Here is a 54,989-nt window from a genome sequence, read left to right on the forward strand (position 1 = left end):
CAGATCACGAGCTACTGACACCGGCGGACACGGCAACTTGACATGTCGGGCAACTCAGCGGTAGACTTCTATTATTCCGAAATCATACGGGCGGCTCGGTGTCGTCGCCCGGCTTGACCGGGCGATGACGGCGTGGACGAGGATGTAGCTTCACTTCCTCTGTATTGCTACGGCCGCAGCCGGCCGCCGCGTTCCGTGATCGCCTGCGCCAGTTCTGCGGCCGGGCCGCGTTTGGTCCGGCGGGCGGTGCGGACCACGAATTCGACGTTGCCCAGCGGAGGCAGGCCTGCCGCCGGCATTGCCTCCAGTCCGTCCGGGATCAGGCCCTGTGCCTGCGGGGTGATGCCGAGGCCAGCCAGCGCCGCAGCGCGCAGGCCGCTGAGGCTGCCGCTGGAGCAGACGATGCGCCAGGGCCGCCCGAACCGTTCCATTGCCTCGAGCACCACGCTGCGGCTGACGCTCGGCGGCGCGTAGAGGATCAGGGGCAAAGGCTGGTCGGGATCGAGCCGCATGCCGGGCGCACCGGTCCACACCAGGCGGTCCTGCCACACCAGCTGGCCCAGTGCGTCGCCGGGCCGCCGCTTGCCGAGCACGAGATCGAGCTCACCGGCGTCGAGCTGCTGGTACAGCACGGCGCTGAGACCGATCGTCAGCTCGAGATCGACCTGCGGGTGGCGGCGGACGAAGTCGCGCAGCAGATCGGGCAGGCGGGAGCTTGCAAAATCCTCCGCGGCGCCGAACCGGACCTTGCCGCGCACCTGCGACCCCGCGAAGTAATCGCGGGCGCGGGCATTGGCCTCCAGGATCGGTCGCGCAAACCCCGTCATCGCCTCGCCGTCGGCGGTGAGCACGACCGAATGGGTGTCGCGCACGAACAGGCGGCGCCCGGCGGCCGCCTCGAGCTTGCGGATGTGCTGGCTGACCGTCGACTGCTTCAGGCCGAGGCGGCGGCCGGCCTCGGTGAAGTTCTGGGTCTGCACCACGGTGAGGAAGGTTTCGAGCTGGGCCGGGTCGAGCATCGCGAGGGATCCGTCATTATACAACGTAATGACAATAACATCGGTAAGCGCGGTTCACAATCGGCGTGGGGAGGGCCATTTTCGGGACAAGGAAAGGAAGCCACCATGACCATCAGCCGCCTGCGCTCATTCGTGCCTGTCGACCCCTACATCGCCGCCATCGTCGGCATGGTTGGTCTCGCCACGCTGCTGCCGTTGCACGGACAGGGCACGGTGATCGGCGGCCATGCCACTGATGCCGCGATCGCGCTGCTGTTCTTCCTGCACGGCGCCCGGCTGTCGACCAGGGAGGCGCTGGTCGGCGCCCGGCACTGGCGCCTGCATCTCGTGATCTTCCTGTCGACCTTCGCCCTGTTCCCGCTGCTTGGGCTCGCGGCCCATGCGCTGGCGCCGCATCTGCTGACGCCGGCGCTGTGGGCGGGCGTGATCCTGATCTGCATCCTGCCGTCGACGGTGCAGTCGTCGGTCGCCTTCACTTCGATCGCGCACGGCAACGTGTCGGCGGCGCTCTGTTCGGCGACCGCCTCCAATCTGCTCGGTATCGTCGCGACGCCGCTGCTGGCAGGTGTGCTGCTCTCCAGCCATGGCGGGTTCTCCGGCAATGCCGCGCTCGACATCGTCGTGCAGCTGTTGCTGCCGTTCGTGGCGGGACAGTTGTCGCGGCCGCTGATCGGCCGCTGGGTCGAAAGGCATCATGCGATGCTCGGCCTGGTCGACCGCGGCTCGATCCTCCTGATCGTCTATACCGCGTTCAGCGACGGCGTCAGCCACGGCATCTGGCACCAGGTCAACGCAGGCCAGCTGGCCATCGTGCTCGGCCTCGATGCGCTGCTGCTCGTGATCGTGCTGCTGATCACCAATTTCGGCGGCCAGCTGCTCGGCTTCTCGCGCGCCGACCGCATCGCCATCATGTTCTGCGGCTCGAAGAAGAGCCTGGCGAGCGGATTGCCGATGGCGAGCGTGCTGCTCGCCGGGCAGTCGGTCGGCCTGATCGTGCTGCCGCTGATGCTGTTTCACCAGATCCAGCTGATGACCTGCGCCGCGCTGGCGCGGCGCTATGCCGGCGGCGACGGGATCGCCCGGTCGAGCCGGGCGATGACAGCGTGAGTGGGGTAGGCCTCACGCCACGCGAAGGCCCTTCGCGATTTCCTTCTGCGCGTCGAACTCGCGGCGCAGGCGCGCCAGCTCCTCGGCGCTGAGCGCGTCGGCGTTGCTGTAGTCGCGCTTCCAGGACGAGTCCTCGCTCCAGCGCAGCGGCGACTGCACGGTGGTCTGCGGACCAGGCGCAGTCTCGAGCACGCGCAGCGCGAGCTCCAGCGTGAGGGCCTGCGAGGGCGCGTCATGCGGCTTGCCGGCGGAGTTGCCGAGCGGGAAATCCGAGAACAGGAAGCGCGGCACCGCGGCGTGCTCGACGATATCCTTGGCGCAACCCATCACGACGGTCGGGATGCCATTGGCTTCGAGATGCCGCGCGACCAGGCTGACGGTCTGGTGGCAGACCGGGCAGTTCGGCACCAGCACCGCGGCGTCGACCTTGTCGTCTCGGCAACGCCTGAGGATTTCCGGCGCATCGGTCTCGATGGTGACGCGGTGGCTGCGGTTGGTCGGGGCGCCGAAGAAGCGCGGCGCGACTTCGCCGATCTTGCCTTCCGCGGCGAGGCGCTTCAGTTGCGCCAGCGGGAACCAGGTGCCGCTGTCGGTCGCCGTGGTGTGGATGCGGTCATAGGCGATGTGGGAAATCCGCAGATCGTGTTGCTGCGACGTGTCGCCGTCATAGACCGCATAGAATTTTGCCCCGCCATTGTATTTGGCGCCGGGGCCCTGGTCGCCTTTGGCGGGATCGAACGGTGCCGCGGTCGTGATGATCGCGACGCGGGACTGGCTCAGCGGCTTCTGCAGGGGCTGGAACGGGGCGGAGGTGTAGTGCGCCCAGCGGTACGGGGTGGTGTAGCCGATCGCCGCGTAATAATCGCGGGTACGCTTCATGTAGCCGATCGGGGCGTCGTCGTCGGGGGCAAAGCCGAGTTGATCGTCTGAAGCTGCGGCCATTTTGCGCTCCCTTTTGCGCGCCATCATTTCAGTCCATAGCTAGACCACGAGCTTGCGGTGTCAAGCCGCGCCGCGCGGGAACAGATTTGCGATGCGAACAGGTCTTTGCGCCGCATGGGTCACGCTTGTGTTGCTGGTGCCGCCGGCCGGCGCCGGCGCGGAGGACGCGCCTGCCGCAGCCCCGGCGCCACCGCCAACCGCCGAGCAGCCCGCAACGCCGCCCGCGGACAAGCCAGCCGCGCCCGCCGAGAAGCCCGCGGCCACGCCGGCGGAGCAGGCTACGCCGCCGCCGGGCGAGCAGGCCGCACCATCGGCCGAGAGACCTGCTGCTGCCACGCCCGCGACACCTGCCGAGAAGCCCGCTGCGGCAACCGACAAGCCGGCGGACGACGCGCGCGAAAGCGACACCCGCGAGGCGATGTGCCTGATGATCGAGTCGGCGGCGCGAGCCAACGATCTGCCGCTCGAATTCTTCGCGCGCGTGATCTGGCAGGAGAGCCGTTTCCAGGCCGATGCGGTTGGTCCCATGACGCGGAACGGCCAGCGGGCACAGGGCATCGCGCAGTTCATGCCGGGCACCGCCAACGAGCGCGGGTTGCTCGATCCGCTCGATCCGGTGCAGGCGCTGCCGAAGTCGGCCGAATTCCTCAGCGAGCTGCGTAACCAGTTCGGCAATCTCGGTCTCGCGGCCGCCGCCTATAATGCCGGCCCGCGCCGGATCCAGGACTGGCTCGCCGGCTCCGGCTACATGCCGCAGGAGACGCGCAACTACGTTTCCGCGATCACCGGCTCCAGCGTCGACGACTGGGCTGCCGCCGGTCGCAACGGCAAGATGCCCCAGCGTGCGCCGACCACGAGCTGCCGTGAGCTGATGGCGCTGTTGAAGCGCGCGCCGAATCCGTTCGTGGCCGGGCTCGAGCAGCACATCACGCTGTCGGCGGCCAAGGTCTGGGGCGTGCAGCTCGCCGCCGGCTTCAGCCGCGACAAGGCGCTGGCGATGTATGCCCGCGCCATCAAGCGGCTATCGAACGTGATCGGCGATCAGGATCCGAGCCTGCTCGGCTCGCGGCTGCGCAGCCGCGGCAGCGCGATGTTCTACCAGGTGCGTATCGGCGCCGACACGCGCCCCGAGGCCGACGGCCTGTGCAACCGCATCCGCAAGGCGGGCGGGGCATGCTTCGTGCTGAAGAACCGGGCGTGATCGCGTAGCTGCGGAGCCCGGATGAAGCGAAGCGAAATCCGGGATATCTCGAATGGCGCTTCGTACTATCGTCATTCCGGGGCACGCGAAGCGTGAACCCGGAATCTCGAGATTCCGGGTTCGATGCTGGCGCATCGCCCCGGAATGACGGACAGAGGTTATCCGGGCTACCAAGGCGCATACCCGCCCTGTGCAGCCGCTTGCTTGACCCATTGAGCACCGCGCCCTAAGCCGCCGACATTGCAAAACCATCCGGCTTCCCGTGGCGCTTCCTCCGCTCGATTCTCCGCAATGGCAGACCTCGTTCCGCGCCTTCCTGTGGGGCGCGCGGTCGATCGGTGCCACCGTGCTGACCCTGGTGCTGTTTGCGACCTATCTCGGCATCGGCGCGCTGGCGCATGATAGCGGCTTCTCGCTGGGCTGGACCCTGGCGAGCACGGCGTTCGTCTGGGCGGGGCCCGCGCAGATCATCGTGATCACGACGCTCGGCTCCGGCGCCACCGTGCTGCAATCGGCAATCGCGGTCACCGTCAGCGCGATCCGGCTGTTTCCGATGGTGGTGTCGGTGTTGCCGTTGATGCGCACGGAAGACACCAAGCGCCGGCATCTGATCCTGGTGGCGCATCTGACCGCAGTGACGCTGTGGGTCGAATGCTACCGCTTCCTGCCGCAGGTGCCGCGCAATCGGCGGATCGCCTTCATCCACGGGCTCGGCCTGGGGCTCGTCTCGGTCTGCCTGATCGCCAACACGATCGGCTATACGCTCGCGGCCAACCTCACGCCGCTGCTCGCCGCCGGCATGCTGATGCTGACGCCGCTCGCCTTCCTGTTCTCCACCGCGCGCAACTGCCGCGAGCTCGCCGACGTCATTGCGCTGGTGCTCGGGCTGCTGCTGTTCCCGCTGGCGGCGCTGCTGAACAGCGGCGTCGATATCCTGGTCAGCGGCGTCGTGGCGGGAACCATCGCCTACGGCGTGCACCGGGCGAGGGCGGGCATCGTGAGGGCGCGCGCATGAGCGGCTTCATCGGCGACTGGCACGCGCTTGCGATCCTGTTCGTGGCCGGCGTCATCCCCAACCAGATCTGGCGCATGCTCGGCCTGTGGTTCGGCGGCGGCATCGACGAGAACTCCGAGCTTCTGGTCTGGGTGAGGGCGGTCGCCACCGCGATCCTCGCCGGGATCATCGCGCAGATCGTGGTGCAGCCGCCGGGCGCGCTCGCGAGCGTGCCGGACTGGCTGCGTTACGGCGCCGTCGCCGCAGGATTTGTAGCGTTCATGCTGGCGAGGAAATCGATCTTCGCCGGCGTGATCGTGGGCGAAATCGTCATGCTGTCCGGCAAATACTGGCTCGGCTGATTGCGGCCACCGCATTATCCGCTACTCTCGTTCTCCAAGAAGACAATAACGGGGGAACGCCATGCGGCGACGCGCATCATCGGCCTTCATCGTGGCTCTGACTGCCTTGCTGACTGTGGCGCTGCCGGCGCGTGCCGCGGATTATCCGACGCGCCCGATCAAGCTCGTGGTGCCGTATGCCGCTGGCGGACCGACCGACGTGCTCGGCCGCATCGTCGGCGAATATCTCGGGCGCGATCTCAAGCAGGTGGTCGTGGTCGAGAACAAGGCCGGCGCGCAGGGCGCGATCGGCGCCGAGGCGGTGGCGCGTTCCGATCCCGACGGCTACACGTTGTTCGTGACGGCAGCCTCGATCTTCGTGCTCAATCCGCTGCTTTACAAGAAGCTGCCCTACGATCCGGCGAAGGATTTCCGCCTGCTGTCCGTCATCACGGATGCGCCGATGATCATGGAAGTGAATCCGTCAGTGCCCGCAAAGACGATCGCGGAGTTCGTCGCCTACGCCAAGAAGAATCCTGGAAAACTCAATTTCGGATCGGCCGGCACTGGCGGCACCGTTCACCTCGCCGGCGAGATGTTCAAGCAGATGGCCGGCGTCGAGATGACCCATGTGCCCTACAAGGGCGCCGGGCCCGCGTTGCAGGATTTGCTGTCGGGCAACATCCAGCTGATGTTCGACACGCTCGGCACCGCGCTGCCGCCGGTCAAGTCAGGCATGCTGCGCGCGCTCGGCGTCAGCTCGACCGAGCGCATTCCCGATCTGCCCGACCTGCCGACGATTGCCGAGAGCGGTTATCCCGGTTATGCGGTGAGCGTCTGGTATGGTATTGCAGCGCCGTCGAAAGTGCCTGACGAGATCGCGGGCAAGATCAAGGCGAGTCTCGACCGGGCCTTGAACGACGAGGCGTTTCGCGCTTCGCTGGTCAGGATCGGCTTTCCGCCGCTGCGCGTGAAGAGCCAGGCCGAGATCGACAGATTCGTAGGTGCCGATCGCGCGCGGTGGGCGGGCGTGGTCAAGGCGCTGAACATATCGTTGGACTGACACATGGTACGTGAAATGGAATTGCGCCAGGGCGAGGTCGCGGTCGACATGCCGGCGGCGCGCGATGCCGGGCTCGTCTTCATCGGCCGCATCCGCACGCCCTGGACCTCGCGGCTGGCGACGCCGCGGCAGGGGCGGCATGACGGTCCGGTGTGCCGGCTCGAGATCTTCGAGCCCTGGGTCGCCGCGATCAAGGGCGTCGATTTCTACTCGAACCTCGAAGTGCTGTACTGGCTGCACCAGTCGCGCCGCGACATCGTGCTGCAAAGCCCGAAGAACAACGGCAACACCCGCGGCACCTTCTCGCTGCGCTCGCCGGTGCGCCCCAATCCGATCGGGACCTCGATCGTCAAGCTGGTCGGCGTCGAAGGCAACGTCATCCTGGTGCGCGGCCTCGACTGCCTCGACGAAACGCCGCTGATCGACGTCAAGCCCGACCGCTGCGAGTTCACGCCGCTAGCTCCGCCGCAGGCCGGGGATTTCGAGACGGAGTGAGCCGTTATTCGGGGGCGATGCCACGCATCGAGCCCGGAGTCTCGAGATCCCGGTTCGTCGCTACGCGCCGCCCTCAGGTGCGCAATTGCGCACCGGGGGATGACGCCGATGGCGTCACTTCAACGCCGCGATCAGCTTCGCCGCATGCGCCTCCAGCACCTTGCCGTCTTCCTTGTGACTCGCGGGCGGCAGCAGCGCGACACCGTCCTTGCGCGGCATCACGTGCATGTGCAGATGGAACACGACCTGGCCACCGGCGGGCTCGTTGAATTGTTGCACGGTGATGCCGTCGGCCTCGAACGCCTTCATTCCGGCGGCGGCGATCTTGTGGGCGGCGCGTGCGACGTGGGCGTAGTCGTCCGGCGTGATGTCGAGGATGTTGCGGGCAGGGGCCTTCGGAATGACGAGCGTATGCCCGGGCGAGCGCGGCATGATGTCGAGGAAGGCGAGCACGTGCTCGTTCTCGTAGACCTTGTAGGACGGAAATTCGCCGCGCAGGATTTTTGCGAAGGGGTTGCTGTTGTCATAGGCGGCGGGCATGGCGGCGGCTCCCTGGATTTTGCAAGTCTGTATCTGAAAATCTAATTTCTCGGTCGCGAGGCAAACGTCAAGCGTCGTCGTCGACGGTCTTGCGGAACGGGCCGGCCTCGGTGAGCTCGCGGCCGACCTCGGCGACATAATCACGTTCACGCTTGAGGTAATCGGCGATCGCGCGGCGCAGGCCGGGATCGGCGATGAAATGCGCCGAATAGGTGGTCTGCGGCAGGTAGCCGCGCGCCAGCTTGTGCTCGCCCTGCGCGCCGGCCTCGACCACCTTGAGCCCGCGCTGAACCGCGAAATCGATCGCCTGGTAATAGCAGACCTCGAAATGCAGGAACGGGTGATGCTCGATCGCGCCCCAGTTGCGGCCGAACAGCGTATCCGAGCCGATGAAGTTGATGGCGCCGGCGATCCAGCGCCCGTTGCGCTTGGCCATGACCAGCAGCACGTCCCGGCTCATGCTCTCGCCGATCAGCGAGAAGAACTCCCGGGTCAAATACGGCCGGCCCCATTTGCGCGAGCCGGTCTCCATGTAGAACTCGAAGAACGCATCCCACGCGTCCTCGGTGATATCGGAGCCGGTCAGCCAGTGGATGGTGATCCCGGCGGTCACGGCCTCGCGGCGTTCACGCTTGATGCCCTTGCGGTGACGCGAGTTCAGCGATCCCAGGAAATCGTCGAAGGTCTTGTAGCCCTGATTGTGCCAGTGGAACTGCTGGTCGGTCCGTTGCAGGAAGCCGTGCGCGCCCAGGAACTTTGCCTCGTCCTCACGGGCAAAGGTGACGTGCACGGAGGAAGCGTCGGTGGCACTGCAGAGCGCCCGCAGGCCCCGCGCCAGCGCCGAGCCGATCACTTCGCGGTCGACGCCGTCGCGGATCAACAGCCGGGGCCCGGTGGCGGGCGTGAAGGGGACGGAGACCTGCAGCTTCGGATAATAGCTGCCGCCGGCGCGGTGATAGGCCTCGGCCCAGCCGCGGTCGAACACGTATTCGCCCTGCGAATGCGATTTCAGATAGCAGGGAACGACGCCGACGATCCGGCCGTCGAGCTTTGCGATCAGATGCCGCGGTCCCCAGCCGGTTCGCGGGCAGGCCGAGTTGGAGGCTTCGGCGGCGGCGAAAAAGGCGTGGGAAACGAAAGGGTTATAGCTCGAACTTGCGGTCGTCTGGCAATCGCCTGCGACAGCGGGCGAGGCCAGCGTGTCGAGGTTGTGGATGCTGTCAGCATCCGTCTTCGGATTGGCGCAGGCATCCCATTCGGCGGCCGGAATGCCGCCGATGTCAGCTACAGCCTCTAGGGTGATTTCAGACGACGCCATCGAGAGTGAAGACCGGTGCCTCTTTTGAGCATGATCTTTCCGGAACAGCTGGCTCCACTTCCGGATCATGCTCCGCATTCCGCCATCGCCGATGACGACCAACTCCCGACAACATCGTGCGTCGCAGCGACGAGTTCAAGACTGCCGGCGACAACTCAGGTTCCCGGCACAAACCCCTCGAAAATCATCTGGTCGGCGTAGCGGGCCGCGCGCTCGCGCTGCTCCGCCGTGCGCACCGTCCAGGCCAGCAGCGGGCAGCCGAACACGTTGCGGGCAATCCAGGGGGCCGGCGCCGGCAGCTGGTTGACCCAGAAGGCAACGAAATGCGGCTCGGTCTTGAAGCCGTGGCGCAGGTACAGCATGCCGTCGCGCTGCGCCGGCGTCAGCTTGGTCCAGGAACTGTCGTCATAGGTCCGCTGCGCGGTGATGCCGCGCGGCAGGTTCGGCATGGTCTCGCGCAATGCCAGCACCTGGTCGGGGTCGAACGACATGCCGACGACAGGGCCGGCATAGGACGACAGCACCTCGGCCATCCGTCGAACCAGCTTGCGGTCGCCGTCGAAATGGCTCTTGACCTCGACCACCAGCGGCACACGGCCGGCGACCAGCGCGCAGAGGTCGCCGAGCGTCATCATCTGCTCGGAGCTGTTCTTGAATTTCACCGCCTTCAGCTCGGCTGCGGTCTTGGTCGACAGCAGGCCCGAGCCTTCGGTGAGGCGGCCGAGCGCATCGTCGTGATGCACCATCGCCTCGCCGTCGGCGGTGAGCTGGATATCGCACTCGATCGCGAAATTGCCTGACACCGCGGCGGTGGCCGCGGCCGGCATGTTCTCGATGACGCCGCGTGCGGCATCGTGCAGGCCGCGATGGGCGACCGGCCGTTTGGTCAGCCACTCAGGGGCGCGCATCGCTCAGGCGACTTCGAACACGCCTTCGACCTCGACCGCGGCGTCCGCAGGCAGCGAGGCGACGCCGACGGTGGTGCGGGCATGGCGGCCCTTGTCGCCGAACGCTGCGACCATCAGGTCGGAGGCGCCGTTCAGCACCTTCGGTCCGTCGAAGAAGTCCGGCGCCGAGTTGATGAAGCCGCCGAGCCGCACCACGCGCACGACCTTGTCGAGATCGCCGAGCGCCGCCTTGACCTGGGCCAGGAGGTTGATCGCGCAGCCCTGCGCCGCGGCGACGCCTTGCTCGAGCGTGACGCCGGCGCCTAACTTGCCGTTGGCGATCAGCTTGCCTTCGGCGTTGAAGCAGACCTGGCCCGAGACGAACAACAGGTTGCCGCTGCGGACGAAGGGGACGTAATTCGCGACCGGGGAGGTCGGCTGGGGAAGTGTGATGCCCTGTGACGCCAGTTTCTGTTCGACGGTACCCGCCATTTTTGTTCCCCAATTGGATTTGCACGAAGCCTGAAACGCGGTCAGGACCAAGTTTGTTTCGATTGTTTCGCGCATCGTGCCCCCGGTTGCAAGCGACGGTAAGGTGAGGGCGGCGCGGCCGTGCCGTGCGGAATCGCACGGAAAGCCGCCGGAAATGACGGCAAATTCGCTGGGCACATTGCTATTTTGTCAGATTTGCCCCAGTTGCGGCGCAATACCACCGTCACTATTGTGACGAATCCCTGCCTCCTTGAGGAAAAACCATGACCTTGCCGTTTCGGAATCCGTCGCGTGCCCTGGTGCTCACGATCGCCGTTGCTGCAGGATCCGGTCTGGTCCAAGGGTCTAGCGCCACTGCGGCCGGCGGGCCGTTTCTGGCGCATCAGGCGCTTTACGATCTGAGCCTCGTGAAATCGCGCGGCTCCAATTCGGTCAGCGATGCGCGCGGGCGCATCCTCTACAATTTCTCCGGTAGCTCCTGTGAAGGCTACACTTCCGAATTCCGCCAGGTGTCCGAACTCGACAGTGGCGAGGGCAAGGTGACGCTGTCCGATCTGCGTTCCTCGTCCTGGGAGGACGCGTCGGGCAAGAGCTACCGCTTCAAGATCGACACGCGGATGAACGACAGCGACTCGTCGCCGGTCGACGGGATCGCCGAGCGCATCGGCGATCATATCACCGTGAAGCTGACCCAGCCGGTGAAGAAGACGTTCAATCTCGACGGCAAGATCGTGTTCCCGACCGAGCAGATCCAGCACATCATCGCCGCCGCCCGCGACGGCAAATCGGTGCTCGAACAGACCGTCTATGACGGCTCGGACAATGGCGAGAAGGTCTACAACACGCTGACCGTGATCGGCCGGCCGATCGGAGGCGATCGCGCGCCTTCCTCGCCCGATCCGTCGACGGCGAGCGATGCGATGAAGGCCATGACGCGCTGGCCGGTGACGGTGAGCTACTACGACAGCGACGCGCGGGCCAAGGACGGCGAGCAGACGCCGGTCTACGCGATGTCGTTCGAACTCTACGAGAACGGCGTCTCCCGCGCGCTGGTCCTGGACTACAACGATTTCGTGATCTCGGGCGCGCTGGACAAGTTCGACGTCAAGGATTCCAAGCCCTGCAAGTGAGGGGTGGCGATCGCCACTCACTCCTCCGTGTCGTCCCGGCGAAGGCCGGGACGACGGCTGAGCAAGCCTTGCACGACCGCACTGGCCGGAACCATCAGACACGAGTACGCTTCCCAAAACACGCGTGTGTCAGGGAGGCACCTCATGAGTAAATCAGACCATCTGCGCCCCAGCGGCCTGCATCACAATCCGGCTTACTCCCACGTCGTCGTCGCGACGGGTGCGCGCACGATCTACATTTCCGGACAGGTTTCCACCGACGAGGAGGGCCGGGTGGTCGGCGCCGGCGATCTCGCCGCACAGACCACGCAGGTGATGCAGAACCTCGGCATGGCGTTGAAAGCCGCCGGGGCGAACTATTCCAACATCGTCAAGATCACGACCTTCGTCGTCGGCTACAGGCCGGAGCTACGCCCGATCATCGGCAAGGCGCGCTCCGCATTCTTCGAGGGCATGGAGCCGCCGGCCTCCACGCTCGTCGGCGTCACCGCGCTCGCGGCGCCGGAATGGCTGATCGAGATCGAGGCGGTGGCCGTCGCGGATTGATCCAGGTCGTCATGCGCGGGCTTGACCCGCGCATCTATCGCTCGTTGAAGAGTCTGTCTGGATGGATGGCCGGATCAAGTCCGGCCATGACGATCGATTACTCCTCCGCGCTCTTCCCCGGCCCCTCATAGGCAATGCCGCGGATTACGGCGGCGTTGCCGAACTTCTTCCGCAGATTGTCGATCGCGCGTTCGGCGTGCGCCGAGCGGCGGTCGAGCATGTCGGAATCGTTGGCCTGCGAGCCCGGGCGCAGCGCGCTGACGCCGGCGCCCATCAGGCGGAAAGCGGTGCCGTCGATCTCCCTGGCCAGCATCTCCCGCGTCACCGCAAAGATCTTTGCGGCCAGTTGGGTCGGGGTCTGGATCGATTGTGAGCGGGTGCGCTGGCGGAAATCGGCGGTCTTCAGCTTCAGCGTGATGGTGCAGCCGGAGAGGTCGCTGCTCTTCAGCCGCGCCGAAGTTTTCTCCGACAGCTTCCAGAGCAGTTTTTCCAGTGTCGCGAAGTCGCGGATGTCGGTTTCGAAGGTGGTCTCGCTCGAAATCGTCTTGGCGCCGCGATCGGGCACCACGCTGCGGTCGTCGATGCCGCGCGCCAGCCGCCACAGCCTGCGGCCTTCGCTGGCGAACTGCTTCATCAACTCGTTCTCGTCGGCGCGCTGCAGGTCGGCGATCACGCGGAAGCCGCGCTGCACCAGCTTCTCTTGCGTCGCGGGGCCGACGCCGTAGATGAAGCCGACCGGCTTGCTTGCGAGCATCTCGCGCGCCTCGTCCTGGTCGAGCGCGGCGAAGCCCCTGGGCTTGTCGAGGTCGGAAGCGATCTTGGCGAGGAACTTGTTGCAGGACAGCCCGACCGACACCGTGATGCCGATGTCGCGCTCGACGTCGCGGGCAAATTTGGCGAGCACCTTGGCCGGGATCATGCCGTGGACGCGCTGCGTGCCGGCAAGATCGAGGAAGGCCTCGTCGATCGACAGCGGCTCGACCAGCGGCGTCAGCGCCTGCATCGCCTGGCGCACCTCGCGCCCGACCCGGACATATTTCGCCATGTCGGGCGGAATCACGGTGGCGTCGGGGCAGAGTTCCAGCGCCTTGAACATCGGCATCGCCGAGCGGACGCCGTAGGTGCGGGCGATGTAGCACGCCGCCGACACCACGCCGCGCTTGCCGCCGCCGATGATGACGGGGCGGTCGGCGATCTCAGGATTGTCGCGCTTCTCGACGGTGGCATAGAACGCGTCGCAGTCGATATGCGCCAGCGCCAGCGCGGGCAGGGTGCGATGACGCACCAGCCGGGGGGAGCCGCAATGGCTGCATCGCTTCACCTTGATATCGAGATCGCCGAGGCAGTCTCGGCAGAAACTGAGGGGGCCGTCGGAAGCTGGCGCTGCCGTCGTCACGGCACGTCGCGCTCCCATTTCGGGTCGCCCAGCACCTGATGGGCGGCAGCGATGTTGGTCGGGTGAAGTTCGGAGGCCTGCGCGAACGCCTTCACGGTGGCATCGTCGCGCATCACGAAATCGAGCACGCTCGCAAGAAATTGAGGATTGGACGCAGCGTTCCGCAGCGTCTCCGGACCGATTCCGGTTTCGGCCAGGAACAGGCCCAGCCGCTCGGGATCGCCGGCAATGAAGCCGAGCGCCTGAATCGCAACGATTTCAGCGACTTCCCGGGGGTTGTGAACAGGCTTTTTCAACGCGCCGGTTTGCCTTTCCGTTAACTTATGGTCTCTAATGAGAGGCCCATCATGCCCGAGTCTTCCGCATGTGTTCAAGCAACGGAAACCACGCTGCGGAAGTTGGACTACGGGTTAACGGGTTAGAGCGATTCTGGCGCTAGTTTGAATTCACATTTTCGACGCGCTCCGCGCGCGGTGCGTGAGGTGCCGCAGCCGGGCCTGTTTCCTAAGTCTGGGAGGGACGGGATGGCCAAAACCGTCCTGATCGTGGAGGACAACGAGCTCAATATGAAGCTCTTTCGCGATCTGTTGGAAGCGCATGGCTATCAGACTTCGGGCACCAGCAATGGCTTCGAAGCGCTCGATCTCGTCCGCAAGCTGCGACCCGACCTCATCCTGATGGATATTCAACTGCCCCAGGTGTCCGGCCTGGAGGTTACGCGCTGGATCAAGGACGATCCCGATCTGCGCACGATTCCGGTGGTCGCGGTGACCGCCTTCGCCATGAAGGGCGATGAAGAGCGCATCCGCGAGGGCGGCTGCGAAGCCTATTTGTCCAAGCCGATCTCGGTCGGCAAATTTATTGAGACTGTCCGACGCTTTATCGGATAGGGGAGTTGTGGTGCCATGTCCGCGCGTATCCTCGTCGTCGATGACGTTCCGGCGAACGTCAAGCTGTTGGAAGCCCGGCTGTCCGCCGAATACTTCGACGTGCTGACCGCTTCCAACGGGACCGAGGCGCTGGAAATCTGCGCGCGCGCCGAATGCGACATCATCCTGCTCGACGTCATGATGCCGGACATGGACGGCTTCGAGGTCTGCCGACGCCTGAAGTCGAATCCGGCGACCCACTTCATCCCCGTCGTCATCGTCACTGCGCTCGACAGTCCCGCCGATCGCGTGCGCGGCCTCGAGGCCGGCGCCGATGACTTCCTGACCAAGCCGGTGTCCGACGTCGTGCTGATCGCGCGCGTGCGCTCGCTGACGCGCCTGAAGATGATGACCGATGAGCTGCGCATGCGCGCCATCACCTCGCTCGAGATCGGCATGCAGGCGCCCGAGCGCAGCGCGATCGCCGATCGCGGAACGGGCGGCCGCATCCTGCTGGTCGACGACCGGCCGTCGTCCTACGAGAAGCTGGCGCCGATCCTCTCCGCCGAGCACACCGTCGACGTCGAAACCAATCCGGCGGAAGCGCTGTTTCACGCCGCCGAGGGCAATTACGACCTCCTGATCGTCTCGCTCAGCCTCGACAATTTCGATGGCCTGCGGCTGTGCAGCCAGGCCCGCTCGCTGGAGCGCACGCGCCAGGTGCCGATTCTCGCGGTTTCGGATGCCGACAACAATGCGCGGCTGATGCGCGGGCTCGAGATCGGCGTCAACGACTATCTGCTGCGCCCGGTCGACAAGAACGAGCTGTTGGCGCGTGCGCGCACCCAGATCCGCCGCCGCCGCTACACCGACCATCTGCGCGACAACGTGCAGAACTCGATCGAGATGGCGATTACCGATGCGCTGACCGGCCTCAATAACCGGCGCTACATGGAGAGCCACCTCGCGACCCTGGCGGAGCAAGCCTCGATCCGCGGCAAGCCGCTGGCGCTGATGATCCTCGACATCGACTACTTCAAGGCGATCAACGACACCTACGGCCATGACGCCGGCGACGATGTGCTGCGCGAATTCGCGGTTCGCATCCGCAAGTCGATCCGCGGCATCGATCTCGCCTGCCGCTATGGCGGCGAGGAGTTCGTGATCGTGATGCCGGAGACCGATCTGCATGTCGCCGGCATGGTCGCAGAGCGGCTGCGCCGCTCGATCGCGGGCGAGCCGTTTGCCGTCGACAAGGGCGGCAAGAGGATCACGGTCACGATCTCGATCGGGCTCACCACCCTGGAACGCAAGGGCGAGCAGGTCGCCGACGTGCTCAAGCGCGCCGACACCGCGCTCTATCGCGCCAAGCACGATGGCCGCAACCGCGTGGTATCTGCGGCGGCGTAGCGCGCGTCACGCTCTTCGTATCCTCCGTCGTCGTACCCTGCGAAAGCGGGGTATCCAGTACGCCGTGGCTTCTCGTTTCAAGCGTCACTGCATCCGGAATACCGGGTCACCCGCTTTCGCGGGTGACGACAGGTAGATGAAGCTATCGCCCGCGCTTCACCGCGTCATAGGCCAGCCGCTTGAACTCGAACGAGAACGGATGGACGAACGCCATCTGGCGCTGCGCCATCATGACGCCGGCAATACCCTTCTTGGGCGAAATCCACCACTGGGTGCCCGCGACGCCACCCCAGTAGAATTCGCCGGCCGCGTCGGGATGATCGATCGGCGAGGGGGTGAGGATCAGGCCACCGGCAAGCCCGTGCGCCTTGCCAGGTTGCTCGCCCATCATCGCGAAGCGGATCCACTGTCCTTCGGGCAACTGGTTGGACATCATCGCGGCGATCGTGTCCGGCTTCAGCAGGGTCGGTCCTCCCGGCAGCAGGCTGCGGATCAGCGCGACCATGTCGGGCAGCGTCGACACCAGGCCGCCGCCGCCATTGAGCCTTGCGACCGGGCGCAGATAGGCGCCGGGGAACGGCGCATTGTCGGTGCGGGTGAGACCCGGCTTCATCGGCTCCATCAGATCCGCACCGGCGTAGTACGCGACGAGGCGCCCCTGATCCTGCTCCGGAACGACGAAGCCGGTATCGACCATGCCGAGCGGATCGAGGATGCGCGCCTTGATGAAATTGTCGAAGGTCTGGCCGCTGACGACTTCCACCAGCCGTGCCACGACGTCGATCGCAAGCGAATATTCCCACGAGGTGCCCGGCTGATAGATCAGCGGCAGATCGGCCAGCACGTCGACCATTTCAGCCAGGGTCGTGTTGGGATTGTGCACGCCGCGCTCGTTGAGCGCCTTGAAAATGACGGTGCCGGGATCAAAGAAACCGTAACTCAAGCCGGCGCTGTGGCTGAGCAATTGGCGGATGGTGATCGAACTCTTCGCGGGCTCGGTTTGATCGATCGACGTCGCGCCTTTCAGCAGGACCTTGCGGTTGCGGAGCTGCGGGATGAATTTCTCGATCGGATCGTCGAGCTGGAAGCGGCCATCCTCGAACAGCAATAGCGCCGCGCAGGAAGTGATCAGCTTGGTGTTGGAGAATACCCGGAAGATGTGGTCGGTGCGCAGCGGGGTCTGCGCTTCCTTGTCGGCCCATCCGACACAGCCCGTGTCGGCGATGTCGCGCCCGACCAGAACCGACCAGGAGATTCCGGACAGCAGATTGTTGTCGATATAGCGCTGCATGGCGGCGCGCGCCGGCGCGAAATCGTAGCCGGTGGCCGTCACCTTCAGATCTTCCATGGTCGCTCCCCAGTTGTGCCGCAGGTTGTCGCGCGGTCGCCGTCAATCTCGCCTGACGGAATATCCAATCGGGTATGCCGTCGCGTGCCGTCACGCTACCAACCAAACCGGACTTGTGTACGCAACCGGATTTATCTAGTGCGCTTGTTGTCCGCAGGCGCGGCGCCGCCCACCTTGACGCCCGCATTCGCCAGCAGCACGCGGGCGGCTTCCTTGGCCGCGCGCGCCATGGCCGGATCGTCGCGCACCAGGTCCTGCGCGATCGAGCCGTCGACCAGCAGCGTCAGCTGGGTCGCAAGTGCCTCGGCATCGGCGACGCCGAGCTGCCGCAGCAGATCGCGAAACCAGACTCGGCGGCTTTCCTTGAAGGCGACGGCGATATTGCGGACGGTGCGGTCCTCGTCGTCCGGCCCGAGCTCGGCGACCGCGTTCACGAAAGGACAGCCGCGAAAATCCTTCGCCGAGAAACGCCGCTCCAGCGAATCGAAGGTTGCGAGAATCTGCTCGGCCGGCGGCTTGTCGGACGCGCGGGGCTGCACGAAGCGGCGCTGCAGATAGGCCTCGATCAGCGCATCCTTGGACGGGAAGTGATTGTAGAGCGTGCGTTTGCTGATGCCGATCTCGGCCGCGATGGTGTCGACGCCGATGGCACGAATGCCCTGCAGGTAGAACAGTTTGTCGGCGGTCTCGAGGATCCGCTCTTTCATGGTCTGTTTGGGAGGCGGGGAAGCCATGCGCCGGCCGTGATCCTCTTCGCTTGACAGTTGGCCCCCTGTATAGCCTAAGTACACAGGTCTGTGTAACCAAAACACGCGTGAATCGCAGGCCGTGGCATTCGTGCCGCGCCGTCATGGGAGAATAAGAACAATGCCCCTGTTGCAGGTCCTGCGTCCCACGCTTCCCATTCTGATCGGCGCCTCCATCATGCTCACGCTGAGCATGGGGCTGCGGCAGAGCCTCGGCATCTTCATGCAGCCGCTGACGCACGACATCGGCATCTCGGTGTCGCATTTCACGCTGGCGCTGGCGGTGCAGAACCTCGCCTGGGGCTTCCTGCAGCCGTTCGCGGGCGCGATGACGGTGCGTTACGGCTTCCGCCCGATCATGGTGGTCGGTGCGCTGGCTTACATCGCGGGCCTCGTTCTGATGACGACGGCGCATGGCCTCGTCGCCATCATGATCGGCGCCGGTGTGCTGATCGGCCTGTCGCTGGCCTGCACCGCGAATGCGATCGCGATGTCGGTTGCGGCACGCGCGGTGTCGGAGACGGTGCGCTCGACCGTGCTCGGCATGGTCTCCGCCGCGGGCTCGCTCGGTGCGTTACTGTCGGCGCCGATCGGCCAGATGCTCAATGAAGGGTTCGGTTGGCGGGTCGGGCTTGCCGGATTCGTCATCCTGTCGATCGGGATGATTCCAGCCGCGCTATATGCCGGCCGCGTCGACAAGATCCCGCTGCCGAAGCCGGCGGCCGATGATATCGGCAACGCCACCGCGGCGACCGCGGCCAAGACCGCGTTCGGCAACGCGTCCTTCGTGGTGATGACCTGCGCCTACATGGTCTGCGGCATGCAGCTCGTCTTCCTCACCACGCACCTGCCGTCGTATCTGGCGATCTGCGGACTCGATCCGATGCTGAGCGCGCAGACGCTCGGCATGATCGGCGGCTTCAACGTGCTAGGCTCGCTGTTCTTCGGCTGGGCCGGCCAGCGCTGGAACAAGCTCGCGCTGCTCGGCGGCATCTACATCCTGCGCTCGCTGGCGCTGGCCTGGTACTTCATGCTGCCGGCAACGCCGGGCTCGACCTTGCTGTTCGGGGCCATCATGGGCTTCCTTTGGATGGGCGTCGGTCCGCTGGTCGCGGGCGCGGTGGCCGAGATGTTCGGTCTGCGCTGGCAGGCGATGATCCAGGGCCTTGCCTTCATGAGCCACCAGGTCGGCAGCTTCCTCGGTGCTTATGGAGGAGGGGTGATCTACGACTCGCTCGGCTCCTACACCATGGCCTGGCGGATCGGCGTCGCGCTCGGTCTTGCCGGTGGCATCATCCAGGTCGCGTTCGCGCTGATCCGCCCGGCGCAACCGCCGCTGCTCAAGGCCGCCTAGCTTCCGATCCCAGCCACCGGCGACTCCCCCATGCGAGGGCAGTCGCCGGTGGCTGCCTATTTTTCCATCGAACGTTTGCTCCGAGAACGGGCAATGGAGCGCGAAGCCGTTCCGGTCGCGCATCGAAGTAGCAGTGCTTTCAAAACGTTACGCAGCACGCTGTCGTGGCACGAATCTTGTTTCAATTTGGCTAGAAATCGTGCCGGAACCCGCCGCTGAGGTTCCGGCCTGGGGACCCATGGGAAGGGCTGGCCGCGATGAGGCTAGTCGCCGTCATTCTCCAGCCATCCGCGCACCACGGCCTTCGCCGCGCCGCCGAGCAGGAGGCCTTTGTGCCTCACGTCCGGTCTGATGCCGCGGCCTTGCGGCTTCGCGCCGTCGGCACCCCCGATGCCCGGGGCGCGCTGCGCCCATTCCGAACACCAGCATTTCTTGTGATGGGAGGACGATGATGGAGTCTGCGACATACACGCGCCCGAAGCTCGTGAGAATCCTGGTTGCGCTGCTGGGAGTGGCAGTTCTTTGCCTGCTGTTCAGCGACCTCGCGCTGGCCGAGGATGCGGCGGTACCGCCGGCCTGCGGCGGCAAGATCCTCGAGAAGTGCACGCCGAATTCCGGCGACACCGCCTGGATGCTCACGTCAGTCGCGCTCGTCCTGATGATGACGGTCCCGGGGCTCGGCCTGTTCTATGGCGGCATGGTGCGCAAGAAGAATGTCGGTGACACCGTGATGACCAGCTTCGCCGTCACCTGCCTGGTCACGATCCTGTTTGCCGTCATCACCTACAGCCTGGCGTTTCGTGCCGGCACGCCGTTCATCGGCGGTCTGGATCGGATGTTCCTCAAGGACATCCTGAGCGACATAGGCAAGGGCGGCATCGGCAATCCCAATCCGCTCGCCGCGACCATCCCCGAGTCGGTCTACATCTGCTTCCAGATGACCTTCGCCATCATCACGCCGGCGCTGATCGCCGGCGCGTTTGCCGAGCGGATGAAGTTCTCCGCGATGCTCTGGTTCATCGGGCTGTGGGCGATCTTGGTTTATGCGCCGATCGCGCACTGGGTCTGGGGTCCTGACGGGATCTTCTCGGCGGGCAACGACGCTGCCTATGTCAAGGTTCTCGATTTCGCCGGCGGCACCGTGGTGCACATCAATGCCGGCGTCGCGGGCCTGATGTGCGCCATCATGCTCGGCAAGCGCGTCGAGACCGGGCCGGCGCACAACATGGTGCTGACCTTCATCGGCGCCTCGCTGCTGTGGGTCGGCTGGTTCGGCTTCAACGCCGGCTCCGCGGTCACGGCCGGAATGCAGGCGGGCATGGCCATGCTGGTGACCCAGATCGCGACCGCCGTGGCGGGCTTCACCTGGATGCTGGTGGAGTGGGCATTGAAGGGCAAGCCGACCGTCGTCGGCATCTGCTCGGGTGCCGTCGCGGGCCTCGTCGCGATCACGCCGGCCTCCGGCTTCGTCGGGCCGGTCGGCGCTTTCGCCATCGGCATCGCCGCCGGCGTCTGCTGCTATTGGGGATGCACCGGCTTGAAGCGCATGTTCAGCTACGATGATGCGCTGGACTGCTTCGGTGTCCATGCCCTCGGCGGCATCGTCGGTGCGCTGCTGACCGGGGTATTCGCGGTCGAGCAGTATGGTGGTACGGCCGGCGTTCTGGAGGGAAATCCCGGGCAGTTCATCAATCAATGCATCGGCGTCGCGACGGTTTTCGTGTATGATGCCGTGGTGAGCCTGATCATCCTGTTCGTGATCAATCTCTTCGTCGGGCTTCGCGTGACGCGGGATATCGAGCGCGAAGGGTTGGATCTGGCACTGCACGGCGAGGTCGTGCAGTAGACTTTGGCGGCGTTCCGCACAGCCGGTGATCTTCGCCGGCTGGCGCGGATCAAAGCTGTTCGAGGTGATCCGATGAACTGGTTCTATTGGAACACAGCGTGGTCGCTGTTCTTCAGCCTCATTTGGTTCATGACCATCACACACAATCCGGATGCGCGTATCGCGGACGCGCATCTGAGCGATGAGGCGTTCAAGGGCTAGCTCCGGTAGTAGCGCCACATCCTGAGGAACGTCCGGTGGATTTCGTCGGGCGTCCGGTCGAATGGCTCGAGACTGACGCGGACCACGCCACGATGGTCCATGCGCCACGGCAAGCGCATCAGCAGCCGATAGGCCGGCCGCTTGCGCCAATCGGCCACCAGGGCGCTGCCGAGCGGCCCATTGAGTGCGATCTGCAATTCGTGAACGGTCATCGCGCGCTCGGCGATCTCGACGAGATCGATGCGCGTGATGGCGCGCCAGCGGATCAGCCCGAAGGCCTGGATGAAGATGCCGTACTGGTTGGCCCCGATGGTCGGGCGACCGGCCTCCAGCAGAGGGATGTTGTAATAGGTGAAGCCGGCCGCTGCCGCCGCCGGCGCCAGCCAATACAGCGCGCCGGTGATCCAGCTTGCGGTCAGGAAGATCGCGGCGAGAGCAGCCGTGACATAGACCGGAAAGTAGGTGTCCTCGCGGCCGTAGGCGACCGAGTAACCGCCGACGTTTCCCTCGTCCAAGCTTGCGATCATCTGAGCCCTGCGCCCGGACTGGTCCGGGAATCATGCGTGATGACGCTAGGCCACAAAGCAAAAACGGGGCCGCGAGGGCCCCGTTTGAAACGCCGGAAGCAGGCGATCTTACTTGATCTTGGCTTCCTTGAACTCGACGTGCTTGCGCGCGACCGGGTCGTACTTCTTCTTGACCAGCTTGTCGGTCATGGTGCGCGAATTCTTCTTGGCGACGTAATAGAAGCCGGTATCGGCCGTCGACACGAGCTTGACCTTGATGGTGACCGCTTTGGCCATGTGCAAAACCTCGAAAATGCAGGGATATCGGGAGCCGGCCAAATCGGCCCGCGTTTGGCCGGGAAACTAGCCAGAAACCGCCCAAAGTCAAGGATTTCCGAGCCAAAACCAGCCCGATTCCGGGCCGATTACCCCTCGAAGAACTGATTTTTGGGCCGCGGCAGGCCCAAATTCTCGCGCAGGGTCCGCCCTTCGTACTGGTTACGGAAAATCCCGCGCTTTTGCAGTTCCGGGACCACCTTGTCGACGAACTCGAACAGGCCCTGCGGCAGATAGGGGAACATGATGTTGAAGCCGTCGCTGCCGCGGCCGGTCAGCCATTCCTCCATCTGGTCGGCGATGCTCTGCGGTGTACCGACGAAGGCAAGCCCGCCATAGCCGCCGACGCGCTGGGCGAGCTGGCGCACGGTGAGCTTGTCGCGCGCGGCGATATCGACGAGGCGCTGCCGGCCGCTCTTGCTGGCATTGGTCTCCGGGATCGGCGGCAACTGACCGTCGGGATCGAAGCCGGATGCATCGGTGCCGAGAATCACCGAGAGCGAGGCGATCGCGCTGTCGTAATGCACGCGGCTGTCGAGCAGTGCGCGCTTCTCCCTGGCTTCCTCGACACTGTCGCCGACCACGACGAAGGCGCCGGGCAGGATCTTCAGATGCTCGGGATCGCGGCCGATCTTCTCCATGCGGCCCTTGATGTCGGCATAGAGCTTCTGTCCGTCGGCAAGACTGCCACCGCCGGTGAACACGGCCTCCGCCGTCTCGGCCGCAAGCTGCCTGCCGTCGTCGGAAGCACCGGCCTGCACGATGACAGGCCAGCCCTGCACGGGGCGGGCGATGTTCAGCGGGCCGCGCACCGAGAGATATTTGCCCTTGTGATTGAGCACATGCATCTTGTCGGGATCGACGAACAGCCCGGACTCGACGTCGCGCACGAACGCATCGTCGGCGAACGAATCCCATAAGCCCGTGACGACGTCGTAGAACTCGCGGGCGCGCCTGTAGCGCTCGGCGTGTTCCATGTGATCGTCGAGGCCGAAATTCAGCGCCGCGTCCGGATTGGACGTGGTGACGATATTCCAGCCGGCGCGGCCGCCGGAGATGTGGTCGAGCGAGGCGAAGCGCCGGGCGACGTGATAGGGCTCGTCGAAGGTGGTCGAGCCGGTCGCGATCAGGCCGATATTCTCGGTGACGGCCGCGAGTGCCGACAGCAGCGTGAACGGCTCGAACGACGTCACGGTGTGGCTGCGCTTCAGCGCGTTGATCGGCATGTTGAGCACGGCCAGATGGTCGGCCATGAAGAAGGCGTCGAACTTGCCGGCCTCGAGCTTTCGGATCAGCGTCTTGATGTGGTCGAAGTTGAAATTGGCGTCGGGCCAGGCCCCGGGATAGCGCCAGGCGCCGGTGTGGATGCTGATCGGCCGCATGAATGCGCCGAGCTTGAGTTGACGCTTCGCCATTGCCCCGTTCCGTTCTTGATGTCGTTAGCGGAACAGATAGGGAGGCCCTTCGCGGCGCGCCATCGGGAAGATTATTTTGTTTTTGCGTGTCCTCTCGACACTGTCATTCCGGGGCATCGCGCAGCGATGAACCCGGAATCTCGCGCCACAACTTCTGGATTCCGGGTTCGTCGCTTTGCGCCGCCCCGGAATGACCGGGTGATATCACGCCCCCAGCACGTCCTTCTGCATCTTGCCGCTATAGAAATGGAAGAACGGCACCGGCGCGTCGTGACGCAGCGGGCCGGTCGCGAGGCGGCGGTCGAGCTCGGCGAGCACATTCTTGGTCATGGCGTGCGCGTCCGCGAGCGGCTCGGAGCCGATCTCGACCCACACGAGCTCGACCAGCTCGGCGTCGGCATGCACCACGCCTTCGACACGATGCGCGATGGTTGAGGCATCGGCGGTGAAGAAGCGGGTGTCGAAGCGGCGGACGCGGCCAGGCGGCGTGATCGCACGCGCGATCAGGAACAGGCCGGACGGATCGGGCAAGAGGCCTGCGTCGGCGAACGGCGCCCAGGGGCCGTCGAGCTTCTGCGACTTCTCGACCTTGCGGCCAAGGCAGAGCCCGGTCTCTTCGCAGGCTTCGCGGATCGCCGCATTGGCGAGCGCGCGTGCGCGGCCGGGCGTGATCTTCGGGCTGCCCTTCAACAGATTGGCTTCGAGCTCGGGCGTGATTGGAGCCGCGACCGGCACGCGGTTGTCGGCCTTGTCGACGCGGCCGCCGGGGAACACGAACTTGCCGGGCATGAACACGACCTTGTCGTGGCGCTTGCCGACCAGGACCTTCGGCTTGGCGCCGGAGCGATCGATCAGGATCAGCGTCGCCGCATCCTTCGGCCGGAAATACGCGTGATGATCGGCTTCCTTCTCGCCCTGGTGGACGACGGCGGCGGGGGCGGCAGCTTCAGTCATTTCATCCCTTTCATTTCTTCTTGTGGGCCGGTTTAGCTAGACCGGCGGGATGTCGCTAGGGGGATTCTCGTCAAAGCCATGCATGCGCAGGGCCCATTGCAAGCCGATCACGGCTCCCTTGACCGGCTGCAACAGCGCCAGTGATGCGAACAGTGTGAGCGGCAGATAGATCGCAAGCTGCAGCCACACCGGCGGCGAATAGTCGGTCTCGATCCACAGCGCGGTCGGTACCACGATATGGCCGACGATGACGATGACGAGATAGGCGGGCAGATCGTCGGCGCGATGCGGCGAGAAATCGAGATCGCAGACCGGACAATGGCCGTCGCATTTGAGGAACTTGCGGAACAGCCGGCCTTTTCCGCAGCGCGGACAACGGCTGAGGAACCCGCGCTTCATTGCGGTCCATACGTCGCGCTTCTCGGGCTCGGCTGCATCGCGAGTCCAGACCACCGTCGGCGGTGTCACCTCCATGACGTGCCTCGCTTCGATTTGCCGGGCTTCTGTTTCGCCGGCTTGCGGTCTTTCTTGCGTGCCTTCCGTTCCTTGTGCGCCTTCTTGCCGGACCCCTTTTTTGGCCCCTTAGGCCCCTTGCCAAATCCCGCGGGGCGGCGGTCGGTTCCGACGCCGTCGCGTTTTCTGCCGCGCGGAATTGCCTGGCCTTCGGATAATAGCTCAAAGCGCAACGCGCCCGCCACCGGCGCGGCCTCGACCAGGCGCACGTCGACGACATCGCCGAGCCGATACATGGTGCCGCTGCGCGTGCCGATCAGCGCGTGGCGGGTTTCGTCGTAGTTGAAATATTCGCTGCCGATGGTGCGGATCGGGATCAGGCCGTCGGCACCGGTGTCGTCGAGCTTCACGAACAGGCCGGCGCGCGTCACACCGGAGATGCGGCCCTGGAACGAAGCGCCGATGCGATCGGCGAGGAAATGCGCGATCAGCCGGTCCGTGGTCTCGCGCTCCGCCTTCATTGCGCGGCGCTCGGTGACGGAAATCTGCGCGGCGACCTCGGCCAGCGTCTCCACGCTCTCATCGGTCGGCAAGGCGCCTTCGCCGAGGCCGAGCGCGCGGATCAACGCGCGATGCACGATCAGATCGGCGTAGCGGCGGATCGGCGAGGTGAAGTGCGCGTAGCGGCGCAGGTTCAAGCCGAAATGGCCGTAGTTCTCGGCGGAGTATTCGGCTTGCGCCTGCGAGCGCAGCACCACCTCGTTGACCAGCGGCTCATAATCCTCGCCGGAGACCTGTGCCAGCACACGGTTGAACTGCGCAGGACGCAGCGCGCCCTGCTTGGTGAAGGGCAGGTCGAGCGTCTTCAGGAATTCCTGGAGGTTGTGGACCTTCTCCTGGCTCGGCTCGTCATGCACGCGGTAGATCAGCGGCAGCGCCTTCTTCTCCAGCATCTCGGCGGCAGCGACGTTGGCGAGGATCATGAACTCCTCGATCAGCCGGTGCGCATCGAGCCGCTGCGGCACGATCACCCGATCGACGGTACCGTCCGGTTTCAGCAGAATCTTGCGCTCGGGCAGATCGAGATCGAGCGGGTCGCGCTCGTTGCGTGCGAGCTTGACCAGCTCATAGGCCGACCACAGCGGCTTGAGGATCGGATCGAGCAGGGGGCCCGTGGTGTCGTCGGGCCTGCCGTCGATCGCGGCCTGCGCCTGCGCGTAATTGAGCTTCGCGGCCGAGCGCATCAGCACGCGATGGAAGGTGTGCGAGCGCTTGCGGCCGTCGGCACCGATCACCATCCGCACCGCGAGCGCGCCGCGCGGCTCACCCGGCACCAGCGAGCAGAGATTATTGGAGATGCGCTCGGGCAGCATCGGCACCACCCGATCGGGGAAGTACACCGAGTTGCCGCGCTGGAGCGCGTCGCGATCGAGCGCCGAGCCGGGCCGCACATAGAAGGCGACGTCGGCGATCGCGACATGGACGATGAAGCCGCCCTTGTTGTTCGGATCGGAATCGACCTCGGCATGCACGGCGTCGTCGTGATCCTTGGCGTCCGGTGGGTCGATGGTGACGAGCGGCACGTCGCGCCAGTCCTCGCGGCCTTGCAAGGTCGCGGGCTTTGCTTCCTCGGATTCGCGCACGGCGGCGGCGGAGAACACCTGCGGGATGTCGTGAGTGTTGATCGCGATCAGGCTGATCGCCTTTTCACTGGCGATCGAGCCGAGCCGCTCCTTGACGCGTGCGGAGGCGAGCCCGTAGCCGCGGGTGCGGATCAGGTCGACACTGATGAGGTCGCCGTCCTCGGCGCCGCCGCTGTCGGCCTTGGCGATGTTGAGCTCGCGGCCGGCCTGCTTCTTGTCGACCGGGATCAGGCGCCCGCCGCCATCGGGGTTCTTGCGGAAGATGCCGAGGATGCGACTGCGGCCGTGATCGATCACCTTGATGATGCGGCCGCGATAGGGCGTGCCGTCGTTCTCGTCGGTCACCTCGACGTGGAGCAGCGCGCGGTCGCCCACGCCGGCGGTGGTGCCGGGCTTCGGCCGCCGCGGCATCTCGATGCGGATTTTGGGGGCGGTGCCGTCTTCCGAGTCCCACTCGGCGGGGGTGGCGATCAGCTCGCCATCGCTGTCGCGGCTGGTGATGTCGGCGAGCACGGTCGGCGGCAGCGCCGCCGGCTCGTGGATCTTGCGGCCGCGCTTGGCGACCGTGCCGTCGTCGGCGAGCTCGCGCAGGATCCGCTTCAGCTCGATGCGGTCGGCGTTCTTCAGGCCGAACTCGCGCGCGATCTCGCGGGTGCCGACCTTGCCTGGATTGGCGCGAATGAAGGCGACGATGGCGTCCCGGCCCGGAAAGCCATGGTCGGGTTTTCGTTTCACTTATCCTCTTGCCTTGCCGGCGCTCTTCTTCGCGGGCGCTTTCGCTGACGTCGATGACTTTGCGGGCGACGTCTTGGCACCGGAGGCGACCGGCGCGCGCGCCTTGCTGGTCGCATCCGTTTTCGGTTTCGCCGCAGCCTTCTTGGACGCAGCCTTCTTGGCGGGCTTGGCCTCGGCGTCGCCGTCGGTCTCCTCAGACGTCTTGGCCTTCTTGGCCTTGGCCGGCTTTTCCGCCTTCGCCTTCTTGGCCTTCTTGCCGCCGCCCTTGGCCGCGCGTTCGTCGATCAGCGCGATCGCTTCCGCGAGCGTGATCTCGTCCGGGGTGCGGTCGCTCGGGATCGTCGCGTTGACGCCGCCGGCGGCGACATAGGCGCCGTAGCGGCCGTTCTTCAGCGCGACGGCGCCGAGCGTCGGGTGGTCGCCGAGCGGCTTGCCCGGATCGGCACCGAAGCGGCGGCCGCTCGGGCCCTTGGCGATCTTCTCCGCGATCAGCGTGACGGCGCGGTTCAACCCGATGTCGAACACTTCGTCGCCGGCCTCGAGGCTGGCATAGGTCTTCTCGTGCTTCACGAACGGCCCGAACCGGCCGAGGCCGGCGGTGATCGGCTGCCCGGTTTCCGGATGCTTGCCGATCTCGCGCGGCAGCGACAGCAGCTTCAGCGCCAGTTGGAGATCGACATCGCCAGGCGAGGTGCCCTTCGGAATGCCGGCGCGCTTCGGCTTCTCGCCTTCGGCGTAATCCTTCTGCTCGCCGAGCTGGATGTAGGGGCCGAACCGGCCGGCCTTCACCGTGACGTCGAACCCGGTGTCGGGATCGGTGCCGAGCACGCGATCGGCGCTCTCGGCGCTGTCGGCCGCGAGCGGGCGGGTGTAGCGGCATTCCGGATAGTTCGAGCAGCCGACGAAGGCGCCGAACTTGCCGGCCTTGAGGTTGAGCCGGCCGGTGCCGCAAGTCGGGCATTGCCTGACGTCGCCGCCATCCGCGCGCGGCGGATAGATATGCGGGCCGAGCATCTCGTCGAGTGCATCGAGCACCTCGGCGACGCGGAGGTCCTTGATGTCGTTGACCGCGCCGATGAAGCCGCGCCAGAAATCCTGCAGCACCTGCTGCCAGCCGATCTCGTTGTTGGAGACGCGATCGAGCTGTTCCTCGAGGTCGGCGGTGAAGTCGTATTCGACGTAGCGCGAGAAGAAGTTCTCGAGGAACGCGACCACGACGCGGCCCTTGTCCTCGCCGTGCAGCCGCTTCTTCTCGAGCTTGACGTAGCCGCGGTCCTTCAGCACCTGCAGGATCGAGGCGTAGGTCGAGGGGCGGCCGATGCCGAGCTCTTCCATCCGCTTCACCAATGATGCTTCCGAGAAACGCGGCGGCGGCTCGGTGAAGTGCTGGGTGACGGCAAGGCTCTGGCGCTTCACCGCCTCGCCCTGGCTCATCGCGGGCAGGCGGCGTGAATCCTCGTCCTCTTCGTCGTCGCGGCTTTCCTGGTAGAGCGCGAGGAAGCCGTCGAACTTGATGACCTGGCCGGAGGCGCGCAGCTCCAGCACGCGGGCGCCGGCCTTGGCCTCGATGTCGACGGTGGTGCGCTCGAGCTCGGCGGACTCCATCTGGCTCGCAATGGTGCGCTTCCAGATCAATTCGTAGAGCCGCGCCTGATCGGCATCGAGCCTGCGGCCGATGGCGGCCGGGCGACGCGACAGATCGGTCGGGCGGATCGCCTCGTGCGCTTCCTGCGCGTTCTTGGCCTTGGCCTGGTACTGGCGCGGGGCATCCGGCACATAAGCGTTGCCATAGTCCTCGCCGATCACCTTGCGCGCCTGGGTGATCGCGGACGGATCGATCTGCACGCCGTCGGTTCGCATATAGGTGATGAGACCGGTGGTCTCGCCGCCGATGTCGATGCCCTCATACAGCCGCTGCGCGATGCGCATGGTGTGGGCCGGTGCGAAGCCAAGCTTGCGGCTCGCTTCCTGCTGCAGGGTCGAGGTGGTGAAGGGCGCCTGCGGATTGCGCCGCGCCGGCTTGGCCTCGACGGTCGCGACCTTGAACAGCGCGGCCTCGATCGCCTTCTTGAAGTCCTCGGCTTCCGCGCCGGAGCCGATGTCGAGCCGTGCGATCTTCTTGCCGTCGGCGCCGACCAGCCGCGCCTCGAAGGCTTCGCCGCGCGGCGTCAGCAGGGTCGCGACCAGCGACCAGTACTCCCTCGGCACGAACTTCTCGATCTCGAGCTCGCGGTCGCAGACCAGCCGCAACGCGACCGACTGCACGCGGCCGGCGGAGCGGGCGCCGGGCAGCTTGCGCCACAGCACCGGCGAGAGCGTGAAGCCGACCAGGTAGTCCAGCGCGCGGCGCGCCATATAGGCGTCGACCAGCGCGCCGTCGATCTGGCGTGGCGCCTTCATGGCGTCGGTGACGGCCTGCTTGGTGATGGCGTTGAACACCACGCGCTCGACCTTCTGGTCCTTCAGCGCGCGCTTCTCCTTCATCACCTCCAGCACGTGCCAGGAGATCGCTTCGCCCTCGCGATCAGGGTCGGTTGCGAGAATCAGGCGGTCGGCACCCTTGAGCGCCTTGGCGATGTCGTTCAGCCGGCCGGCGGCCTTGGCATCGACCTCCCAGATCATCTGGAAATTGGCGTCCGGATCGACCGAACCGTTCTTGGCCGGGAGGTCGCGAACATGGCCAAACGACGCCAGGACCTCGTAGGAGGACCCCAGATATTTGTTGATCGTCTTGGCCTTGGCAGGCGACTCCACAATGACGATATTCATGTCATTCCAATAGCTTACGGGAAAACTTGAAGGTGGGTTCCGCTAGACTCGCGGCCCGCCGTGTCGGGGCGAACATGGGTGCTGGGGCGGTCGGTGTCAAATCGCCAGATATTGAAGGGAGGGCTCAAGCTGTGGAGTTTCTATCCCAAGGGTTGAAAAATGCGTCCTAGAGTTGCGGCCGGAAAGGGCGTATCTCTTTATATATAGGGTGGGAATCGGATTAGGCCTTTTGAGCAGCACAGGGGGCGGGCAGAAGCCCAAGCCATCCGGCCAACGGCGACCGGAGGGCGAGGAGCCAAATGGGGAGGGCGGCCCGGACGACGCCCTGGTCCTGATCGCAGCGGCCGCGACCGAGCTCGCCAAACTCGCCCAGCGCCACAAATTCGACGTCCTCGACCATCTGCTCGCGATGACCCGCCTGGAGGCCGACGAGCAATTGCGCGCGCGCAGCCGAAGGAAGCTGTCGTGACGGACGTTGCGGGATGATGGGGCTGGCCCTTGTACGCAGGGCTCTCTCCATTCGTCGTCCTGGCGAAAGCCAGGACCGATAACCACCGCACTTGATGATGAGGCGTGATCGCGGCCCCAGCGTCGGGCGCCAATTGAGACTCGGGGTAATGGGTCCTGGCTTTCGCCAGGACGACATCGAGTGTGTGGCACGGCCTGGATCCACAGTCGTCGTCCCGGCTTTCGCCGGGACGACGATGAGGTGGTCACGCCGAAACCCGCCTCGCCACCTTCCGCACAGGTCGCGGCTTCAGCGTCGTATCAGCCGCCCCCAGCACACGTCCGTCCTGCGACAGCAGCGCGAGCTTCTTCACCGGTTTGCCCTTGTCGCGGTCGACCATGATGGTCGCGATCTCGTCCGGATGGTCGTCGAATTCCTCGGTCCATTGCCGGAGCGCGACCAGGATCGGAAAGATGCCGTGACCCTTCGGCGTCAGGACATATTCCTGATAGGCGCTGCCGTCGGAGGCGGGGACCGTCTTCAGGATGCCGCGCTCGACCAGCGTGCGCAGCCGTGTGGCGAGGATGTTCTTCGCCAGCCCGAGGCTGGCCTGGAATTCGCCGAACCGGCGCCGGCCGAGGCTCGCGTCGCGGATGATCAGGAGCGACCACCAGTCGCCGAACACGTCGAGCGCGCGCGCCACCGGACAGCTGTCGCCTGCAAGGCTGGTTCGTTTCACGACGCACGCTCCGAAAGTTGGGCCATCACGGTCTTGTGTGGTTGCAATATTAAACCTGATGCCCTAGGTAGGCAATGAAGTTTAATAATGCAACCAACTGGAGGTGGACATGAGACTGGCGAACAAGACGGCGTTGATCACCGGCGGCAACAGCGGCATTGGGCTCGCGACAGCAAGGCTGTTCGTCGCCGAAGGCGCCAAGGTCGTCATCACCGGGCGCAACAAGGAGACGCTCGCAGCGGCGGCGCGGGAGCTCGGGCCAAACGCGTTCGCGGTGGTGGCTGACGCCACCGATGTCGCGGCGCTGGAAGCCGCGGCGAAGCAGGGCGCGGAGAAGTTCGGCAAGTACGACGCGCTGTTCGCCAATGCCGGCATTCCCGGCCAGACACCGGTCGGCGGTACCACGCTCGCCGCATTCGAAAATGTGATCCGCACCAATCTGACCGGCGTGTTCTTCACCGTGCAGGCGGTCGCGCCTTATCTCAACGACGGCGCATCCATCATCCTCAATGGCTCGGTGATTTCGGTGCTCGGCAATCCTGGCTATTCGGCCTATGCGGCGAGCAAGGCCGGCGTGCGCGCGATGGCGCGTGTGATGGCCTCAGAGCTGTCGCCGCGCAACATCCGTGTCAACGTGGTGGCGCCGGGCGCAGTGCGTACGCCGATCTGGGGCGCGGCGATCGCAACGCCCGAGGCGGAGAAGGCGTTCGAGCAGCGCATCGGCAAGTCCACGCCGCTCGGACGTATCGGGGAACCCGATCACATCTCGAAGACCGTGCTGTTCCTCGCGTCCGACGACGCAGCGCATGTGCAGGGGCAGGAACTGTTCATTGATGGTGGCGCAACGGCATCTCCCGCGGGCGCGCCGATCTATCGCGGCTAGTTTGTTTCGCATTGTAACGAACGGCCGGTGTGAAGCAGTTCACACCGGCCGATTTCGCGCGCGACTAGTATCGCGCGCATTGAACCTTTGACGTACTCGCCGGACTCCTGAATGGGCGGGGATTTTTTCACCACGGAATCATTTTGGAGTTCCTTCATGCCGAAAGCAGCCCGCATTTCGACGCCGATCCCGGTTTCGTCTACGTCCGAAAATGAAAATTCAGACTCAGCGCAGTTTGTCACGGTCGCGCTGTTTTCCGGCATCGGTTTGTTGATCTCGCTCGTCGCCGTCATCTTCGGCATTCAAGGCGCCTGGTTCTGACTTCATCCATCTGAAGGGGCCTGCCGCCACCAGGGTGACGGCAGGAATATGATCGCGTCAGGCGGCGTTCAGGCTGCCGGCGGCCTGCAGCGCGCCTGCAACGGCCTTCTCGCGATGCTCGGGACCGACCTGGATCCCGTCGGCGGGGATCAGTTCGAGATTCTTGACGCCGATGAAGCCGAACACGCCGCGCAAATAGGTCTCGAGGTGCTCGAGCGCGGCCATCGGCGTGTCGGCGCCGTAATAGCCGCCGCGCGAGATTGCGATGATGACGCGCTTGTTGCCGGCCAATCCCTCGACGCCAGCGGCGCCGTATTTGAAGGTCTTGCCGGCGACCACGACGCGGTCGATCCAGGCCTTGAGCTGGGAGGGAATGGTGAAATTGTACATCGGTGCGCCGATCACAACGATGTCGGCGGCAAGGAACTCGTCCAGCACAGCCTGTCCGGTTGCGATGTCGTCGCGCACCGACGGGTCCGGCGCGGCGCCCTGGCTGGCGGCGAGATGCAAGCCGGAGAGGTGGGCGAGCGGCGTCTGGGTCAGATCGCGGTAGCTCACGATCAGGCCCGGATTGGCCTGGCGCAGCCGATCGACGGCGGCGGCCGAGACCTGGCGGCTGACGGAGTGGGGGCCGAGGACCGAGGAGTCGATGTGCAGAAGTTTCATGGCAGGGGTCACCTTTGGTATAGGTTTGTAACTGGCGCTATATGAGTGACCGCCCTAAATATCCGCAAGAACGCACATTTTTGAAACCCGAGCACAGCAATGAAACCCGAGCACATCCGTGTGCCTGCCCTTCCGCCTATGCCCGACCAGGATCACCGCGATTGCCGCGCGGTTGCCTCCGTATTGGCGCGGGTCGGCGACAAGTGGAGCGTGTTCGTGATCATGATGCTGACCGATGGGCCAAAGCGCTTCAACGAGCTGAAGCGCATGATCAACGGCATCTCGCAACGGATGCTGACGCTCACGCTGCGCGGGCTGGAGCGCGATGGCCTGGTGACGCGCACGGTGTTTCCGACTATCCCGCCGCGGGTCGATTACGAACTCACGGATCTTGGCCGCGGCCTGGCGAAGCCGGTGAAGGCGCTCGGCGAATGGGCGTTCGCGAATCTGTCGGAGATCGAGGGTGCGCGAAGCAGTTTCGATGCGCGCAACGAGTAGCGAGTGTTATCCGTCACCCTGAGATGCGAGCGGAGCGAGCCTCGAAGGGTCGACCGCCCCAACTCTCTCCGCGCCGAGATATCCGGGCCGTGCATCCTTCGAGGCTCGCTCCGCTCGCACCTCAGGATGACGGTCCCAGATTGGCGTGAGCCGCTTATTCGTCCACGCTAAATCATCGACACCAGTCCGCCACCGTGACGCTCCAGCCTGCCGGCGAGCTCGAGCTCCAGCAGCACCGCGCGAACGACCGCGGGCGAGACATTGGCCATCCGGATCAGATCGTCGAGGCTGATTGGGCTCGGTCCGAGCAGATTGATGATGCGGGCGCGATCTCCGCCATCAGTGGCAAAATCCATCGGCTCGTCGTCTTCGCGCACGCCAAGCATCACCGGCCGCTCCATGATCGGCGTGACCGCGCTGATGACGTCGGCGGCTTCGGTGACCAGCGTGGCGCCTTGCTTGATCAAATCGTTGGCGCCGGCGGCGCGTGGATCGATTGGCGAGCCCGGCACCGCGAACACCTCGCGGCCCTGTTCGGCGGCCATCCGCGCCGTGATCAGCGAGCCCGACCGGTGCGCGGCCTCCACCACCACGACGCCGAGCGAGGCGCCCGAGATCAGCCGGTTGCGGCGAGGGAAGTCGCGCGCCCGCGGCACGTGGCCGAGCGGCATCTCCGAGATCGCCGCGCCGCGCGCGAGCAGGGCGGCCAGCAGATCCTCGTGCTCCGGCGGGTAGATTTTGTCATGGCCGCCGGCCAGCACGGCGACCGTGCCGCTTGCAACGGTCGCGCGATGCGCCGCCTGGTCGATGCCACGGGCAAGGCCGGAGATCACGACAAAGCCGGCGTCGCCGAGATCGCGCGCCAGCTGGCTTGCAAATTTCAGCCCGGCGCCGGACGCGTTGCGGGAGCCGACGATCGCGATCATCGGGCGCACCAGCGTGTCGCGCGCACCGCGTACGCCGAGCAGCGGCGGCGCGTCGTCGATGGTGGCAAGCCGCGCCGGATAGTGGGCTTCCTCCGGCGCGACGAGGTCGATGCCGAACCTGGTGCAGGCCGCGAGCTCTGCGGCGGCGTCGGCCTCGCTCGTGATGCGCCCGGGTCCGGATGCGCCGCCGCGGCGCGCGAGATCGGGCAGGCGCTCCAGCGCATGCGCCGCATCGCCAAAATGGCGGAGCAGCGATGCAAAGGTGCGCGGGCCGACATTGTCGGAACGGATCAGCCGCAGGCGGTTGAGCCGTTCGATGTCGGTGAGTTCAGTGGTGCTGGGTGACCGGTCATGCATGCGGGCTCCAGCTTCGCCCAACCTTGGATTGTGATCAACTGCGACATTGGCGCCGCGGCGCGCGACGCGCTACAAGCGCTTGCCAAGAAGCCGTCAAGAAGCCGTCAAGAAAACAGGAAGTCTGCCGATGATTTCGCTTGCCGAACTCCAACGCCGCATCGCCTCGGGCGAATTGTCCGCCGATGCCGCTATCACGCAAACGCAGGAAGCCGTCGCGGCGCAGGACAAGACCATCGGTGCGTTCGTCTGCCATGACGCGACGGCGCGTGCGCAAGAGGCCGGGCCGCTGCGCGGCATTGCGGTCGGCATCAAGGATATCGTCGATACCGCCGGTTTCCCGACCGAGATGGGGGCTGTGATCTATCGCGGCCATCAGCCGCGCGCCGATGCGCCTGTGGTGATGGCGCTGAAGCGGGCCGGCGCCACCATCATCGGCAAGACCACGACGACCGCGTTCGCGGCGAACGATCCGACCGCAACGCTCAATCCGCACAATCACGCGCACACGCCGGGCGGATCGTCGTCGGGCTCGGCGGCCGCGGTCGCCGCCGGGATGATTCCGCTGGCATTGGGCACTCAGACCGGCGGATCGGTGATCCGGCCGGCCTCGTTCTGCGGCGTGGCCGCGATCAAGCCGAGCTATCGGCTGCTGCCGACCGTCGGGGTGAAGTGTTTTTCGTGGACGCTCGATACGGTGGGGCTGTTCGGCGCTGGCGTGCGCGATGTTGCGCAGGGGCTGGCGGCGATGACCAAACGACCTGACCTTGTGCTGCCGTCCGAGGTCGCGGCGCCGCGCATCGGCGTGGTGACGCAGGCCTTCGCCGGCGCGCCCGAGCCATCCGGTGCCGAGGCGTTGCAGAAGGCCGCGCGGGCGGCGGAGCGGGCGGGCGCAACCGTGCGCGAGCTTGCGATATCAGAGATCATCGCCGAGGCGTGGCGGATCCACCCGGTGGTGCAGGAGTTCGAGGCGCACCAGTCGCTCGCCTGGGAATACGAGCAAAACTACGATGCGATGCCGCCGCTGCTGCGCGGGCGGCTCGACGAGACCAAGGGCGGCACACCCGCCGAGTACGACGCGGCGATGGAGGTCGCGCTGCGCGCACGGCAGGCGCTGTCAGCGATTTTTGGCCAGGTCGATGTGCTGCTGACGCTGTCGGCGCCGGGTGCCGCGCCGCGCGGCTTGGCCTCGACCGGCGATCCCCGTTACAACCGGCTCTGGACCTTGATGGGCGTGCCCTGCGTCAACGTGCCGACGCTGATCGCCGAGGGCGGATTGCCGGTCGGCGTGACCGTGATCGCGGGCTTTGGCGATGACGCGAAGGCGCTGGCGGCGGCGAGCTTTGTCGAGAACGCGCTAAGGAAATAGTCTCCAGTCATTCCGGGGCGCAATTGCGCACCTGAGGGCGCGACGTCGTCGCGAGCCCGGAATCCATTTCACAGCGAAACATGCGGCTCGATGGATTCCGGGTTCTCGCTTCGCGAGCCCCGGAATGACGGAGAGAGTTACTTCTTCTCGCCGATCTTGCCTTCGGTGCCGGCCTGCAGCCGCTTGATGTTCTCGCGGTGCATGTAGAACAACAGCAGCGTCAGCACGGCGAACAGCGAGGCGAGCGCGTTGTGGCCGAACCACCACAGGAACAGCGGCGTCACGAACGCGGCGACGAGCGCCGACAGCGACGAGTAGCGTGTGGTGGTGGCGGTGCCGATCCAGATCACGGCAAAGATCAGCGCCGCCGGCCAGAACAGGCCAAGCAGCACGCCGATATAGGTCGCGACGCCCTTGCCGCCGCGGAATCTGAGCCAGACCGGGAAGAGGTGGCCAAGGAATGCGCCGAGCGCCGCGAGCATGGCGGCGTTCGGACCGTCGATCGAGCCCGCGATGATGACGGCGACGGTGCCCTTGAGCATGTCGCCGATCAGCGTCGCCGCGGCGAGGCCCTTGTGGCCGGTGCGCAGCACGTTGGTGGCGCCGATATTGCCCGAGCCGATGGTGCGCAGATCCTGCGTGCCGGCGAGCCTGGTCAGGATCATGCCGAACGGGATCGAGCCCAAGAGATAGCCGATCAGGAAGGCGGCCAGCAGCATCGCGTCAGCAGACATCGCGGTGGCTCCCCGGACGGTCGGTTCGGTCCATTTTGGACAATCCCATCAACGAAATATTAACCATCAATCCGCACCATGGCCTTGGAAATGAGGGACCTTATCATGGCTTCTGTTCGCAGGCGGCTGGAGCAGGTTTTCTTTGTCGTTTACGTCGCGGCCATCGTCGTCGGAACGACGATGGAGGCTATGTCGCAACTCGCGGCGCGCTGAGTTCCACCCCAGTCTAGACGTGTTCGTACACCGTCCGTCCGCCGACGATCGTCCGGGTCACGCGGCCCGAGAAGCGGGCGTCGTCGAACGGCGTATTCTTGCATAGCGATTTGAGGTCGTCGCGGTCGAGCACCCAGGGGATATCGGCGTCGATCACGATCACGTCGGCGGGCGCGCCGGCGCGCAGCGTGCCGCCCGGCAGGCCGAGCAGTTCCGCCGGCCGCGTCGACATCGCCCGGATCAGCGTCTTGAAATCCATCTCGCCATTGTGGATCAGCCGCAGCGCCGCCGGCAGCATGGTCTGCAGGCCGACCGCGCCGCTCGCCGCTTCCGCGAACGGCAGCCGCTTGACCTCGACGTCCTGCGGATTGTGATCGCTCATCACGACGTCGATCAGCCCGGAGGCGAGGGCTGCGACCAGCGCCTTGCGGTCCTCCTCCGTGCGCAGCGGCGGCGCCAGCTTGAGGAAGGTGCGGTACGGGCCGATGTCGTTCTCGTTCAGCGTCACGTGGTTGATCGAGACCGAGGCCGAGACGTGGAGCCCGTTGTCGCGGGCGCGTTTGAGGATTTCCAATGACTCGGTCGAGGTCAGCGACGCCGCGTGATAGCGGCCGCCGGTCAGCCCCGCGAGCCGCATGTCGCGCTCGAGCATGATCGACTCGGCGGCAGTCGGAATTCCGGCGAGGCCGAGCCGCGTGGCGAATTCGCCCTCGTTCATCACGCCTTCGCCCACGAGGTGCGGATCCTCGGTGTGATGCACGATCAGCGCGTCGAAATCGCGGGCGTAGGTCAGCGCGCGCCGCATCACCTGGGCGTTGGTGACGCTGCGGTCGCCATCGGTGAAGGCAACGGCACCGGCGGCCTTCAACAGGCCGATCTCGGTCATCTCCTGGCCCTGCATGCCCTTGGTCAGCGCCGCCATCGGGTGGATGTTGACGATCGCGGTGTCGCGGGCGCGGCGCAGCACGAAGTCGACGGTCGCCGAGTTGTCGATGACCGGCGAGGTGTCGGGCTGGCAGATGATGGTGGTGATGCCGCCGGCGGCGGCGGCCTGGCTCGCGGAGGCAAAGGTCTCGCGGTGGCTGGCACCGGGTTCACCGACGAAGGCGCGCATGTCGATCAGGCCGGGGGCCACGATCTTGCCGGCGCAATTGACGATGTCGGTGCCTTCGGGGACGCCGGCGGCGCCGATGCCGCGCTTGGCGTCACGGATCACGCCGTCGGCGATCAGGACGTCGCCCGGCCCGTCGAAGTCGCGGGACGGATCGATGACGCGGGCGTTGGCGAGCAGGATGGGGCGGCGGTCAGTCAGCATGGCGTCACGCGTTCGGCAGGTTGCGGGCGAGCGCTTCGAGCACTGCCATGCGCACCGCCACACCCATTTCGACTTGTTCTCGGATCAGCGATTGCGCGCCGTCGGCGACGAAAGTGTCGATCTCGACACCGCGGTTCATCGGGCCCGGATGCATCACCAGCGCATCGGGCTTGGCGTAGCCGAGCTTCTTCTGGTCGAGGCCGAAATAGTGGAAGTACTCCTGGCTCGACGGCACGAAGGAACCGTTCATGCGCTCGCGCTGCAGGCGCAGCATCATCACGATATCGGCGCCGTTCAGCCCCTCGCGCATGTCGCGCGCGACCTCGACGCCCATCCGCTCGATGCCGCGCGGCAGCAGCGTGGAGGGGCCCACGACGCGGACGCGGGCGCCCATGGTGTTGAGCAGGAAGATGTTGGAACGCGCCACGCGCGAATGCAGCACGTCGCCGCAGATCGCGATCGTCAGCCCCTCGATCCGGCCCTTGTTGCGGCGGATCGTTAGCGCATCGAGCAGCGCCTGGGTCGGGTGCTCGTGGGCGCCGTCGCCGGCGTTGATCACGGAACCGTCAACCTTGCGGGCCAGCAGCTCGACCGCGCCGGAGGCGTGGTGGCGCACCACCAGGATGTCGGGGTGCATCGCGTTCAGCGTCACCGCGGTGTCCATCAAGGTCTCGCCCTTGCGGGTCGACATCGATGACACCGACATGTTCATGACGTCGGCGCCCAGGCGCTTTCCGGCGATCTCGAACGAGGACTGGGTCCGGGTCGAGGCCTCGAAGAACAGATTGACCTGGGTGCGGCCGCGCAGACTGGCGCGTTTCTTGTCGACCTGGCGGTTGAGCTCGACATACTCCTCGGAGAGGTCGAGCAGGCCCGTGATGTCGTCGGCGGAAAGGCCCTCGATGCCCAGCAGATGCCGGTGACCGAGGACAAAAGTCGATTTTAATGATGGGGTCATTAAAGCGAGAGCTATAGGCGTGGATGGCCGGTGGGGCAAGCGCGAAGAGGGCCCGCAGGAGTTTTCCCCGAGTAAGATGGGGCGGGGTTTCTGCGCGGACAGGCCCGGGCTGCGGCGGGCCACCGACGGCTTGCTTTTGCTGGTCTTTCCGGAACAAGACGTGGACGGCCGGGATCAGCCCGGCGGCTGCACCGGAGCGGGAGCTCATGAAAGTTGTCGTGATCCTCGTCGCTGTTGCGGGCCTGGTCTCACCGGTCCTCGCCCAAGCGCTTCCCGGCGACTTCGCGTTCCTGCGCGATATTGATCCGACCATCATCCAGGACATCCGCTACGCGAGCTCCAACAATTTCATGGGGCGGCCGATCGCGGGCTATGGCGCTGCGGAATGCGTGGTGAAGCGGGAGGTGGGGCTGCGGCTCAAGGCCGTGCAGCAGGAACTGGCGCGGCAAAACCTGTCGCTGAAGATGTTCGATTGCTACCGGCCGGCCCGCGCGGTCGCCGACATGGTGGCGTGGTCGAGGAACGGCAAGGAGACTGCCGCCGAGCGGCGCTACAACCCGGCCTTCTCGAAGGCGGACCTGTTCCGCCTCGGCTATATCGCCACCCATTCCGGTCATTCGACCGGGGCGGCGCTCGATCTGACGCTGGTCGATCTGACCGCGGACAATTCGCGCAAGTTCGACCCCGCCAGGGATTATGCCGACTGCACCGCGCCGGTCGCCGCCCGCGCGCCCGAGGGCAGCGTCGACATGGGCACCGGCTATGACTGCTCCGACGTGAAGGGGCATACCGCGGCCAGTGCGATCACGCCGGCGCAGCGACGCTGGCGCAACCTTCTGGTCGCGGCGATGGCCCGCCAGGGATTTGCCAACTATTCCAAGGAATGGTGGCACTTCTCGCTGCCGGGGGCCGGCGGGGTGGCCTATGATTTCCCGATCACACGCGCGCACTAGCGGCTGGATTTTCCTCAAATCCAACGCATCTCGGCAACACAAAGCTTGCCATCGCTGAAGTAGCCGAATGCGCGTTCAACACTCCTTAATTGCGGCCGTATCAAGTGCCCGCATTGCGGGAGCACGAAACATGCGTTGGGCTGTTGTCATTGTTGCCGTCGGTGCGTTCGGCATCGCGATCTACGACCAGTACGACAAGGGCGCGAACTACCAGCGCGTCGATGCGCGCATCAGCAGCGTCAATGACCAGTGCTATCTTGAAAAGGTCGAGCGCGGCGTCGTCACCAAGACGACGTTCACGTCGGAACTCACTCGCTGCGAAACCGCCGAGCTGTTGCGGAAGGAGCATCCGAAGTGGCAGGGCTATCACGTGATGCACAAGATCGAGGTGCGCGTCGTGTATGTCTCGCCGGTCGATGGCGTCTCGCACCAGTCGAGCCTGGAGATGTCGTACTTCCCCAGCGGCAAGCCGCTGCGCGCCGGCGAGGTTCTTCCGGTACTGGCCTCCAAGACCAAGGCAGACAAGACGCGCATGATCTGATCGTCGCGCCGGTTCGGGAGGATTGGAGTTCGACCATGCGCCTTAGCCTCTACGGGATGATCGCGATCGGCGTCGCGGGCCTCTATGCCTATATCGAGTTCGACAAGCGGGTGAACTTCCGTCCGATCGACGCGCGCGTCAGCAGCGTCAAGGAGCAATGCTATCTGGAGAAGACCGAGGACAATCGCAGCTCGACCTCGGATCTGTTGCCTTGCGAACTCACCGAACTTCTGGCGCGCCATCATCCGAAATGGCAGGGCGCCGACATCAAGCACAAGATCGAGATCCGGTTTGCCTACATCTCTCCGGCGGACGGGGCCGCGCATGAATCGAACCTGCAACTGGCTGAATATCCGGATAACCGGCAACTGAGTCGCGGCGACATTTTTCCGGTCCAGGCTTCCAGGACGGAGGCGAACCGGACCCGCGCCAATGACTGGGTCGACCGCTGGCTCGGCCGTCATGCGCCGAGGCACGGAAGCATCTAGCGGACGTGTACTTTTCGCTGCCCCGCGCCGGCTTGCAGGCTTATGATCCCCCGATTCCAGTTACGGCGCTGCTGCCGCCAACGAAGACCGTTGTCCGGGCATCGCGCGCAGAGCGACCAATCGCCGGGGAGACCATGACGCAGGCTCCGTTCGCCACCCACGATGTGTTCAACCAGTCGCCGCCCTTTTGGGATGTCGACCTGTTCACGGCGGACGCGCCGCTCGTCGCGGCCGTCGCCGCCAATGGCGGGGCGGCGGCCGCGGCAGAGCTGTCGGATTTCGGCAAGCATTGGGGATCGGCGGCGATGGCGGAGCGCGGCCGGGTCGCCAACGAGAACACGCCGAAACTGAGAACCTTCGATGCCAGGGGCAATCGCCGCGACGAGGTCGAGTTTCATCCGGCCTATCACGAGCTGATGGCGCACTCGGCCCATGCCGGCGTTCACAACTCGACCTGGACCGCCGACGGCAAGCCGGCCGGCGGGGCGGCCGAAGTGGTGCGCGCGGCAAGGTTCTATATCGCGTCCCAGGTCGAGACCGGTCATCTCTGTCCGATCACGATGACTCGCGCCGCGGTCGCGGCGCTGGCCTCGCAGCCGGACGTTCTGGCGAAGACGATGCCGGTCATCGCAACGCGCGCCTACGACCCGGGTTTTGCGCCGTGGTGGACCAAGCGCGGCATGACGCTCGGCATGGGCATGACGGAGAAGCAGGGCGGCACCGACGTGCGCGCCAACATGACGCGCGCCGAGCGCGACGGCGACACATACCGCATCACCGGGCACAAATGGTTCATGTCGGCGCCGATGTGCGACGCCTTCCTGGTGCTGGCGCAGGCCGAGCAGGGGCTGAGCTGCTTCTTCATGCCGCGTTTTGCGCCCGACGGCACGGTCAATGCGATCCACTTCCAGCGGCTGAAGGACAAGCTCGGCAACCGCTCCAATGCCTCGTCCGAGGTCGAATTCCATGGCGCCCACGCCGAATTGATCGGCGAGGAGGGCAAGGGCATCCGCACCATCATCCAGATGGTGCAGCTGACGCGGCAGGATTGCGCGATTGCCTCCGCAGGCCTGATGCGCTCGGGGCTGGCGCACGCGCTCCATCATGCGCGGCATCGCAGCGTGTTCCAGAAGCACCTTGCCGACCAGCCGCTGATGCAGGCGGTGCTGTCGGACATGGCGCTGCATGTCGAGGCGTCGATCGCACTGGTGACGCGGCTCTGCCGCGCCTTCGATCGCGCGCCGACCGATGCGGGCGAGGCGGCCTATATGCGGCTGCTGACGCCGGCGATCAAATACTGGACCTGCAAGAGCGCGCCGGGCTTCCTCTACGAGGCGATGGAGTGCCTTGGCGGCAATGGCTATGTCGAGGAGGGCATTCTGGCGCGGCATTACCGGGAGTCGCCGGTCAATGCGATCTGGGAAGGCTCCGGCAACGTGATGTGTCTCGACGTGCTCCGCGCGCTCGGCCGCGAGGCCGATGCCGCGCTCGCCGTGCTTCGTGCGCTCGCCGATGACACCAAGGGTTTGCCGGGCGCCGCTGAGGCGGTCGCCTCGATCGGACAATCGTTCCGCCGGCCTGACGGCGAACGCATCGCACGGCTTGCGGTCGAGAAGCTGGCGCTGCTGGCCGCAACCGCCGCACTGAACCAGGTCTCGCCGAGAGATGCCGAGTTGTTCGCGGCGACCCGGCTTGCCGAACGCCACGCCGGCATGTACGGCGCGGTGGACCTCTCCGATGCCGATCAGCGCGCGCTGCTGGCGCGGGCGCTGCCATGAAGGTTTGCTGATGGACGCACTCAATCCCGATACTCCGCCGTCGGCTCTCGAACCGCCGCCACGCCCGCGGCGGGTCTGGAAGTTCTGGGGCACCGCGCTGTGGGGGCTCTTGATCTTCGTCGCAATGTTCGTCGGCCAGGTCGCGGTCGTGATCTACCGCATCATCGCGCTGGGCGGCGAACTGTCGGCGGCGGGCATCACCCATGTGGTTGCCGATGGTCTGACGATCTCGCTCTCGGTGCTCGCCGGCTTGCCGATGGTGCTGCTGGCGCTGTGGTTCGCGATCCGCCGTACCGGGATCCCGTTCGCCGATTACCTCGGGCTGCGCGGGACGTCGTGGAAGAACGTGATCATCGGCGTCGTCGCGCTCGTCGTGTTGGTCGGCGCCTGGGACATGGTGTCCCGCGCCGCCGGCCGCGAGGTGACGCCGGGCTTCATGGGCGACGTGCTGAAGTCGGCACAGGAGCACAGTGCGTTGTGGCTTCTGGTGATCGCCTTTGCCGTGGCGGCGCCGCTCTGGGAGGAACTGTTCGCGCGCGGCTGGCTCTACCGCGGCTGGTCGGAATCGAAGCTCGGCCCTTATGGCGCGATCCTGCTGTCGTCGATCGTCTGGACGGTGATGCACCTGCAGTACGACTGGTTCTTCCTGTGCGAGGTGCTGTCGATCGGTCTCCTGTTTGGCTATCTGCGCTTCCGCACCGGCTCGACCTGGCTGACCATCCTGCTGCACGGGCTGAACAATTTTGCCGCGACACTCCAGACCTGGTGGCTGGCGGGCTGAGCGTTCCCTATGATAGGTTGAAGCTAGGCCCACCTTCGCTGCAACGTTGTTGCAGAAAAATCCCACATGTCGAACTTCGAAAATGCCGGCGCGCCGGTCCCGGCTTCGGCGAAATCGCCGCGGGTATGGGATTTCCTCGAGACGACGCTTATTGGCCTTCTTGCCCACGGCGCGTTTCTTCTGGTGGGAGGGCTTGGTCTTCTTGTCCTTATGCTCGCGCAGTATGGGACAATCCCGATTGCTCAGGTTGGGCTCGAGGGACGCTGGCAGGGCGCAGGTCTGGTGCTCGGAAGTCCAGCTGCTGTCGCGGTGCTTTGGGTCGCTGTCCGCATGCTTGATCGAGACTTTTCCGAATACCTTGCGCTCAATTGGCCCAGTTCAAGAGAGCTTTTTCTCGCATTCGCGATCACGGCAGCCCTCTTGATCGTGGAGAGCTATTTTCGAGCTTTCGTTGGTGCAGATACGAGTTGGATCGCCCCTAGTTTGAACGTGCAAGGTCGGGTTGGCTTGCTCACCTTCCTGATCGGCTGCTGCTTGGCCGCGCCGATCATGGAGGAGTTTATTGTCCGCGGCTTTTTGTTTCGAGGCTGGTCGCAGTCCTTCCTCGGGCCAGTCGGTGCCATCATCTTGACATCTGTGGTTTGGGCTCTCAACCACACGCAATACGATTGGTCCGATCGTTTTTGTATATTCGTTCTCGGCCTCGCTCTGGGCTATTTTCGTTGGCGGAGTAATTCGACCTGGCTGACTGTGATCGTTCACTCGGCCATGAACATAATCAGCTCTCTCATGATAGGCCCTTACGTTTAACGCCCATCGCGACGATCACGATCGGCGCTGTGATGGCCGCCGTGATTGTCTGCAGCATGATGGTCCGGAACCCGTAGCGGCGCGTCGCCGTCCGCTGACGGAGGGGATATCAGCGGCCCTCTCAGAGTGCTATGATCTGGTTCAATGAACGAGCGCGGGCCGGACTGAAACCAGGCAGCGGCGGCTGCCGTCGTGCGAGCTCTTCTCATGGCGATGTTGATCCGAACGCTTTTGGCCGGCGTCGTCGCGCTGGCGTCTCTCGGCGCCATCACGCAGCAGGTGCGCGATGGAGGCGTGACCGCCACCGAAATCCGCATCGGCAATCTCATGCCGTATACCGGCGCACTGGAGATCTTCGGCCAGATCGGCAAGGCGGAAGCCGCCTATTTCGAGATGGTCAACGAACGCGGCGGCATCAATGGCCGCAAGATCCGTTTCATGTCCTATGACGATCTGTCGGATGCTTCCAACGCCTTGGACCTGACGCGCATTCTGGTCGAGACCGACAACGTGCTCTTGATGTTCGGTTCGTTCGGCACGCCGGAGAATCTCGCTGTGCGGAAGTATCTCAACGAACGGCAGGTCCCCCAGCTTTTTGTTGCCTCCGGCGATCAGGACCTCAGCGAGCCGTCTCTCTATCCCTGGACCATGGGCTGGCAGCCTTCGTACCGAGAGGAGGGGCGCATCTACGCCAACTACATCCAGGCCTTCTATCCCGGAAAGAAGATCGTGGCGCTTTGGGAGAATGACCAGTTCGGCCGCGAATTGTTCAAGGGATTGGTGCAAGGTCTGGGAGACGTCGCCCACAACATCAGGGTCGACATCGCCTACGATGTCGACGATCAGCATCTGGACGGCCACATATCGATCCTGAAGCAATCGGGCGCCGAGATCTTTGTGTTTGCCGGGGTGCCGGAAAATGCCTCGAAGGTGATCCGGGCCGCAGCCGACCACGGCTGGCGGCCGGTGTTCGTCGTGAACCAGATGGCGTCATCGATCGAGACGGTGCTCAAACCGGCCGGCACAGAGAATGCGACCGGGGTCATCACCGCCGCCTTCCTGAAAGATGCGAGCGATCCGGCCTGGCGGGAAGATCAGGGCGCCTGGCACAGCTTCCTCGACAAGTACACCAAAGCCGGCGGCAAGGATGACGCTGCCGCAGTCTACGGCTATGCCGCCGCCGAAACGATGGCCCAGGTGCTCAGGCAATGCGGCAACGATCTGTCGCGCGAAAACGTCATGAAGCAGGCTGCGGCGCTCAGGGATTATCAGGCATCCGCCTTGCTCCCGGGCATCAAGATCAATACCACGCAGTTCCATCCGGTCGAGCAATTGCGGTTGCTTCAGTTTGATGGCCGCAGCTGGCAGCCGATCGGCGATGTGCTCGATACGGCGTTCACCGGTTCGAGCGGGAAGTAGCGACGATCAGCACTGCGAGCGCAGGCCGCATGCTACGGCCCGACCGCGGCAATCACGACGGGCATCGTGATCGCCGCCAGGATCGTCTGCAGCGTGATGATCTGGGCGAGCAGGGGGGCGTCGCCGCCCATCTGCCGCGCCAGCACATAGGCCGACGGCGAGGTCGGCACCGCGGCGCAGGCCGCGACGATGGCGAGGTTGGCGCCGGTGACGCCGAACCACACCGCGAGCGCGACGGTCAGGATTGGCATCGCAACCAGCTTCAGGACCAGCGCGACGCTGGCGGCGAGGCTGGGACGGAAGATGCCTTCCAGATGCAGCCCGGCGCCGGTCACGAGCAGCCCGATCGCCAGCGACGACCCTCCGAGCGCGTCGGCGACGTCGTGCCAGATCTTCGGGAGCGGGACATGCGCGACGTTAACGGCGAGCCCGATGACGCAGGCCCAGATCAGCGGGTTCTTCACGACAGTCATCACGATGGCGCCGGCGGACCGCTTCCCGGATGAGGCATATTTCGCCAGCACGGCGACGCTGAAGACGTTGACCAGCGGAATGATCGCGACCATCGCGACCGAGGCCAGCGCAAGTCCGACCTTGCCGTAGAGATTGCCCGATACCGACAGCGCGACATAGGTCTGCCAGCGGGTGGCGCCCTGGAAGATCGAGGAGAAGGCCGGGCCGTCGACGCCGGCGCGGGCGAGCGGGCCGCGCAGCGCAAGACAGAGCAAGCACATCACGAGCGCCGCGAGCAGCAGCGCGCCGCCGACGCCCGCAACCGGCACCTTGGTCAGATCGGCCTTGACCAGCGTCTGCACCAGGAGCACCGGGAACAGCACGTAATAAGTGAGCTGCTCCAGTCCGTGCCATTGCGTATCGAGCCGCATCAGTGTGCGTCTCAGGATGAAGCCGAGCACGATCAGCAAAAACACCGGCAGCAGCGCCGCGATCACCACGGCCATCGTCAGCGGTCCCCGCGCAGCTTCGCCAGCCGGTCGAGTGCGCCCTGCAGGATGAAGATCGCGGCGTGCTCGTCGATCACCTCAGCGCGGCGGGCGCGGCTGACGTCCATCCCGATCAGCTCGCGCTCGACGGCTGCGGTCGAGAGCCGTTCGTCCCACAGCCCGATCGCAAGCGTGGTGAGGCCTGCGAGGTTGCGGGCAAAGGCCCGGGTCGATTGCGCCCGAGGGCCCTCGCTGCCGTCCATGTTGATCGGCAGGCCCAGCACGAAGCCGACGGCGCTGCGCTCGGCCGCGATCGCGAGCAGCCGCGCCGCGTCGGCCTTGAACTGCTTGCGCTTGATGGTCTCGACGCCGGTCGCAAGGCGCCGGTCCGGATCGGAGACGGCAACGCCGATGGTCTTGGTGCCGAGGTCGAGGCCGACCAGTGCGCCACGCTCGGGCCAATGCGGCGCGGCTTCGATCAGGGGAAGGATGGGGGCGGGCATGGCCCAGCCCTTACCATGCGCCCGCGCGGTGAGGCAAAGCCCGATAGGCGTGGCGTCCATGCGAAAACGCCACGCCTTCTTGAAAGGCTCGAGGCGTGTTGCGGCTGTCAGCCTTTGGTGCTCTACTTGTTGGCGCTGCGCGAATTATCCTTGGACCGGCTTCTCTGCCGTCCGGAACGGCGCGGCCAAAAGCAGCAGCCTTCTGAACGGTTCGTCAGCTTAGCGCAGGTTGTCGGAGGACGCGTCTTGGAGCGCAGGCTTGCAGCAATTCTGGCTGCGGATGTGGCCGGCTACAGCCGTCTCATGGGCATGGACGAGGAAGGCACGCATGCTCAATTGAAGGGGCATCGGCATGCGCTGGTCGATCCGAAGATCGAAGAACACAGGGGCCGTATCGTCAAGACGACCGGAGACGGCCTGCTGGTCGAGTTCGCGTCCGTGGTCGACGCGGTACGATGCGCCGTCGAAGTGCAGCGCGGGATGAGCGAGCGAAACGCCAGGGTACGTGTCGACAAGCGGATCGAATTCCGCGTCGGCATAAACCTCGGCGACGTCATGATCGAGGGGAACGATATCTACGGCGATGGCGTGAACATCGCCGCACGGCTCGAGGGGATAGCTGAACCGGGCGGAATTTGCATTTCGCGCCAGGCACGCGATCACCTGGTCGAAAAACTCGCGTTCACTTGCGAGAAGATGGGACTTCGCAACCTCAAGAACATCGCGAAGCCCGTCGAGGTCTATTCGGTGAACTTCAGTTCCGTCAGCATGGCGCAGGAGATCAATTATTGCCGTGCGCCGGATGGGGTGCGACTGGCTTATGCCACCGTTGGGCAGGGTCCACCCTTGGTCAAGACAGCAAACTGGATGAACCACCTTGATTATGATTGGGAGAGCCCGATTTGGCATCATTTGCTGGAGGGCTTGGCGAAGGATCACACGCTGGTTCGCTACGACGCGCGAGGCAACGGGTTGTCGGATTGGGATGTCGATGAGGTTTCTCTCGATGCTTGGGTCAGCGACTTGGAAACCGTGGTCGACGCCATGGGCATCGAGCGCTTTCCGCTTTTGGGCGTATCCCAGGGATGTGCCATCTCCGTTGCTTATACCGTGCGGCATCCCGAGCGCGTTTCTCACTTGATCTTGTATGGCGGCTTTGCGCTGGGCGGCGCCAAGCGATCGCCGCAGGAGCACGAGAAGCGAAAGGCGATGGGGACTTTGATGCGCCTTGGTTGGGGCATGGACGATCCGGCATTCCGGCAGATGTTCACTTCGCAGTTCATTCCTGAGGGTACAAAGGAACAGGCCGATTGGTTCAACGACCTTCAACGCAAGACGACGTCGCCTGAATGCGCGGCTCGCTACTTTGACGTCGTGGGAAATCTCGATGTGCGCGAGTTGCTCCCGCAGGTGCAGGTGCCGACGCTCGTGATGCATGCGCGTGACGATCTAATCGTCCCGATCGATGCGGGCCGGCAAATGGCGGCTGGGATCCCCGGTGCTCGTTTCGTCGCGCTTCCCGGGCGGAATCACCTCTTTCTGAAGCACGAACCCGCCACAGCCCGGTTCTTCGACGAGATAAGTTTGTTTTTGACCAGGTGATTCCCCGCTGGAGACCTCAGGCCGCAGAATAGCTCTCAAGCCGCTATGACGCGATCGTCACCGGGAAGGCAGACCGCCAGTCCCTGCAGGGCGCTGGACTGGTGCGCGGTGCGGCGCTGGATGAACAGCGTCTCGACATGCGCATGCTGCGGATTGAGCTTGTGGATCTTGATGTCGCGCTGGACGTGGTCGCGCTCGACCACCGCGCGCGGCAGGAGTGTCACGCCCATGTCGGCGGCGACGCAGCCGACCATGCCGTCGAGCGTGCCGAGCTCGAAGCGGGCGGCCGACGGCCAGCCGAACTCGGTGAATATCTGTTCGAGGCGTTGCCGGTAGGTGCAGCCGGTGCGGAACACCAGTGCAGTCGGGCCCGACTCCGGCGTGCCGGCGCGCAAGGCCGCGAGCGATTTCCAGCGTTGCGCGGTGACGAGCACCAGTTCCTCTGTGAAGGCTGTCGTCGCCGACAGTTCGGCGTGCTCGATCGGGCCGGCAACGAAGGCGCCATCGAGCGAGCCGTCGAGCACGGCCGCCACGAGGTCAGCAGTCGGCGCGGTGCGCAGGGTCAGGCGCACGGCCGGATAGCGGCGATGAAACTCGGCAAGCAGCGTCGGCAGCCGCACCGCGGCGGTGGTCTCCATCGAGCCGATCGAGAGCGGCCCCTTCGGCTCGCCATCGTCGCGCGCGGCGAGCACGGCCTCGCGCGACAGCGCCGCCATGCGCTGCGCATACGGCAACAGGCGGCGGCCGGCGCCGGTCAGCGACATGCCGCGGCTGTGACGCTCGAACAGTGCGGTGCCGATCTCGGCCTCCAGCGCCTTGATGCGCTGGGTGACGTTGGACTGCACGGTATTCAGCTCGTCGGCGGCCCGGGTGATGCCGCCGAGCCGGGCGACCGTGGAAAAGGTGAGCAGGTCGGTCAATTCCATCTGGGACCACCGTTTCATTTTAGAGATGGTAGCGTTCTCTAGTATTCATTTTCCGAGAATGTTAGGCCCGCTTAGGCTGCGAGTCCAGAACAGCAAATCCGGAACAGGGAGCAACGCATGCCGATCGGCACCGAATTGACGGCACGTCTTCGCATCGCGCATCCGATCCTGGCGGCGCCGATGGCGATGATCACGGCAAGCCGGCTGGTCATGGCGGTGAGCGATGCGGGCGGCTTCGGCATTCTCGGTGGCGGCTATGGAGATCAAGCCTGGCTCGCGGCGGAGACCGCGGTGCTCAGGCGATATCACCGCCCGTTCGGGATCGGCTTCATTACCTGGAGCCTCGCTCAGCAGCCCGAGTTGATCGATATCGCGCTGGATGCCAAGCCACACGCGGTGATGCTGTCGTTCGGCGATCCCGCGCCGTTCGCGCCCAGGATCAAGGCCGCGGACGCGCTGCTGATCTGCCAGGTGCAGAGCGAGGAAATGGCGCAACAAGCGCTCGATTGCGGCGCCGACATCCTGATCGCGCAGGGCACGGAGGCGGGCGGTCACGGCGCGTCGCGCACCACGCTCGATATCGTGCCTGCAATCATCGATTTCGCGGCGGGGCGCGTCCCGGTCGTCGCGGCCGGCGGCATCGCCGATGGCCGCGGCTTGGCTGCGATGATGATGCTCGGCGCATCCGGCGTGCTGATGGGAACGCGATTCTATGCCAGCGTCGAGGCCGATGCGCCCGAGCGGGCGAAGCAGCTGATCTGCGCCGCGAAGAGCGGTGAGACGGTGCGCGGCGTGGTGATGGACTGGTCGCGCAAGCTGATGTGGCCGGCGCCATTCACCGCGCGCTCGCTTGCCAACGATCATCTGCGGCGCTGGTCCGGCCGCGAGATCGAGTTGATGCAGCGCGCGGACGAGATCGCGGTGGAATACGCCGCGGCGAGGACCGCAGGCAATTTCGAAATTGCCGCTGTGTTCGCCGGCGAGTCCGTCGGGCTGATCCATGATATCGTTCCTGCGGCCGAGATCGTCGGCCGCATCGTCGCCGAGGCCGAGCAGACGCTGCACGGCCGGCGCAACTTTTTTCCTTCTCCCCTTGTGGGAGAAGGTGGCGCGGATGCAATCCGCGCCGGATGAGGGGTCTGTATCCGCGGAGACAAACCCCTCACCCGCGCTCGCTTTGCGAGCGCACCCTCTCCCACAAGGGGAGAGGGTCATTCGGAGCAAGTCAGGAAAGAGACACACCATGTGGCCGGACCGTCGATTGATCGATCGTTTCAAGACCGAATTCCCGATCGTGCTGGCGCCGATGGCCGGCGTGATGGATGCGGAGCTCGTGATCGCGGTGGCGCAGGGCGGCGGGCTCGGCTCGCTGCCCTGTGCGATGCTGTCGGCCGAGAAGGCGCGTGAGCAGGTCAACATCATCCGCCAGCGCGTGTCCGCGCCGGTCAACCTCAACTTCTTCTGCCACAAGGCGGTCGACGCCGATCCGGCACGCGAGGCGCAATGGCGGCAGCGGCTCGGGCCTTACTACCGCGAACACGGCCTCGATCCGGATGCGCCGATCAATGCGGCGAACCGCGCGCCGTTCGACGCAACCTTCTGCGCCGTGGTCGAGGAGCTGAAGCCCGAGGTCGTCAGCTTCCATTTCGGCCTGCCGGAGCCAAAACTGTTGCAGCGGGTGAAGGCAGCGGGCGCCATCGTGATGTCGTCGGCGACCACGGTGAAGGAGGCGATCTGGCTCGAGGAGAACGGTGTCGACGTCGTCATCGCGCAAGGCGCCGACGCTGGCGGCCATCGCGCCATGTTCCTGACCGACGATATCGCCGAGCAGCCCGGCACGTTCTCGCTGCTGCCGCAGGTGGTCGATGCGGTGAAGGTGCCGGTCGTCGCGGCCGGTGGCATCGCCGATGGACGCGGGATCGCGGCGGCCTTTGCACTCGGCGCATCGGCTGTGCAGATCGGGACAGCTTTCCTGCGCTGTCCGGAATCCAAGGTGACCGCGCAGGGCCGTGTCGCGCTGGCGCAGGCCAGCGATGAATCGACCGTCATCACCAATGTGATGACCGGCCGCCCGGCGCGCGGCGTTGCCAACCGCGTGATGCGCGAGGTCGGCCCGATCTCGCCGGACGCGCCGGCGTTCCCGCATGCGGCGACCGCCCTCGGGCCGCTGAAGGCGGCTGCCGAAAAACAAGGCAAGGTCGATTTCACCAATCTCTGGGCCGGGCAGGCGGTGCGGATGGGCAAGGAGATGCCGGCCGCCGAGCTGACCCGCGCACTGGCGGGCGCCGCGCTGGCGCGGATGGGCAAGATGGCGGGCTGATTTCACCTTCGTTGACGCAGGAGCACCACGGCATGATCACCTGTTATCTGCGATACGAAGTTCGTGCGGACAAGCTCGCCGAATTCGAGGCCTATGGTGCGATGTGGCTGGAGCTGGTGCCGCGGTTTGGCGGCACTCATCACGGCTATTTCCTGCCGTCCGAGGGCGCCAGCGACGTGGCGTTGGCGATTTTCAGCTTTCCGAGCCTTGCGGCCTACGAACAGTACCGCAAGGATTCAGCGCTCGATCCCGACGTTCAGAAGGCGATCGCCTTCGCGAGGGAGACGCGCTGCTTTGTCCGCTATGAACGGTCGTTCTTTCGGCCGTTGCTGCCGAAGCCGGCATAGCCGGCTATGGCAGGCCGGATCGCTCGATCTCAGGCCTGACGCGCGGCCTCGCTCTGGTTGATCTCCAGATGCTCGGTCGCGAGCCTGCGATAATGCGCGGCCATTTCCTTGTAATGTTGCCGGGAGATCGGATCCGCGGCGCTCTCGGCCCGGCGCTCGAACATCTCGGCCTTTTCCTGCAGCGCTTTCGCCTGGGACTTGGTCATCGCTCGCCTCACTTAGACCAGACAGGCCACGTAGAGGATCGCAATCCCCAGCACGGTGCCGATCGACCACAGGGCGGGATCCCAGCCCTCCGGCCGGGGGCGGCTTTCCAGCGTTTGCATGACGCACTCCGAACTTTTCTGTTTGGAGGGAGTAGGCGCCCCGAATGTTTCGGCACCACTTCGTGGCACCCGCAAAGTGGTTTCGTCGCGGGCTTTTGCGGCCCGAATGCGCACTGGGATGTCTGGCCAGGGTGCCCGGCAGGGTGCTCAAGCCCCGGGGCAGAGGGATTCGCGTGGTTGCGGCGCAAAACCGGCCTCTGCTATACGGCGGGCTGACCTTTCAGCCTGACCTTTTGGATCTGGGGCCCTATATAATGTCCGTAGACGCCACAACCGTCCGCCGCATCGCGCATCTGGCGCGGATCGCGGTCAGCGACGCCGAAGTTCCCCATCTCCAGGGCGAGCTGAACGCGATGCTGGCCTTTGTCGAGCAGCTATCGGAGGTGAATATCGACGGTGTCGAGCCGATGACCTCGGTGACGCCGATGGAGATGAAGAAGCGCGCCGACGTGGTCAATGACGGCGAGATCGCCGACGACATCGTCCGCAACGCGCCTGATACGACCAACCACTTCTTCCTGGTGCCGAAGGTGGTCGAGTAGTTTCTCTGTTCTGGGACGATGGCGATGTGTCTGCTCTGCGACGATGAAAAGGCCTACAAGGCCTACATGGACTTCCTCGACGCGATGGAGCGCAAGGGGAAGGTCGCCGATCCCAATGCGGCGATGGACGCGGTGCTCGACCATCTCGAGGCGTTGGATGCCGCCCGCGCCAAGGAAAATGCCCTGAGAAATATCAGCCCCCGGCAGGATGACCCCGCCAACGACAAGACCCTGTCTCCGTTCTTCTGCAGCCCGATCAATAAATGACCGATTTGACATCGCTGACGATCGCCGAGGCCCGCGAGGGCCTGGCGAGCAAGTCTTTCACCGCCCGCGAACTGACTGACGCGCATCTCGCCGCCATCGAAGCCGCGCGCGTGCTCAATGCCTATGTGCTCGAGACGCCGGACCGCGCCCGCGACATGGCGAAGGCCGCCGACGAGAAGATCGCAAAGGGCGAGGGTGGGTCGCTGGCGGGCATTCCGCTCGGCATCAAGGACCTGTTCGCGACCCGCGATATCAGGACCACGGCGTGCTCGAAGATCCTCGGCAATTTCATCCCGCCCTACGAGTCGACGGTGACCTCGCAGCTGTGGCGCGATGGCGCGGTGCTGCTCGGCAAGCTCAACAATGACGAGTTCGCGATGGGCTCGTCGAACGAGACCTCGTGCTTCGGCCCGGTCACCAACCCGTGGCGGCGCGAGGGCTCCAACACCACGCTGGTGCCGGGCGGCTCGTCCGGCGGCTCGGCTTCGGCTGTGGCGGCGCTGCTGTGCATGGGCGCGACCGCGACCGACACCGGCGGCTCGATCCGCCAGCCCGCCGCGTTCACCGCGACCGTCGGCATCAAGCCGACCTACGGCCGCTGCTCGCGCTGGGGCATCGTCGCCTTCGCATCCTCGCTCGACCAGGCCGGCCCGATCGCGCGCACGACGCGCGACGCCGCGATCCTGATGCGCTCGATGGCCGGTCACGATCCCAAGGACACCACGTCGGTCGACATCGCGGTGCCGGATTACGAGGCCGCGATCGGCAAGTCCGTGAAGGGCATGAAGATCGGCATCCCCAGGGAGTATCGGCTCGACGGCATGCCGGCCGAGATCGAGAAACTCTGGAGCGAGGGCGCGCAGTGGCTGAAGGCCGCGGGTGCGGAGCTCGTCGAAGTGTCGCTGCCGCACACCAAATACGCGCTGCCGGCCTATTACATCGTGGCGCCGGCGGAGGCATCGTCG

Annotated in this window: 59 protein-coding genes (1 of these 59 running past the window's edge); 31 read left to right on the plus strand and 28 right to left on the minus strand. The window is 65.4% G+C overall.

The features are described from left to right. Positions 1–167: 167 nt before the first annotated feature. Positions 168–1,019, minus strand: a complete 852-nt coding sequence (locus CO675_RS18570) for a LysR family transcriptional regulator (protein ID WP_097673364.1) — start codon at positions 1,017–1,019, stop codon at positions 168–170. A 105-nt stretch (positions 1,020–1,124) separates the two neighbouring features. Here CO675_RS18570 and CO675_RS18575 point away from each other — a divergent pair, with 105 nt between their 5' ends. Beyond that, complete coding sequence (locus tag CO675_RS18575) at positions 1,125–2,126, plus strand: bile acid:sodium symporter family protein (protein WP_097673365.1); 1,002 nt, start codon at positions 1,125–1,127, stop codon at positions 2,124–2,126. A 12-nt stretch (positions 2,127–2,138) separates the two neighbouring features. On the opposite strand, the gene CO675_RS18580 is transcribed toward CO675_RS18575, so the two are convergent. Further along, positions 2,139–3,068, minus strand: coding sequence for a glycine/sarcosine/betaine reductase selenoprotein B family protein (locus CO675_RS18580; RefSeq protein ID WP_097673366.1), 930 nt, complete (start codon positions 3,066–3,068; stop codon positions 2,139–2,141). A 91-nt stretch (positions 3,069–3,159) separates the two neighbouring features. Between CO675_RS18580 and CO675_RS18585 the strand changes: the two genes are divergently transcribed. The 5 genes from CO675_RS18585 (at position 3,160) to tsaA (ending at position 7,162) form a co-directional block, all read left to right on the plus strand. Further along, positions 3,160–4,269: a lytic transglycosylase domain-containing protein gene (locus tag CO675_RS18585; RefSeq protein WP_097673367.1), complete on the plus strand. Its 1,110-nt coding sequence runs from the start codon at positions 3,160–3,162 to the stop codon at positions 4,267–4,269. A 262-nt stretch (positions 4,270–4,531) separates the two neighbouring features. Next, positions 4,532–5,284 (plus strand): AzlC family ABC transporter permease, encoded by a 753-nt coding sequence (locus CO675_RS18590; protein ID WP_097673368.1) that lies wholly within the window; start codon positions 4,532–4,534, stop codon positions 5,282–5,284. Then, a complete protein-coding gene (locus CO675_RS18595; protein ID WP_097673369.1) occupies positions 5,281–5,625 on the plus strand; it encodes an AzlD domain-containing protein in 345 nt (114 codons plus the stop codon). The genes CO675_RS18590 and CO675_RS18595 overlap by 4 nt, the downstream gene beginning before the upstream one ends. Positions 5,626–5,686: 61 nt before the next feature. Then, positions 5,687–6,667, plus strand: a complete 981-nt coding sequence (locus CO675_RS18600) for a Bug family tripartite tricarboxylate transporter substrate binding protein (protein WP_245452811.1) — start codon at positions 5,687–5,689, stop codon at positions 6,665–6,667. A 3-nt stretch (positions 6,668–6,670) separates the two neighbouring features. Continuing rightward, positions 6,671–7,162: a tRNA (N6-threonylcarbamoyladenosine(37)-N6)-methyltransferase TrmO gene (tsaA, locus tag CO675_RS18605; protein WP_050425557.1), complete on the plus strand. Its 492-nt coding sequence runs from the start codon at positions 6,671–6,673 to the stop codon at positions 7,160–7,162. Positions 7,163–7,276: 114 nt separating this feature from the next. On the opposite strand, the gene CO675_RS18610 is transcribed toward tsaA, so the two are convergent. From CO675_RS18610 to CO675_RS18625, 4 genes are all read right to left on the minus strand, one after another. Further along, positions 7,277–7,702, minus strand: coding sequence for an HIT family protein (locus tag CO675_RS18610; RefSeq protein WP_097673370.1), 426 nt, complete (start codon positions 7,700–7,702; stop codon positions 7,277–7,279). A 67-nt stretch (positions 7,703–7,769) separates the two neighbouring features. Beyond that, positions 7,770–9,020: a GNAT family N-acetyltransferase gene (locus CO675_RS18615; RefSeq protein WP_097673371.1), complete on the minus strand. Its 1,251-nt coding sequence runs from the start codon at positions 9,018–9,020 to the stop codon at positions 7,770–7,772. A gap of 155 nt (positions 9,021–9,175) precedes the next feature. Continuing rightward, complete coding sequence (locus CO675_RS18620; RefSeq protein ID WP_097673372.1) at positions 9,176–9,928, minus strand: glycerophosphodiester phosphodiesterase; 753 nt, start codon at positions 9,926–9,928, stop codon at positions 9,176–9,178. 3 nt (positions 9,929–9,931) lie between these two features. After that, on the minus strand, positions 9,932–10,399 hold the full coding sequence (locus CO675_RS18625; protein ID WP_097673373.1) for a RidA family protein: 468 nt from the start codon (positions 10,397–10,399) through the stop codon (positions 9,932–9,934). 263 nt (positions 10,400–10,662) lie between these two features. Here CO675_RS18625 and CO675_RS18630 point away from each other — a divergent pair, with 263 nt between their 5' ends. Both CO675_RS18630 and CO675_RS18635 read left to right on the plus strand, forming a co-directional pair. Further along, a complete protein-coding gene (locus tag CO675_RS18630; protein ID WP_097673374.1) occupies positions 10,663–11,529 on the plus strand; it encodes a cell envelope integrity EipB family protein in 867 nt (288 codons plus the stop codon). A 144-nt stretch (positions 11,530–11,673) separates the two neighbouring features. Next, on the plus strand, positions 11,674–12,075 hold the full coding sequence (locus CO675_RS18635) for a RidA family protein (RefSeq protein WP_097673375.1): 402 nt from the start codon (positions 11,674–11,676) through the stop codon (positions 12,073–12,075). A 97-nt stretch (positions 12,076–12,172) separates the two neighbouring features. Here CO675_RS18635 and CO675_RS18640 read toward each other — a convergent pair whose 3' ends face one another. Next, a complete protein-coding gene (locus CO675_RS18640; protein ID WP_198964659.1) occupies positions 12,173–13,489 on the minus strand; it encodes a DNA polymerase IV in 1,317 nt (438 codons plus the stop codon). Beyond that, positions 13,468–13,767, minus strand: a complete 300-nt coding sequence (locus CO675_RS18645; protein WP_097673376.1) for a DUF3572 domain-containing protein — start codon at positions 13,765–13,767, stop codon at positions 13,468–13,470. The genes CO675_RS18640 and CO675_RS18645 overlap by 22 nt, the downstream gene beginning before the upstream one ends. Positions 13,768–13,995: 228 nt before the next feature. Between CO675_RS18645 and CO675_RS18650 the strand changes: the two genes are divergently transcribed. Both CO675_RS18650 and CO675_RS18655 read left to right on the plus strand, forming a co-directional pair. Then, a complete protein-coding gene (locus CO675_RS18650; protein WP_016845968.1) occupies positions 13,996–14,361 on the plus strand; it encodes a response regulator in 366 nt (121 codons plus the stop codon). 15 nt (positions 14,362–14,376) lie between these two features. Further along, positions 14,377–15,750 (plus strand): PleD family two-component system response regulator, encoded by a 1,374-nt coding sequence (locus CO675_RS18655; protein WP_097673377.1) that lies wholly within the window; start codon positions 14,377–14,379, stop codon positions 15,748–15,750. A 142-nt stretch (positions 15,751–15,892) separates the two neighbouring features. On the opposite strand, the gene CO675_RS18660 is transcribed toward CO675_RS18655, so the two are convergent. After that, a complete protein-coding gene (locus CO675_RS18660) occupies positions 15,893–17,098 on the minus strand; it encodes a serine hydrolase domain-containing protein (protein ID WP_245452812.1) in 1,206 nt (401 codons plus the stop codon). 131 nt (positions 17,099–17,229) lie between these two features. Further along, a complete protein-coding gene (locus tag CO675_RS18665; RefSeq protein WP_097673378.1) occupies positions 17,230–17,832 on the minus strand; it encodes a TetR/AcrR family transcriptional regulator in 603 nt (200 codons plus the stop codon). Positions 17,833–17,965: 133 nt separating this feature from the next. On the opposite strand from CO675_RS18665, the gene CO675_RS18670 reads away from it, so the two are divergent. The 3 genes from CO675_RS18670 (at position 17,966) to CO675_RS41755 (ending at position 21,245) form a co-directional block, all read left to right on the plus strand. After that, a complete protein-coding gene (locus CO675_RS18670; RefSeq protein WP_097673379.1) occupies positions 17,966–19,198 on the plus strand; it encodes an MFS transporter in 1,233 nt (410 codons plus the stop codon). A 448-nt stretch (positions 19,199–19,646) separates the two neighbouring features. Then, positions 19,647–21,044 (plus strand): ammonium transporter, encoded by a 1,398-nt coding sequence (locus tag CO675_RS18680; RefSeq protein WP_097673381.1) that lies wholly within the window; start codon positions 19,647–19,649, stop codon positions 21,042–21,044. Positions 21,045–21,116: 72 nt separating this feature from the next. After that, positions 21,117–21,245: a hypothetical protein gene (locus CO675_RS41755; RefSeq protein WP_283808111.1), complete on the plus strand. Its 129-nt coding sequence runs from the start codon at positions 21,117–21,119 to the stop codon at positions 21,243–21,245. Here the strand turns inward: CO675_RS41755 and CO675_RS18690 are convergent. From CO675_RS18690 to topA, 7 genes are all read right to left on the minus strand, one after another. Further along, positions 21,242–21,772 (minus strand): hypothetical protein, encoded by a 531-nt coding sequence (locus CO675_RS18690; protein WP_097673383.1) that lies wholly within the window; start codon positions 21,770–21,772, stop codon positions 21,242–21,244. The two genes, CO675_RS41755 and CO675_RS18690, sit on opposite strands and share 4 nt — an antisense overlap. Before the next feature lie 108 nt (positions 21,773–21,880). Further along, complete coding sequence (gene rpmG / locus CO675_RS18695; protein WP_018271988.1) at positions 21,881–22,048, minus strand: 50S ribosomal protein L33; 168 nt, start codon at positions 22,046–22,048, stop codon at positions 21,881–21,883. Between the two features lie 128 nt (positions 22,049–22,176). Next, a complete protein-coding gene (locus CO675_RS18700; protein ID WP_097673384.1) occupies positions 22,177–23,502 on the minus strand; it encodes an LLM class flavin-dependent oxidoreductase in 1,326 nt (441 codons plus the stop codon). Positions 23,503–23,706: 204 nt separating this feature from the next. After that, the gene (locus tag CO675_RS18705; RefSeq protein WP_097673385.1) at positions 23,707–24,456 is read right to left on the minus strand and encodes an NUDIX hydrolase; all 750 of its coding nucleotides are present in this window, start codon (positions 24,454–24,456) and stop codon (positions 23,707–23,709) included. Between the two features lie 36 nt (positions 24,457–24,492). Beyond that, positions 24,493–24,930: a DUF983 domain-containing protein gene (locus tag CO675_RS18710; protein WP_097673386.1), complete on the minus strand. Its 438-nt coding sequence runs from the start codon at positions 24,928–24,930 to the stop codon at positions 24,493–24,495. Continuing rightward, entirely contained in the window at positions 24,921–27,287 is a 2,367-nt protein-coding gene (gene rnr, locus CO675_RS18715) for a ribonuclease R (RefSeq protein ID WP_097673387.1), read from the minus strand. Before rnr ends, CO675_RS18710 begins: the two co-directional genes overlap by 10 nt. Beyond that, positions 27,288–30,056, minus strand: a complete 2,769-nt coding sequence (gene topA, locus CO675_RS18720) for a type I DNA topoisomerase (protein ID WP_097673388.1) — start codon at positions 30,054–30,056, stop codon at positions 27,288–27,290. A gap of 229 nt (positions 30,057–30,285) precedes the next feature. On the opposite strand from topA, the gene CO675_RS18725 reads away from it, so the two are divergent. Further along, complete coding sequence (locus CO675_RS18725; protein ID WP_097673389.1) at positions 30,286–30,525, plus strand: hypothetical protein; 240 nt, start codon at positions 30,286–30,288, stop codon at positions 30,523–30,525. A gap of 244 nt (positions 30,526–30,769) precedes the next feature. On the opposite strand, the gene CO675_RS18730 is transcribed toward CO675_RS18725, so the two are convergent. After that, positions 30,770–31,243, minus strand: a complete 474-nt coding sequence (locus tag CO675_RS18730) for a winged helix-turn-helix transcriptional regulator (RefSeq protein ID WP_097673390.1) — start codon at positions 31,241–31,243, stop codon at positions 30,770–30,772. Positions 31,244–31,352: 109 nt separating this feature from the next. Here CO675_RS18730 and CO675_RS18735 point away from each other — a divergent pair, with 109 nt between their 5' ends. After that, positions 31,353–32,126, plus strand: a complete 774-nt coding sequence (locus CO675_RS18735; RefSeq protein ID WP_097673391.1) for a glucose 1-dehydrogenase — start codon at positions 31,353–31,355, stop codon at positions 32,124–32,126. Here CO675_RS18735 and CO675_RS40605 read toward each other — a convergent pair. Together CO675_RS40605 and CO675_RS18745 are read right to left on the minus strand one after the other, a co-directional pair. Then, positions 32,123–32,428: a hypothetical protein gene (locus CO675_RS40605; RefSeq protein WP_158231269.1), complete on the minus strand. Its 306-nt coding sequence runs from the start codon at positions 32,426–32,428 to the stop codon at positions 32,123–32,125. The two genes, CO675_RS18735 and CO675_RS40605, sit on opposite strands and share 4 nt — an antisense overlap. A 76-nt stretch (positions 32,429–32,504) precedes the next feature. Beyond that, positions 32,505–33,113, minus strand: coding sequence for an FMN-dependent NADH-azoreductase (locus CO675_RS18745; protein ID WP_097673392.1), 609 nt, complete (start codon positions 33,111–33,113; stop codon positions 32,505–32,507). A gap of 99 nt (positions 33,114–33,212) precedes the next feature. On the opposite strand from CO675_RS18745, the gene CO675_RS18750 reads away from it, so the two are divergent. Continuing rightward, positions 33,213–33,611 carry a winged helix-turn-helix transcriptional regulator gene (locus tag CO675_RS18750; protein ID WP_097673393.1) on the plus strand — a complete coding sequence of 133 codons (399 nt, stop codon included), beginning with the start codon at positions 33,213–33,215 and terminating at the stop codon, positions 33,609–33,611. A gap of 167 nt (positions 33,612–33,778) precedes the next feature. Here the strand turns inward: CO675_RS18750 and dprA are convergent, their stop codons facing one another. Then, positions 33,779–34,894: a DNA-processing protein DprA gene (gene dprA / locus CO675_RS18755; protein WP_097673394.1), complete on the minus strand. Its 1,116-nt coding sequence runs from the start codon at positions 34,892–34,894 to the stop codon at positions 33,779–33,781. 127 nt (positions 34,895–35,021) lie between these two features. On the opposite strand from dprA, the gene CO675_RS18760 reads away from it, so the two are divergent. After that, positions 35,022–36,260: an amidase gene (locus CO675_RS18760; protein WP_097673395.1), complete on the plus strand. Its 1,239-nt coding sequence runs from the start codon at positions 35,022–35,024 to the stop codon at positions 36,258–36,260. 137 nt (positions 36,261–36,397) lie between these two features. On the opposite strand, the gene plsY is transcribed toward CO675_RS18760, so the two are convergent. The 3 genes from plsY to CO675_RS18775 form a co-directional block, all read right to left on the minus strand. Beyond that, entirely contained in the window at positions 36,398–36,994 is a 597-nt protein-coding gene (gene plsY / locus CO675_RS18765) for a glycerol-3-phosphate 1-O-acyltransferase PlsY (RefSeq protein WP_097673396.1), read from the minus strand. Positions 36,995–37,220: 226 nt separating this feature from the next. Then, positions 37,221–38,522: a dihydroorotase gene (locus CO675_RS18770; protein WP_097673397.1), complete on the minus strand. Its 1,302-nt coding sequence runs from the start codon at positions 38,520–38,522 to the stop codon at positions 37,221–37,223. Between the two features lie 4 nt (positions 38,523–38,526). Further along, positions 38,527–39,480: an aspartate carbamoyltransferase catalytic subunit gene (locus CO675_RS18775; protein WP_097673398.1), complete on the minus strand. Its 954-nt coding sequence runs from the start codon at positions 39,478–39,480 to the stop codon at positions 38,527–38,529. A 206-nt stretch (positions 39,481–39,686) separates the two neighbouring features. Here CO675_RS18775 and CO675_RS18780 point away from each other — a divergent pair, with 206 nt between their 5' ends. The 7 genes from CO675_RS18780 (at position 39,687) to CO675_RS18810 (ending at position 46,250) form a co-directional block, all read left to right on the plus strand. After that, entirely contained in the window at positions 39,687–40,433 is a 747-nt protein-coding gene (locus CO675_RS18780; RefSeq protein ID WP_097673399.1) for a M15 family metallopeptidase, read from the plus strand. A gap of 130 nt (positions 40,434–40,563) precedes the next feature. Beyond that, a complete protein-coding gene (locus CO675_RS18785) occupies positions 40,564–40,974 on the plus strand; it encodes a hypothetical protein (protein WP_097673400.1) in 411 nt (136 codons plus the stop codon). Positions 40,975–41,009: 35 nt separating this feature from the next. Next, positions 41,010–41,462 carry a hypothetical protein gene (locus tag CO675_RS18790; protein WP_097673401.1) on the plus strand — a complete coding sequence of 151 codons (453 nt, stop codon included), beginning with the start codon at positions 41,010–41,012 and terminating at the stop codon, positions 41,460–41,462. A 134-nt stretch (positions 41,463–41,596) separates the two neighbouring features. Then, on the plus strand, positions 41,597–43,240 hold the full coding sequence (locus CO675_RS18795; RefSeq protein WP_097673402.1) for an acyl-CoA dehydrogenase family protein: 1,644 nt from the start codon (positions 41,597–41,599) through the stop codon (positions 43,238–43,240). A 10-nt stretch (positions 43,241–43,250) separates the two neighbouring features. Beyond that, on the plus strand, positions 43,251–44,021 hold the full coding sequence (locus CO675_RS18800; RefSeq protein WP_097673624.1) for a CPBP family intramembrane glutamic endopeptidase: 771 nt from the start codon (positions 43,251–43,253) through the stop codon (positions 44,019–44,021). Between the two features lie 66 nt (positions 44,022–44,087). Continuing rightward, the gene (locus CO675_RS18805; protein WP_245452813.1) at positions 44,088–44,831 is read left to right on the plus strand and encodes a CPBP family intramembrane glutamic endopeptidase; all 744 of its coding nucleotides are present in this window, start codon (positions 44,088–44,090) and stop codon (positions 44,829–44,831) included. Positions 44,832–45,038: 207 nt separating this feature from the next. After that, positions 45,039–46,250 carry an ABC transporter substrate-binding protein gene (locus CO675_RS18810; RefSeq protein WP_097673403.1) on the plus strand — a complete coding sequence of 404 codons (1,212 nt, stop codon included), beginning with the start codon at positions 45,039–45,041 and terminating at the stop codon, positions 46,248–46,250. Positions 46,251–46,282: 32 nt separating this feature from the next. Here the strand turns inward: CO675_RS18810 and CO675_RS18815 are convergent, their stop codons facing one another. Together CO675_RS18815 and ruvX are read right to left on the minus strand one after the other, a co-directional pair. Beyond that, on the minus strand, positions 46,283–47,209 hold the full coding sequence (locus CO675_RS18815; RefSeq protein ID WP_097673404.1) for an AEC family transporter: 927 nt from the start codon (positions 47,207–47,209) through the stop codon (positions 46,283–46,285). Positions 47,210–47,211: 2 nt separating this feature from the next. Beyond that, positions 47,212–47,694, minus strand: coding sequence for a Holliday junction resolvase RuvX (gene ruvX, locus CO675_RS18820; RefSeq protein WP_097673405.1), 483 nt, complete (start codon positions 47,692–47,694; stop codon positions 47,212–47,214). A gap of 126 nt (positions 47,695–47,820) precedes the next feature. Here ruvX and CO675_RS18825 point away from each other — a divergent pair, with 126 nt between their 5' ends. Next, entirely contained in the window at positions 47,821–49,296 is a 1,476-nt protein-coding gene (locus CO675_RS18825) for an alpha/beta fold hydrolase (protein WP_245452814.1), read from the plus strand. A gap of 35 nt (positions 49,297–49,331) precedes the next feature. On the opposite strand, the gene CO675_RS18830 is transcribed toward CO675_RS18825, so the two are convergent. Continuing rightward, positions 49,332–50,222 carry a LysR family transcriptional regulator gene (locus CO675_RS18830; protein WP_097673407.1) on the minus strand — a complete coding sequence of 297 codons (891 nt, stop codon included), beginning with the start codon at positions 50,220–50,222 and terminating at the stop codon, positions 49,332–49,334. Positions 50,223–50,339: 117 nt separating this feature from the next. On the opposite strand from CO675_RS18830, the gene CO675_RS18835 reads away from it, so the two are divergent. The 3 genes from CO675_RS18835 to CO675_RS18845 all read left to right on the plus strand — a co-directional run bounded on the left by CO675_RS18835 (position 50,340) and on the right by CO675_RS18845 (position 52,889). Then, positions 50,340–51,356 carry an NAD(P)H-dependent flavin oxidoreductase gene (locus CO675_RS18835; protein WP_097673408.1) on the plus strand — a complete coding sequence of 339 codons (1,017 nt, stop codon included), beginning with the start codon at positions 50,340–50,342 and terminating at the stop codon, positions 51,354–51,356. A gap of 109 nt (positions 51,357–51,465) precedes the next feature. After that, positions 51,466–52,542: an NAD(P)H-dependent flavin oxidoreductase gene (locus CO675_RS18840; RefSeq protein WP_097673409.1), complete on the plus strand. Its 1,077-nt coding sequence runs from the start codon at positions 51,466–51,468 to the stop codon at positions 52,540–52,542. A 32-nt stretch (positions 52,543–52,574) separates the two neighbouring features. Further along, positions 52,575–52,889 (plus strand): NIPSNAP family protein, encoded by a 315-nt coding sequence (locus CO675_RS18845; protein WP_097673410.1) that lies wholly within the window; start codon positions 52,575–52,577, stop codon positions 52,887–52,889. A 29-nt stretch (positions 52,890–52,918) separates the two neighbouring features. On the opposite strand, the gene CO675_RS40610 is transcribed toward CO675_RS18845, so the two are convergent. Further along, on the minus strand, positions 52,919–53,095 hold the full coding sequence (locus CO675_RS40610; protein ID WP_158231270.1) for a hypothetical protein: 177 nt from the start codon (positions 53,093–53,095) through the stop codon (positions 52,919–52,921). A 374-nt stretch (positions 53,096–53,469) separates the two neighbouring features. Here CO675_RS40610 and gatC point away from each other — a divergent pair, with 374 nt between their 5' ends. The 3 genes in view from gatC to gatA are tightly spaced (at most 24 nt apart) and all read left to right on the plus strand, a layout consistent with a single transcriptional unit that may run on beyond the window. Further along, positions 53,470–53,757 carry an Asp-tRNA(Asn)/Glu-tRNA(Gln) amidotransferase subunit GatC gene (gene gatC, locus CO675_RS18850; protein ID WP_092114784.1) on the plus strand — a complete coding sequence of 96 codons (288 nt, stop codon included), beginning with the start codon at positions 53,470–53,472 and terminating at the stop codon, positions 53,755–53,757. 24 nt (positions 53,758–53,781) lie between these two features. Further along, the gene (locus tag CO675_RS18855) at positions 53,782–54,024 is read left to right on the plus strand and encodes a hypothetical protein (protein WP_097673626.1); all 243 of its coding nucleotides are present in this window, start codon (positions 53,782–53,784) and stop codon (positions 54,022–54,024) included. Further along, positions 54,021–54,989, plus strand: partial view of an Asp-tRNA(Asn)/Glu-tRNA(Gln) amidotransferase subunit GatA gene (gatA, locus tag CO675_RS18860; RefSeq protein WP_097673411.1) — the 5' portion only. Its footprint extends 507 nt past the window's final position; 969 of the gene's 1,476 nt are visible here — the first part of the coding sequence; it begins with the start codon at positions 54,021–54,023; its stop codon lies off the right edge, out of view. Before CO675_RS18855 ends, gatA begins: the two co-directional genes overlap by 4 nt.

Source organism: Bradyrhizobium sp. C9, assembly GCF_002532045.1.
In the GTDB taxonomy this organism is placed as follows: Bacteria; Pseudomonadota; Alphaproteobacteria; order Rhizobiales; family Xanthobacteraceae; genus Bradyrhizobium.

Coding starts and splice junctions, on each gene's coding strand:
- CO675_RS18570 (WP_097673364.1), bottom strand. CDS start 1,019: ATGCTCGACCCGGCCCAGCTCGAAACCTTCCTCACCGTGGTGCAGACC.
- CO675_RS18575 (WP_097673365.1), top strand. CDS start 1,125: ATGACCATCAGCCGCCTGCGCTCATTCGTGCCTGTCGACCCCTACATC.
- CO675_RS18580 (WP_097673366.1), bottom strand. CDS start 3,068: ATGGCCGCAGCTTCAGACGATCAACTCGGCTTTGCCCCCGACGACGAC.
- CO675_RS18585 (WP_097673367.1), top strand. CDS start 3,160: ATGCGAACAGGTCTTTGCGCCGCATGGGTCACGCTTGTGTTGCTGGTG.
- CO675_RS18595 (WP_097673369.1), top strand. CDS start 5,281: ATGAGCGGCTTCATCGGCGACTGGCACGCGCTTGCGATCCTGTTCGTG.
- CO675_RS18600 (WP_245452811.1), top strand. CDS start 5,687: ATGCGGCGACGCGCATCATCGGCCTTCATCGTGGCTCTGACTGCCTTG.
- tsaA (WP_050425557.1), top strand. CDS start 6,671: ATGGTACGTGAAATGGAATTGCGCCAGGGCGAGGTCGCGGTCGACATG.
- CO675_RS18610 (WP_097673370.1), bottom strand. CDS start 7,702: ATGCCCGCCGCCTATGACAACAGCAACCCCTTCGCAAAAATCCTGCGC.
- CO675_RS18615 (WP_097673371.1), bottom strand. CDS start 9,020: ATGGCGTCGTCTGAAATCACCCTAGAGGCTGTAGCTGACATCGGCGGC.
- CO675_RS18620 (WP_097673372.1), bottom strand. CDS start 9,928: ATGCGCGCCCCTGAGTGGCTGACCAAACGGCCGGTCGCCCATCGCGGC.
- CO675_RS18625 (WP_097673373.1), bottom strand. CDS start 10,399: ATGGCGGGTACCGTCGAACAGAAACTGGCGTCACAGGGCATCACACTT.
- CO675_RS18630 (WP_097673374.1), top strand. CDS start 10,663: ATGACCTTGCCGTTTCGGAATCCGTCGCGTGCCCTGGTGCTCACGATC.
- CO675_RS18635 (WP_097673375.1), top strand. CDS start 11,674: ATGAGTAAATCAGACCATCTGCGCCCCAGCGGCCTGCATCACAATCCG.
- CO675_RS18640 (WP_198964659.1), bottom strand. CDS start 13,489: ATGGGAGCGCGACGTGCCGTGACGACGGCAGCGCCAGCTTCCGACGGC.
- CO675_RS18650 (WP_016845968.1), top strand. CDS start 13,996: ATGGCCAAAACCGTCCTGATCGTGGAGGACAACGAGCTCAATATGAAG.
- CO675_RS18655 (WP_097673377.1), top strand. CDS start 14,377: ATGTCCGCGCGTATCCTCGTCGTCGATGACGTTCCGGCGAACGTCAAG.
- CO675_RS18660 (WP_245452812.1), bottom strand. CDS start 17,098: ATGGAAGATCTGAAGGTGACGGCCACCGGCTACGATTTCGCGCCGGCG.
- CO675_RS18665 (WP_097673378.1), bottom strand. CDS start 17,832: ATGGCTTCCCCGCCTCCCAAACAGACCATGAAAGAGCGGATCCTCGAG.
- CO675_RS18670 (WP_097673379.1), top strand. CDS start 17,966: ATGCCCCTGTTGCAGGTCCTGCGTCCCACGCTTCCCATTCTGATCGGC.
- CO675_RS18680 (WP_097673381.1), top strand. CDS start 19,647: ATGATGGAGTCTGCGACATACACGCGCCCGAAGCTCGTGAGAATCCTG.
- CO675_RS41755 (WP_283808111.1), top strand. CDS start 21,117: ATGAACTGGTTCTATTGGAACACAGCGTGGTCGCTGTTCTTCAGCCTC.
- CO675_RS18690 (WP_097673383.1), bottom strand. CDS start 21,772: ATGATCGCAAGCTTGGACGAGGGAAACGTCGGCGGTTACTCGGTCGCC.
- rpmG (WP_018271988.1), bottom strand. CDS start 22,048: ATGGCCAAAGCGGTCACCATCAAGGTCAAGCTCGTGTCGACGGCCGAT.
- CO675_RS18700 (WP_097673384.1), bottom strand. CDS start 23,502: ATGGCGAAGCGTCAACTCAAGCTCGGCGCATTCATGCGGCCGATCAGC.
- CO675_RS18705 (WP_097673385.1), bottom strand. CDS start 24,456: ATGACTGAAGCTGCCGCCCCCGCCGCCGTCGTCCACCAGGGCGAGAAG.
- CO675_RS18710 (WP_097673386.1), bottom strand. CDS start 24,930: ATGGAGGTGACACCGCCGACGGTGGTCTGGACTCGCGATGCAGCCGAG.
- topA (WP_097673388.1), bottom strand. CDS start 30,056: ATGAATATCGTCATTGTGGAGTCGCCTGCCAAGGCCAAGACGATCAAC.
- CO675_RS18735 (WP_097673391.1), top strand. CDS start 31,353: ATGAGACTGGCGAACAAGACGGCGTTGATCACCGGCGGCAACAGCGGC.
- CO675_RS40605 (WP_158231269.1), bottom strand. CDS start 32,428: ATGCCGAAGATGACGGCGACGAGCGAGATCAACAAACCGATGCCGGAA.
- CO675_RS18745 (WP_097673392.1), bottom strand. CDS start 33,113: ATGAAACTTCTGCACATCGACTCCTCGGTCCTCGGCCCCCACTCCGTC.
- CO675_RS18750 (WP_097673393.1), top strand. CDS start 33,213: ATGAAACCCGAGCACATCCGTGTGCCTGCCCTTCCGCCTATGCCCGAC.
- dprA (WP_097673394.1), bottom strand. CDS start 34,894: ATGCATGACCGGTCACCCAGCACCACTGAACTCACCGACATCGAACGG.
- CO675_RS18760 (WP_097673395.1), top strand. CDS start 35,022: ATGATTTCGCTTGCCGAACTCCAACGCCGCATCGCCTCGGGCGAATTG.
- plsY (WP_097673396.1), bottom strand. CDS start 36,994: ATGTCTGCTGACGCGATGCTGCTGGCCGCCTTCCTGATCGGCTATCTC.
- CO675_RS18770 (WP_097673397.1), bottom strand. CDS start 38,522: ATGCTGACTGACCGCCGCCCCATCCTGCTCGCCAACGCCCGCGTCATC.
- CO675_RS18775 (WP_097673398.1), bottom strand. CDS start 39,480: ATGACCCCATCATTAAAATCGACTTTTGTCCTCGGTCACCGGCATCTG.
- CO675_RS18780 (WP_097673399.1), top strand. CDS start 39,687: ATGAAAGTTGTCGTGATCCTCGTCGCTGTTGCGGGCCTGGTCTCACCG.
- CO675_RS18785 (WP_097673400.1), top strand. CDS start 40,564: ATGCGTTGGGCTGTTGTCATTGTTGCCGTCGGTGCGTTCGGCATCGCG.
- CO675_RS18790 (WP_097673401.1), top strand. CDS start 41,010: ATGCGCCTTAGCCTCTACGGGATGATCGCGATCGGCGTCGCGGGCCTC.
- CO675_RS18795 (WP_097673402.1), top strand. CDS start 41,597: ATGACGCAGGCTCCGTTCGCCACCCACGATGTGTTCAACCAGTCGCCG.
- CO675_RS18800 (WP_097673624.1), top strand. CDS start 43,251: ATGGACGCACTCAATCCCGATACTCCGCCGTCGGCTCTCGAACCGCCG.
- CO675_RS18805 (WP_245452813.1), top strand. CDS start 44,088: ATGTCGAACTTCGAAAATGCCGGCGCGCCGGTCCCGGCTTCGGCGAAA.
- CO675_RS18810 (WP_097673403.1), top strand. CDS start 45,039: ATGGCGATGTTGATCCGAACGCTTTTGGCCGGCGTCGTCGCGCTGGCG.
- CO675_RS18815 (WP_097673404.1), bottom strand. CDS start 47,209: ATGGCCGTGGTGATCGCGGCGCTGCTGCCGGTGTTTTTGCTGATCGTG.
- ruvX (WP_097673405.1), bottom strand. CDS start 47,694: ATGCCCGCCCCCATCCTTCCCCTGATCGAAGCCGCGCCGCATTGGCCC.
- CO675_RS18830 (WP_097673407.1), bottom strand. CDS start 50,222: ATGGAATTGACCGACCTGCTCACCTTTTCCACGGTCGCCCGGCTCGGC.
- CO675_RS18835 (WP_097673408.1), top strand. CDS start 50,340: ATGCCGATCGGCACCGAATTGACGGCACGTCTTCGCATCGCGCATCCG.
- CO675_RS18840 (WP_097673409.1), top strand. CDS start 51,466: ATGTGGCCGGACCGTCGATTGATCGATCGTTTCAAGACCGAATTCCCG.
- CO675_RS18845 (WP_097673410.1), top strand. CDS start 52,575: ATGATCACCTGTTATCTGCGATACGAAGTTCGTGCGGACAAGCTCGCC.
- CO675_RS40610 (WP_158231270.1), bottom strand. CDS start 53,095: ATGACCAAGTCCCAGGCGAAAGCGCTGCAGGAAAAGGCCGAGATGTTC.
- gatC (WP_092114784.1), top strand. CDS start 53,470: ATGTCCGTAGACGCCACAACCGTCCGCCGCATCGCGCATCTGGCGCGG.
- CO675_RS18855 (WP_097673626.1), top strand. CDS start 53,782: ATGTGTCTGCTCTGCGACGATGAAAAGGCCTACAAGGCCTACATGGAC.